This window comes from Sutcliffiella horikoshii, from assembly GCF_008180725.1.
Lineage (GTDB): Bacteria > Bacillota > Bacilli > Bacillales > Bacillaceae_I > Sutcliffiella_A > Sutcliffiella_A horikoshii_B.
The window spans coordinates 1-55,387 of the sequence record NZ_VTEV01000016.1 but is presented as its reverse complement, the minus strand read 5'-3'; the positions used below and the strand labels follow the sequence as shown (position 1 = coordinate 55,387).

At 35.4% G+C, this 55,387-nt stretch carries 61 protein-coding genes and 1 pseudogene; 7 read left to right on the top strand and 55 right to left on the bottom strand.

All coding sequences use genetic code 11. The features are described 5' to 3' along the window. Positions 1-298: 298 nt before the first annotated feature. From FZC76_RS22350 to FZC76_RS23335, 29 genes are all read right to left on the bottom strand, one after another. Positions 299-715 (bottom strand): GNAT family N-acetyltransferase, encoded by a 417-nt coding sequence (locus FZC76_RS22350; protein WP_148990297.1) that lies wholly within the window; start codon positions 713-715, stop codon positions 299-301. Between the two features lie 106 nt (positions 716-821). Beyond that, positions 822-1,058, bottom strand: coding sequence for a DUF3977 family protein (locus FZC76_RS22345; protein WP_148990296.1), 237 nt, complete (start codon positions 1,056-1,058; stop codon positions 822-824). A 143-nt stretch (positions 1,059-1,201) separates the two neighbouring features. Then, positions 1,202-2,476: an MFS transporter gene (locus FZC76_RS22340; RefSeq protein ID WP_148990295.1), complete on the bottom strand. Its 1,275-nt coding sequence runs from the start codon at positions 2,474-2,476 to the stop codon at positions 1,202-1,204. Then, a complete protein-coding gene (locus tag FZC76_RS22335; RefSeq protein WP_148990294.1) occupies positions 2,473-2,985 on the bottom strand; it encodes an ArsR/SmtB family transcription factor in 513 nt (170 codons plus the stop codon). Before FZC76_RS22335 ends, FZC76_RS22340 begins: the two co-directional genes overlap by 4 nt. A gap of 194 nt (positions 2,986-3,179) precedes the next feature. Beyond that, entirely contained in the window at positions 3,180-3,773 is a 594-nt protein-coding gene (locus FZC76_RS22330) for a uridine kinase family protein (protein WP_262372765.1), read from the bottom strand. Between the two features lie 223 nt (positions 3,774-3,996). Beyond that, positions 3,997-5,409 (bottom strand): hypothetical protein, encoded by a 1,413-nt coding sequence (locus tag FZC76_RS22325; protein WP_148990293.1) that lies wholly within the window; start codon positions 5,407-5,409, stop codon positions 3,997-3,999. A gap of 275 nt (positions 5,410-5,684) precedes the next feature. Further along, on the bottom strand, positions 5,685-6,206 hold the full coding sequence (locus FZC76_RS22320; RefSeq protein ID WP_148990292.1) for a GNAT family N-acetyltransferase: 522 nt from the start codon (positions 6,204-6,206) through the stop codon (positions 5,685-5,687). Positions 6,207-6,428: 222 nt separating this feature from the next. Further along, on the bottom strand, positions 6,429-6,716 hold the full coding sequence (locus FZC76_RS22315) for a hypothetical protein (RefSeq protein WP_148990291.1): 288 nt from the start codon (positions 6,714-6,716) through the stop codon (positions 6,429-6,431). A 72-nt stretch (positions 6,717-6,788) separates the two neighbouring features. After that, positions 6,789-7,223, bottom strand: coding sequence for a hypothetical protein (locus FZC76_RS22310; RefSeq protein ID WP_148990290.1), 435 nt, complete (start codon positions 7,221-7,223; stop codon positions 6,789-6,791). Positions 7,224-7,343: 120 nt separating this feature from the next. Next, positions 7,344-7,526: a hypothetical protein gene (locus FZC76_RS22305; RefSeq protein WP_148990289.1), complete on the bottom strand. Its 183-nt coding sequence runs from the start codon at positions 7,524-7,526 to the stop codon at positions 7,344-7,346. A gap of 829 nt (positions 7,527-8,355) precedes the next feature. Beyond that, on the bottom strand, positions 8,356-8,904 hold the full coding sequence (locus tag FZC76_RS22295) for a nucleotidyltransferase domain-containing protein (protein WP_148990287.1): 549 nt from the start codon (positions 8,902-8,904) through the stop codon (positions 8,356-8,358). Positions 8,905-9,104: 200 nt separating this feature from the next. Continuing rightward, positions 9,105-10,190, bottom strand: coding sequence for a histidine--tRNA ligase (hisS, locus tag FZC76_RS22290; RefSeq protein ID WP_455771345.1), 1,086 nt, complete (start codon positions 10,188-10,190; stop codon positions 9,105-9,107). 31 nt (positions 10,191-10,221) lie between these two features. Then, positions 10,222-10,614: an ATP phosphoribosyltransferase regulatory subunit gene (locus FZC76_RS22285; RefSeq protein WP_187442194.1), complete on the bottom strand. Its 393-nt coding sequence runs from the start codon at positions 10,612-10,614 to the stop codon at positions 10,222-10,224. 409 nt (positions 10,615-11,023) lie between these two features. After that, positions 11,024-11,479, bottom strand: coding sequence for a GNAT family N-acetyltransferase (locus FZC76_RS22280; RefSeq protein WP_148990284.1), 456 nt, complete (start codon positions 11,477-11,479; stop codon positions 11,024-11,026). 365 nt (positions 11,480-11,844) lie between these two features. Then, on the bottom strand, positions 11,845-12,291 hold the full coding sequence (locus FZC76_RS22275) for an OsmC family protein (protein ID WP_148990283.1): 447 nt from the start codon (positions 12,289-12,291) through the stop codon (positions 11,845-11,847). A 116-nt stretch (positions 12,292-12,407) separates the two neighbouring features. Beyond that, on the bottom strand, positions 12,408-12,926 hold the full coding sequence (locus FZC76_RS22270; protein ID WP_148990282.1) for an AAA family ATPase: 519 nt from the start codon (positions 12,924-12,926) through the stop codon (positions 12,408-12,410). Between the two features lie 246 nt (positions 12,927-13,172). Continuing rightward, positions 13,173-13,523: a GNAT family N-acetyltransferase gene (locus FZC76_RS22265; RefSeq protein WP_148990281.1), complete on the bottom strand. Its 351-nt coding sequence runs from the start codon at positions 13,521-13,523 to the stop codon at positions 13,173-13,175. A 131-nt stretch (positions 13,524-13,654) separates the two neighbouring features. Further along, a complete protein-coding gene (locus FZC76_RS22260; protein ID WP_148990280.1) occupies positions 13,655-13,996 on the bottom strand; it encodes a VOC family protein in 342 nt (113 codons plus the stop codon). A 365-nt stretch (positions 13,997-14,361) separates the two neighbouring features. Then, complete coding sequence (locus FZC76_RS22255) at positions 14,362-14,484, bottom strand: FbpB family small basic protein (protein WP_148990279.1); 123 nt, start codon at positions 14,482-14,484, stop codon at positions 14,362-14,364. Continuing rightward, complete coding sequence (locus FZC76_RS22250) at positions 14,465-14,647, bottom strand: Fur-regulated basic protein FbpA (RefSeq protein ID WP_148990278.1); 183 nt, start codon at positions 14,645-14,647, stop codon at positions 14,465-14,467. The genes FZC76_RS22255 and FZC76_RS22250 overlap by 20 nt, the downstream gene beginning before the upstream one ends. Before the next feature lie 138 nt (positions 14,648-14,785). Beyond that, entirely contained in the window at positions 14,786-15,964 is a 1,179-nt protein-coding gene (gene cntE / locus FZC76_RS22245) for a staphylopine family metallophore export MFS transporter CntE (RefSeq protein ID WP_148990277.1), read from the bottom strand. Positions 15,965-16,012: 48 nt separating this feature from the next. Beyond that, on the bottom strand, positions 16,013-16,759 hold the full coding sequence (locus FZC76_RS22240) for an ABC transporter ATP-binding protein (RefSeq protein ID WP_148990276.1): 747 nt from the start codon (positions 16,757-16,759) through the stop codon (positions 16,013-16,015). Then, positions 16,743-17,570 (bottom strand): staphylopine uptake ABC transporter ATP-binding protein CntD, encoded by an 828-nt coding sequence (gene cntD, locus FZC76_RS22235; RefSeq protein WP_148990301.1) that lies wholly within the window; start codon positions 17,568-17,570, stop codon positions 16,743-16,745. Before cntD ends, FZC76_RS22240 begins: the two co-directional genes overlap by 17 nt. 3 nt (positions 17,571-17,573) lie before the next feature. Further along, entirely contained in the window at positions 17,574-18,470 is an 897-nt protein-coding gene (cntC, locus tag FZC76_RS22230; protein ID WP_148990275.1) for a staphylopine uptake ABC transporter permease subunit CntC, read from the bottom strand. Continuing rightward, positions 18,471-19,403 (bottom strand): nickel/cobalt ABC transporter permease, encoded by a 933-nt coding sequence (gene opp1B / locus FZC76_RS22225; protein ID WP_148990274.1) that lies wholly within the window; start codon positions 19,401-19,403, stop codon positions 18,471-18,473. An 89-nt stretch (positions 19,404-19,492) separates the two neighbouring features. Further along, entirely contained in the window at positions 19,493-21,112 is a 1,620-nt protein-coding gene (gene cntA, locus FZC76_RS22220; RefSeq protein WP_392396865.1) for a staphylopine-dependent metal ABC transporter substrate-binding lipoprotein, read from the bottom strand. A 120-nt stretch (positions 21,113-21,232) separates the two neighbouring features. Further along, the gene (locus FZC76_RS22215; protein ID WP_148990273.1) at positions 21,233-22,549 is read right to left on the bottom strand and encodes an opine metallophore biosynthesis dehydrogenase; all 1,317 of its coding nucleotides are present in this window, start codon (positions 22,547-22,549) and stop codon (positions 21,233-21,235) included. Between the two features lie 28 nt (positions 22,550-22,577). Beyond that, complete coding sequence (locus FZC76_RS22210) at positions 22,578-23,372, bottom strand: methyltransferase domain-containing protein (RefSeq protein ID WP_148990272.1); 795 nt, start codon at positions 23,370-23,372, stop codon at positions 22,578-22,580. 23 nt (positions 23,373-23,395) lie between these two features. Then, positions 23,396-24,229, bottom strand: coding sequence for a diaminopimelate epimerase (locus FZC76_RS23335; protein ID WP_187442193.1), 834 nt, complete (start codon positions 24,227-24,229; stop codon positions 23,396-23,398). A gap of 719 nt (positions 24,230-24,948) precedes the next feature. Between FZC76_RS23335 and FZC76_RS22200 the strand changes: the two genes are divergently transcribed. Further along, on the top strand, positions 24,949-25,293 hold the full coding sequence (locus FZC76_RS22200) for a hypothetical protein (RefSeq protein ID WP_148990271.1): 345 nt from the start codon (positions 24,949-24,951) through the stop codon (positions 25,291-25,293). An 86-nt stretch (positions 25,294-25,379) separates the two neighbouring features. Here the strand turns inward: FZC76_RS22200 and FZC76_RS22195 are convergent, their stop codons facing one another. The 19 genes from FZC76_RS22195 to sufU all read right to left on the bottom strand — a co-directional run bounded on the left by FZC76_RS22195 (position 25,380) and on the right by sufU (position 43,173). Next, the gene (locus FZC76_RS22195; protein ID WP_148990270.1) at positions 25,380-26,207 is read right to left on the bottom strand and encodes a TIGR03943 family putative permease subunit; all 828 of its coding nucleotides are present in this window, start codon (positions 26,205-26,207) and stop codon (positions 25,380-25,382) included. A gap of 12 nt (positions 26,208-26,219) precedes the next feature. Continuing rightward, positions 26,220-27,221 (bottom strand): permease, encoded by a 1,002-nt coding sequence (locus tag FZC76_RS22190; RefSeq protein WP_148990269.1) that lies wholly within the window; start codon positions 27,219-27,221, stop codon positions 26,220-26,222. Between the two features lie 133 nt (positions 27,222-27,354). After that, positions 27,355-28,326: a CobW family GTP-binding protein gene (locus tag FZC76_RS22185; protein ID WP_148990268.1), complete on the bottom strand. Its 972-nt coding sequence runs from the start codon at positions 28,324-28,326 to the stop codon at positions 27,355-27,357. Positions 28,327-28,541: 215 nt separating this feature from the next. Beyond that, the gene (locus FZC76_RS22180; RefSeq protein WP_148990267.1) at positions 28,542-29,375 is read right to left on the bottom strand and encodes an ABC transporter ATP-binding protein; all 834 of its coding nucleotides are present in this window, start codon (positions 29,373-29,375) and stop codon (positions 28,542-28,544) included. A gap of 18 nt (positions 29,376-29,393) precedes the next feature. Beyond that, on the bottom strand, positions 29,394-30,413 hold the full coding sequence (locus FZC76_RS22175; RefSeq protein ID WP_148990266.1) for a FecCD family ABC transporter permease: 1,020 nt from the start codon (positions 30,411-30,413) through the stop codon (positions 29,394-29,396). Then, entirely contained in the window at positions 30,413-31,456 is a 1,044-nt protein-coding gene (locus FZC76_RS22170) for a FecCD family ABC transporter permease (RefSeq protein WP_148990298.1), read from the bottom strand. The genes FZC76_RS22175 and FZC76_RS22170 overlap by 1 nt, the downstream gene beginning before the upstream one ends. 161 nt (positions 31,457-31,617) lie before the next feature. After that, positions 31,618-32,406: a (2Fe-2S)-binding protein gene (locus tag FZC76_RS22165; RefSeq protein ID WP_148990265.1), complete on the bottom strand. Its 789-nt coding sequence runs from the start codon at positions 32,404-32,406 to the stop codon at positions 31,618-31,620. 71 nt (positions 32,407-32,477) lie between these two features. Beyond that, positions 32,478-33,476 (bottom strand): ABC transporter substrate-binding protein, encoded by a 999-nt coding sequence (locus FZC76_RS22160; protein WP_148990264.1) that lies wholly within the window; start codon positions 33,474-33,476, stop codon positions 32,478-32,480. 112 nt (positions 33,477-33,588) lie between these two features. After that, a complete protein-coding gene (locus tag FZC76_RS22155) occupies positions 33,589-35,115 on the bottom strand; it encodes a helix-turn-helix domain-containing protein (RefSeq protein ID WP_187442192.1) in 1,527 nt (508 codons plus the stop codon). A gap of 35 nt (positions 35,116-35,150) precedes the next feature. Next, complete coding sequence (locus FZC76_RS22150) at positions 35,151-36,725, bottom strand: ABC transporter substrate-binding protein (RefSeq protein ID WP_148990262.1); 1,575 nt, start codon at positions 36,723-36,725, stop codon at positions 35,151-35,153. Positions 36,726-36,943: 218 nt separating this feature from the next. Next, on the bottom strand, positions 36,944-37,915 hold the full coding sequence (locus FZC76_RS22145) for an ABC transporter substrate-binding protein (RefSeq protein WP_187442191.1): 972 nt from the start codon (positions 37,913-37,915) through the stop codon (positions 36,944-36,946). Positions 37,916-38,005: 90 nt separating this feature from the next. Continuing rightward, a complete protein-coding gene (locus tag FZC76_RS22140) occupies positions 38,006-38,143 on the bottom strand; it encodes an FbpB family small basic protein (protein ID WP_148990260.1) in 138 nt (45 codons plus the stop codon). Further along, positions 38,140-38,307, bottom strand: coding sequence for a Fur-regulated basic protein FbpA (locus tag FZC76_RS22135; protein WP_148990259.1), 168 nt, complete (start codon positions 38,305-38,307; stop codon positions 38,140-38,142). Before FZC76_RS22135 ends, FZC76_RS22140 begins: the two co-directional genes overlap by 4 nt. A 251-nt stretch (positions 38,308-38,558) precedes the next feature. Continuing rightward, complete coding sequence (locus tag FZC76_RS22130) at positions 38,559-39,530, bottom strand: ABC transporter substrate-binding protein (protein ID WP_187442190.1); 972 nt, start codon at positions 39,528-39,530, stop codon at positions 38,559-38,561. A 411-nt stretch (positions 39,531-39,941) separates the two neighbouring features. After that, the gene (gene dcd / locus FZC76_RS22125; protein WP_148990257.1) at positions 39,942-40,484 is read right to left on the bottom strand and encodes a dCTP deaminase; all 543 of its coding nucleotides are present in this window, start codon (positions 40,482-40,484) and stop codon (positions 39,942-39,944) included. Continuing rightward, positions 40,481-41,227, bottom strand: coding sequence for a class I SAM-dependent methyltransferase (locus FZC76_RS22120; protein WP_148990256.1), 747 nt, complete (start codon positions 41,225-41,227; stop codon positions 40,481-40,483). Before FZC76_RS22120 ends, dcd begins: the two co-directional genes overlap by 4 nt. Positions 41,228-41,262: 35 nt before the next feature. Beyond that, complete coding sequence (locus FZC76_RS22115) at positions 41,263-42,249, bottom strand: CobW family GTP-binding protein (protein ID WP_148990255.1); 987 nt, start codon at positions 42,247-42,249, stop codon at positions 41,263-41,265. A 12-nt stretch (positions 42,250-42,261) separates the two neighbouring features. Then, the gene (locus FZC76_RS22110; RefSeq protein ID WP_148990254.1) at positions 42,262-42,654 is read right to left on the bottom strand and encodes a (2Fe-2S) ferredoxin domain-containing protein; all 393 of its coding nucleotides are present in this window, start codon (positions 42,652-42,654) and stop codon (positions 42,262-42,264) included. Positions 42,655-42,738: 84 nt separating this feature from the next. Further along, the gene (sufU, locus tag FZC76_RS22105) at positions 42,739-43,173 is read right to left on the bottom strand and encodes a Fe-S cluster assembly sulfur transfer protein SufU (protein WP_148990253.1); all 435 of its coding nucleotides are present in this window, start codon (positions 43,171-43,173) and stop codon (positions 42,739-42,741) included. A 168-nt stretch (positions 43,174-43,341) separates the two neighbouring features. Here sufU and folE2 point away from each other — a divergent pair, with 168 nt between their 5' ends. Further along, positions 43,342-44,241 (top strand): GTP cyclohydrolase FolE2, encoded by a 900-nt coding sequence (gene folE2, locus FZC76_RS22100; RefSeq protein WP_392396866.1) that lies wholly within the window; start codon positions 43,342-43,344, stop codon positions 44,239-44,241. Between the two features lie 544 nt (positions 44,242-44,785). Continuing rightward, positions 44,786-44,992, top strand: coding sequence for a hypothetical protein (locus FZC76_RS22095; protein WP_148990251.1), 207 nt, complete (start codon positions 44,786-44,788; stop codon positions 44,990-44,992). 46 nt (positions 44,993-45,038) lie between these two features. Here the strand turns inward: FZC76_RS22095 and FZC76_RS22090 are convergent, their stop codons facing one another. Further along, on the bottom strand, positions 45,039-45,740 hold the full coding sequence (locus FZC76_RS22090; RefSeq protein ID WP_148990250.1) for a hypothetical protein: 702 nt from the start codon (positions 45,738-45,740) through the stop codon (positions 45,039-45,041). A gap of 195 nt (positions 45,741-45,935) precedes the next feature. Between FZC76_RS22090 and FZC76_RS22085 the strand changes: the two genes are divergently transcribed. Then, complete coding sequence (locus FZC76_RS22085; RefSeq protein ID WP_187442189.1) at positions 45,936-47,027, top strand: amidase domain-containing protein; 1,092 nt, start codon at positions 45,936-45,938, stop codon at positions 47,025-47,027. A gap of 81 nt (positions 47,028-47,108) precedes the next feature. Then, positions 47,109-47,492: a hypothetical protein gene (locus FZC76_RS22080; protein WP_148990248.1), complete on the top strand. Its 384-nt coding sequence runs from the start codon at positions 47,109-47,111 to the stop codon at positions 47,490-47,492. Positions 47,493-48,146: 654 nt separating this feature from the next. On the opposite strand, the gene FZC76_RS22075 is transcribed toward FZC76_RS22080, so the two are convergent. Together FZC76_RS22075 and FZC76_RS23615 are read right to left on the bottom strand one after the other, a co-directional pair. Continuing rightward, positions 48,147-48,662, bottom strand: a complete 516-nt coding sequence (locus FZC76_RS22075) for a tyrosine-type recombinase/integrase (RefSeq protein ID WP_148990247.1) — start codon at positions 48,660-48,662, stop codon at positions 48,147-48,149. 81 nt (positions 48,663-48,743) lie between these two features. Further along, positions 48,744-48,872 carry a hypothetical protein gene (locus FZC76_RS23615; RefSeq protein WP_262372763.1) on the bottom strand — a complete coding sequence of 43 codons (129 nt, stop codon included), beginning with the start codon at positions 48,870-48,872 and terminating at the stop codon, positions 48,744-48,746. A 182-nt stretch (positions 48,873-49,054) separates the two neighbouring features. On the opposite strand from FZC76_RS23615, the pseudogene FZC76_RS22070 reads away from it, so the two are divergent. Continuing rightward, positions 49,055-49,330 (top strand): annotated as a pseudogene (locus FZC76_RS22070) (deoxyguanosinetriphosphate triphosphohydrolase); the annotation flags it as partial. 2,024 nt (positions 49,331-51,354) lie between these two features. Here FZC76_RS22070 and FZC76_RS22065 read toward each other — a convergent pair. Beyond that, on the bottom strand, positions 51,355-52,035 hold the full coding sequence (locus tag FZC76_RS22065) for a YdcF family protein (RefSeq protein WP_148990245.1): 681 nt from the start codon (positions 52,033-52,035) through the stop codon (positions 51,355-51,357). 226 nt (positions 52,036-52,261) lie between these two features. Further along, positions 52,262-52,825: a dihydrofolate reductase family protein gene (locus tag FZC76_RS22060; RefSeq protein WP_148990244.1), complete on the bottom strand. Its 564-nt coding sequence runs from the start codon at positions 52,823-52,825 to the stop codon at positions 52,262-52,264. Between the two features lie 117 nt (positions 52,826-52,942). Between FZC76_RS22060 and FZC76_RS22055 the strand changes: the two genes are divergently transcribed. After that, a complete protein-coding gene (locus FZC76_RS22055) occupies positions 52,943-53,884 on the top strand; it encodes a helix-turn-helix transcriptional regulator (RefSeq protein WP_148990243.1) in 942 nt (313 codons plus the stop codon). Between the two features lie 272 nt (positions 53,885-54,156). Here FZC76_RS22055 and FZC76_RS22050 read toward each other — a convergent pair whose 3' ends face one another. Together FZC76_RS22050 and FZC76_RS22045 are read right to left on the bottom strand one after the other, a co-directional pair. Beyond that, complete coding sequence (locus FZC76_RS22050; protein WP_148990242.1) at positions 54,157-54,336, bottom strand: hypothetical protein; 180 nt, start codon at positions 54,334-54,336, stop codon at positions 54,157-54,159. A gap of 86 nt (positions 54,337-54,422) precedes the next feature. After that, complete coding sequence (locus FZC76_RS22045; RefSeq protein WP_148990241.1) at positions 54,423-54,950, bottom strand: hypothetical protein; 528 nt, start codon at positions 54,948-54,950, stop codon at positions 54,423-54,425. Positions 54,951-55,387 lie beyond the last annotated feature (437 nt).

Here is a 55,387-nt window from a genome sequence, read left to right as displayed (position 1 = left end):
TGACTCCAGAGAGGTTTTAACCTTCTTGCCTTTAACGAAGGATAAAATGTAGCTTTCTGCAGCGCGAAAAGCATCAGCCCTCTCGAATTACAATCATTATGGAGCTCAATCCCTTCAACCATTTGGCTTTCGGCCCGCCACCTCACTGTCTACGCTTAAAAACTAAAGTTACCTTTAGTCCTCCAAGACTCGTTACGAGCGAATGGCCAGTTCTTACTCGGCGGGAATCCCACCCGCTATATGATACAACCTATGCTCAGCCGCACTCGCGCCCGATTGTTTAGTAAATAACTCTCAATTACTCTTTATATGTCTTTCTAAAACCATAAAATGTTCTATATCCTTTTTGCTCATAAAAAGAACGCGATGTACTGTTTGCTAGCATTTCCATTCTAGTCGTTGGGTATAAACTATGAACATAATTAAGCATTATTGCTTCAATGCCTAACCCTCGATAATTATGACTTATTAATACTTCGCAAATGAACAATGTGATAGATTTATCTGTAAGGCCTCTTATATATCCAACCAACTGTCCATTTATTTCTGCCACATAAGCAATATTTGAATTATTCCATGCTTCCTTTGTACTCTCCTTGTTTTCAACGAGGTTATTCCACTTTTCATCTTCATTTAGTTTATTGATATGTACAAAGTCTTCTTTTCTATAATTCCTAACCTCAAGCAAGTTTTCATTTTTCAGTTTCATTCGCATGAAATTTCCACCTCTAGTGTGTAAATGTATAAAAGTATATCCAATTCTCGTTTAGAGAGCGATCTCCAAAGCAATTGCTCCCAGTCAGTTCTGTTCATTATGGTAATTAATAACTAATTAATCCTAAAATAAATTTAAATTCTTTTCTACTTTTCTTTACACGCTTAATACCTTCTCTTAAATCAAATATGAAAACGGTATTACCAATCCAAAGTCTCATATAAAAAGAGTGGATTTTCACTGGTCCTTTGATCCCTTTCTCCTCATATTCAGTACCATCTTCTAACTCTGTTTCTGTCCTAATTAACCACTTATTACCTAAACCAAATTCTATGTATTTCATACTATGTCCCCTCGATTATTTAATAACAATTATTTCATAATCAAAAAATTCCTACAATAAGTACTATTATCCTGGCCCAAAGAGAAATGAGCGCTGACCCTTGTTACAGGATCGCGCCCGATAATGGAATAACTCCACAGCAATTAGTTTCCCACAGCTTTAGGTATTGGTTTTATAAAGGTTGTTTCTGTAACATCCTCTGACTTTGGTAGTGATTGAGTAACTTTATCAAACATCCAAAAGGCTCCAACCAAAAATACAACTATACCACTAAAAAGTATGACATAGAAACCTCCTACCATAACCCCTAATACACCACCTATTAAGGAACCTAACGGCATTGCTATACCACTTAGGCTAAAAGAAGCTGAAAACACCCTCCCCAATAAATGCTTTGGTATCCCCTTTTGCATACAAGTATTGATTAATATATTAGTAACTCCTCCTGGAAGCCATGCAAGACCATAGATAATTACCATTAACCAAGTCCACGGACTATAAATAGACACAGCCCACAATATTCCACTAAGCATAAAAGCAGTGGAATAAACCTTTCCTATTCCAAATCTTTCTAGCCCTAAATATGGTGCTAGTAAAGCTCCTGTTAGACTTCCCAATGCTTGTGACATTAATAAGAAGCCAAATACTTCTGCTCCTCCTTGTTGCTTACTAAATTCAGGTAGTACTACAAAAGTTGCTCCACCTACTAAATTAATTGCAATCACACCTAGTAATAGTCTAGAAAATTTCTTATTAAGAAGTAATTGAATGCCCTCTTTTAAATCAATTCCATACTTTTTGAAGTTCGTAAAAAATGAATCTTTGTCCGTTAAGTTTTCTTTCCTAAATTCCTTAGGTGAGTTTATCATTGAAAAAAGTAGAGCTCCCATGAGAAACAAAACTGAATCCAAAAGATATATAGAAACCGCCCCAATACCAACCAGCAAAACCCCTGCAATTGCATTACATCCTGTTTCAATTCCCTGGTAAGCAAAGGTAAATAGGGAATTGGCTTGTGTTAATTCCTTTTCCTCAACAATCTTAGGTAAAGAAGCCATTTGTGCAGGATACACTAACATATTAAATGTTGTTATAATAGGCGAAATAATTAAAACCAGTGCAACACTTAAAAAGTCAAAGTAGTGTGCTAGTGGGATAAATAGCAACAAAATACATTGAATACATTGTGTAACAATTAGCAATGGACGAATAGGTATTCTGTCAATAAATGGTCCACCGAAAAATTGAATGAACCTGGGAATAATGGTCAGGAAGCCAGCTAAGCCTGTATATAATGTTGATCCTCCCAAATCAGAAACCAACCACATTGCAGCGACTGCATATAATGTGTCACCTATATTCGTAACAATCCTTCCTAAGAACATATATAAAAAGTTTTTGTTTGAGAATATACTCATAACTTTTCATCCACCTCACCTTCTTTTTTTTGTTTTGTAGAGACGATTTTAACACCGATACTGAATTCTTCTGATTCGCTATCATCACTCACAGATGTTTTAACTACCCAACTCTCGAGAAACTTTCTAAATTCTTCTTTTATCTCTTCTTGTTGCTCTGTAGTTAAGTTCAACCGAAGGCTTAATGAGGTTGAATCTATAGAATGATAATCATCATTTAATACAGGATCAATTGGTGTATCTCCAACAGAGTTAAACCACTTTGACTTTGATAAGTAATACTTCTCTGTTACTCCGCCATATTGCCTTTTTTCCACTAACTCAATGAGACCACCTTCATGTAACTTTTTAATATGATAATGAACATTCCCACCTGACTGACCCAATAAATCTGCCACTTGCTTTGCTGTCTTTGGTTGATCTATTAGTTGACTAATAATCTTTATTCTCAGTGCGTTTCCAAGTAATTTCGCCTGTTCGATTGAAACATTTAGCGGTTTGTCATTCATATGTATAACCCCCTTATAATCTATTTTTTTAGATTGATAATCTGTAAAAATAGATTATCATATTTATTTAAATTTGTATATACTTTCCAAAGGTTTATTCGAAGCAAAAAAAGGAGCGCTGATCCTTGTTGCAGGATCGCGCCCGATTCTTGAATAAGCAGTTACCTTCTATTAGTGGCTATTGAACAACAAATTTATTTAGTTCCATTAAAAATAATGTCGGCTCTTTCGTGTGGTTTATGTTCCTTAACATAAATGCCTTCTGAAATCATCCAATTATTCTCCCACATCTCAAGAGCTTCTTTTCCGTCTCTTTCGAGGCCCCGTGAAAGCCTAATTTCTCGTGGGCATTCAACCCATACTGTATAATCGTATTTATTTGCTAATTCTTCTCTAATAGAATAAACACCCTCTACTACTACAATTCCTTCAATAGGAACTGTGTGCCATTCTGTTAATTTATCCTTTTCCCAATCATACCGTTGATACCGTCCTTCTAGATTTTGACTAATAGGTTCAAGAACCTGATTTAGTACACGTTTCCAATCAAAATCTGCACCTATTGGCTTTTTCTCTGGGGTTGATTTTATAATCTGAGATGATGGCAAATAAAAATCATCCATATGTACAATAGTTACATTAGAGAATTTGTCCTTTAACCTATTTGCTAAGGTACTTTTTCCCGATCCTCCACAACCATCTACTCCAACTATTAAGGTTGATTGTTTTTTGGGAATTAAATAAATTAAACTAACAACTTGTTCAAAATTATTAGTTTTGAGTGCCACCTTATCACCACTTTTTAAGTTATTAACTTTATTTTTTTGCAGTAAACTACTCCAAATTGCTTATACCAATTATTTCAAATATAGATCTTTAACTCAATATTTTTGAACATAAAAAATAAACGTATCTCGTAGCAGTAAGCTCCCTTTAAGTGCTGCTATAGAAGCCCTAAGTTGCTCTAGATTTGCGCCCGATTAATGAAGACTTGAATTTGAGAGAACTATTTTATTTATCACTGTATTCTTGGAATCTTAACTTATCATAATTGATTTTATTAGGATTTAAGCTATCTGGGCCTATGAAATACCCTATATTTTTTTGTTCTAAATCACTCCTTTTTACATAAACTCTAACTTTAACATCATCAAGATGGAAAGAATCACCTAAATTAAAACCGTCCCAATCGTTCGCTAAGTGGTTCTGTCTTAACTGCTCTGCTGAACCACTAAATAATATTTCTTGTCTTAATGATTTTTCATCATCAAAATATATAATCAATATCTTTGCGCTATCATCTATTTTTTTTGGTTTCATCTTATTATAATGCTCTTCAGAATATGCTATAAACTCTTTTCTCTTTTTGCTTTCAAACTCATCTTTTTTTCTTTCGTATTCTTTCAAAGGTAATCCATCCACCATGTAAAGAACACTATACACACTTTTATTATTCCTAATATTTAACACTAGTTCGTGAACTTTAACCCACTTAACATTTTTATAACTTAATAGGTCTGCACCTTTGTATATAGTTCCGTCCTGTTCATAAGGAAAATGATTACTTCTATGCTTATTTACTATACCCGTAAATGTTAGCTCTACTTTACAAGATAAAGCACCAAAACAGGCAAGATTATAGGGGATTTCTTCTAATCCTAAGGTTTGTCTAAAGTCTTTCTGTAAAACCTTTCTAGGATTTAATTCATCCTTTGTTAAACCAACTACACCATTATTTTCTTGATGATCATTATAAAATTGCAGGACTCTGTATATCGAATCGAGTAGCCCATCTTGATATAGTTTTTCCGTTAACTTACTAGATATTTTTTCATGGAATTTAATTAGTGCCTCATACGATTCACTGATAATCTCAACTAGATTAAAAGCCTCTACTTCGAGTTCCTCTAATTCTTTACGAAAGCTAGGCTGCATACCTTTATGTACATCTAAGAAATACCTTTTTTCTAATACAATTAAAGGTGCGCTTTCAATTGATTTAGTTAATCGATTATAAGGCAATTGGTGTGTATGGTGACTCATATTCCTTAAGTTGTAAATTAGTCTGTAAGCAAATGTTTTTTCATACATAGTTCGCTTTTCTTTATCGAAAAAGGAATGCAGATCAGAGTATTCTCTTTTTAAAAAACTATTCCACTGATCTATAAAACTTGAAGTATTGGATAAATAAATCGTAACAATATCGATAATTTCATCATCAATAGATTTAGGAGATGCCTTCCATTGTTCAAATTTATCATGTGAATTTTTTAAAGGTAGAAGTCGCTTGGATACTGGACTTAGCTTTTGAATTAAAGCTATATCTTTTTTCAATTCAATTAATTTATTGCCTGTTATATTTTCTTTTTTTAAAACTAAAATAAACTCTCCTAAAGAATTTCTATATTGCTCGTATACCCTCATATCTTAGTACACTCCTAATCTTTATTATACTATCGTGAACATTGATTTAAGTATTTATCTTGATAGAGTTATTTTCATTTTAACATAAAGTTCCAAATGTGTTCTTCAATAATATGGCCTTAAAATACAAAAAGAGCACCGTTTCTTCTTCAAGAATGGCGCCCGATTGCCGAAGACTCGATCTTGAGATAACTCCCTAGATTGCTGAATAAAAATATTCTATATAACCTTAATAGTTTCAATTGTAGTAAAAACCATACTCTGTAATCAAAGGTTTATAATCTCTCAATAACATCGTCAATATTATCCCATTCATAAATTAGTTCTTTTAGCATTTTTTCACCAATTTTTATTTGAACTGTTTTAACTAATTTCGCACCATAATATTCATAAAAATAACGAGTTTTATTTTCCTCAAGGACTTCAACAAATATTTTCCCATAACCTAATTGTTTAAAATGAACAAATAATTCTTTGAACAGCTTCTTACCTATACCTTGTCCTTGATATTCTTCAAGTAGGTAAATTGAGGTTAAATCACTTGAGCTTTCCACTACATTGGTTTCTCTTTTCCAAGCATCTGCAAAACCTACAATTTGACCTTTATTATTCTCCGCAACAACTACATAATTATTTTCTTTTGTAATATTTTTTTTCCATAATTCTGTCCGTTTTTCATAAGATAAATTTTTTAAAAAGTCATCTTGAATAATGCCTTTATAAGTCGTTCTCCAACTATCAACGTGAACCTTTGCAATACCTGATGCATCATTTAACGTTGCTTTTCGTATTATCATTTTAGCACCCCTTTATGTAGTTAAATATTTCCTTAAAGCTTAATATGTAAATTCAACAAAGTAACTTAATTCCCCTTTAAAAACTTACTCAAGTAACGCTGGCCGATTGCATAATTCCAATTTTACTCAAGATATATTTTTCATAAAAAAGAAGCTTACCTTATTGCAGATAAGCCCTAGATTGCGGAATAACTTTATTGAGATTACATTTAACGAATCAAACTAATAATATAATATCTTTTTTACTTTCAATTGAGGGCTTACGATTAATTTAGCTTTAGCAATCCCTCTTTTAAATCTTACATTGTTTAACCATTCAACAAATGCATTTGCGTCATATTTAGGGTGAATTCTTTTGCCATTTTCTACAGCCCAATATTCTGTATTCTTTTCCTCATCGTAAATCCACTTTAGAAAGTCTTCCTGAATACAGTTTATCTTCCTACCAACTTTTGTTGAACAAGAAATATATTCAATAAAATCGTCACCAAAAACGATTTTAATAATCATAATAGTTTCAACTCCTTAAAAATCGTTACTATTTAATTCAGAAACGCCCTAGTTTGTTGAATAAGAATCTACTCAGTACTCAACTATATTTAACCATTGACCATCGGGACCAATGGATATATGAGGAACCTTATATAATTTAAACATTTTGTAAATATCCAAATTATTTTTGGTTAATTTACTAAATTGTTCTGATATATCAGTCTCAGAAAAAATCAGATAATCCATTGTAGTAGACCGTAAATAGAATTCGTAAATATATTGTTTTTCACTGTCTTTTACATAACCCATATAACCCTTCTCCCTTGGGAAAGTGCGTGGTAACGGGAATTTATCAACTTCAATAAAGTCATTTGAAATATTATTTAATAAGTCCTGTTCATATTCTGGAATAATCGCATAAATATAACAATCTTGCTTGTAAAAGCTATTGATAATGCTAACAAACTTTTGTTCATCAATCTCTTCATCGAGTAATACTTCCTGATTTTTTTGAATGCTCCTCAAAGCCTAATCACCCCTTGTTTAGATTATTAGAAGGGAGAGCTTTCTTTCTTTAATCTGCTCATTTCTTAGAAAAAAGCGATTGCAGCAATCGCTCCTAGATTGTTGAAAAAGGATTGGATGTTATGTTAGTTTTTTTGTTCTTGTTAAAATCTCCGAAACACCTATCGCTATACCTGCATTAAGCATAACTAATACAGAACCTACCATTGTGGTACCTTCATAATCACCAAAAAAGCTCATTATAAAAAATATAAAACTAAAGAAAAATACGATAATACCAAATACAAATAAAAACCTATCCATATACCTCACTCCTATATAGTTTAAGACCCACTATGCTGCATCGCCCTAGATTCTATAATAAGTCCTATTGAAAAGGCTCTCCCATCTTGACCACCCGGTTCCCCCTTGAATGAAAAATGAAAGTTTTTTTTGAAACAGGATTTAACATTATAAAAGTGTGGTCCTTTATAAACTATTAATATAATATCCTATAGCCATAAACAAAAAGAAACTAAATGTCATAACTAGATTAAGGAAGGCAAGAATATAATTCTTACCAATAAGGCTGAAAGCCATTCCTATTGGACCTATAATATATGTTAACATCCATAATGGACTAGCAATTTGAAAAATGATATTAGGAATCCAAAGCAAAATACAACTAATTAGGCAAACTAAAGACCATTTTTTCAAAAGATTACTCCTTTCAAGCTTATCCTATTAATATAAGATGTTTAGTTGTAATTTATTTATAATACAAAATCCTTATTCAACAATCCTGCCCGTTTGGCCTCCCTTTAGATAATTCTCTTTAAGGTAATAAGAATTTCCAATAATTATATATAAACTGCATTTATACAAGAAAAAGAACATCACCGAAACTTTCTCCGTTTTCAATTTTTGCGCCCTTTTAATGGAATAACTAAAATACTGCCTAAATCCTAAAATCGCTTAATGCTTCTTCAACTAATGCTGCCCGATTGCTTAGTTCCAATTATTTCATAATATATAAATTCCTACAATATGAAATACTCTTGGCCACCACAAAAGTGACGCTAATCCTTGTTCCTGGATAGCGCTAAACTACTGAAATTCAATAGTTTTTTAGAACAGAATCCACCGCTTAAAATTAGCTACTAGCTTTTTCGTTAATAATCTGCTGAAGAACCTCTATACTTTTATGGTCTTTAGGACGAAGTTTTCTTCCTGTTCCTTGTTCGTAAACTCTTTTCTCCTCAAGTAAATGGTGTAGGTTAAGAACATTTATTGATATACCATGTACTGTATAGAGTTCATTAGTTAAGGCATCTTTCCTCCATACCCAGTCGGGAAAACCGTTAGCAACTATTTTCCCCTCATCCGAAAGCCTAACAAATACAAAACTCACATCGACATTGTTCTTGAGGAAATCAGTTTGAAACTCACTAACTATCTTTTTTTGAAAACCAGCCTTTACAAGAGCTTGTTCCAAGTGTTCACGATTCTGGATCCATGTAACCAAGTCAATATCTGAGTGTGACCGTGTAATCCTTCCTAGTATAAAATCTATCGCCCATCCACCTCGTAGCCACAAGTTCAAATTATTAGATAAGCAAACTTCATTTATTTCTTGAAGAATAGTTAACTGTACTTTGCTCGTATTATTTTCATTTTCTAAAGTAAAATCTTTAAAATCCATCCTCATCCGCACCTTTAATGTAATACAACTTTACTATTGGTTTATTCTGCATGAGTCTTGTAATAACCTTCTTGCTAACCTAACGCTATTTCAGAATGAAAATGAGCGCTGATCCTATTCTTGAATCAGCGCCAGATTGTTGAAGATTTCATATAAAATCTTATTGAAGAAAGTTATCATACTTGGATATGAAAATTAAATCAATTAAATGAATACGCTTCAGTTCTTTCATCACCTGAAAACATATCTTTTATTTTGAACTGATTATTTCTTACTTCATCCTCTCCTATAATAACAACGTTACGAATCTTCTCTTTATTTGCTTTATCAAGAGCTTTTCCTAACTTTTTATTACTCATTTCAAATTCTACTTTATAGCCCTTGTTTCTTAAATAATTCGCAATTAATAAAGACTCTTTTTTAGTACCTATTGGGACTATATAATAATCTACATACGGATTTTCTTTTACTTCTTTCACAGTCGAGTTCATAGCAGTATAGATTACATCTAAGCCGAAAGAAATTCCTACTGTTGAAAACTCTTCGTTTGTACCTATCAACCCACCAATTGCATTATCATATCTTCCTCCACTCCCAATACTGGATTTAATAGATAGATCAGCTAAGAATATCTCATAAACAGTACCAGTATATATCTCTAAACCTCTTGCTAAAAATGGATTAAATACGCACTGTTTTTCTACTGCTAGATACTCCAGGTAAGATTCTAATTCTTTTAATTCATTTAAACCTTGTCTCACCTCTTCATTTTTTTCAGCAAATGCTTCAAAATAGCTAAAACTTGAATTTCCCTCATCCATTAAAAATTGCTTAATTAAAGTAATTGTTGCACTTGGTAGCCCTTGGTCATTAAGCTCTGAAGTAACAGATTCTATTCCTACCTTTTCAAGTTTATCTAAGATTAAGACTACTTTATTAATTTTTTCATCCTCTGTACCAAATACATTAAGCATCCCAGTTAATAACTTTCGATTGTTATATTGAATCATTACCTTTAATTCAAGTTTTCTAAATGCATCTAATGCCATAACCATTAATTCAGCCTCAGCGATTTGTGAGTCCACACCTACTATATCAACATCACATTGCGTGAATTCACGAAACCTACCAGTTTTAATTGGGCCATCCCTAAATACTTTACCAATTTCATACCGTTTAAAAGGCATCTTTAATGATGGGTTCATCGCAACAACCTTTGCGAATGGAATAGTGAGATCATAGCGTAAAGCTAATTCTCTTTCCCCCCTATCAGATAATGTGTACATTTCTTCTAATATTTCAGCTCCGCCTCCATACTTAGAAGCCATTAACTCTGTGTAATTTNCGAAACCTACCAGTTTTAATTGGGCCATCCCTAAATACTTTACCAATTTCATACCGTTTAAAAGGCATCTTTAATGATGGGTTCATCGCAACAACCTTTGCGAATGGAATAGTGAGATCATAGCGTAAAGCTAATTCTCTTTCCCCCCTATCAGATAATGTGTACATTTCTTCTAATATTTCAGCTCCGCCTCCATACTTAGAAGCCATTAACTCTGTGTAATTTAAAATAGGCGTTTCCAGTGGTTTACACCCATATCCGATAAATACATCTTCTAATGTTCTCCTTATGTCTCTTCTTACCACCTCAGCATTTGGTAAATAATCTTGAGTACCTTTAACATTTTTATAATCCATTTTCTTCATTTTCATAGCCTCCGATTTTTAATATAATAAAAAACCGCACTTGATTTAAGTGTTTAACTTAATCAAATACGGTTTAATGAGAAATAGCCTTCCTATGAAAGATTTTTAAAAAATCTAATAGCAAGGCTAATAAATATGATGATGTAGTTGAGACATGGTTAGGTTTTGGGTTAGCTGTATCATTAAACTCACCTCTAATTTCCATTTACATTACCACATTTTTCAGATTGTTTCAATAAGCCTTACTTTAGCTTTGTATTTAACAATAGCGCCCTTTTCTTGAATATACACTAAGCTCTCATAACCTATTTTTCAGAAAATTTTTATGTTTTTTAGGTATGGCACTGTTTTGCAATAAGAAGAGGACCAAAAAATGGCCCTCTTGCTTTCATTTATTTCTATCTGTTTATCACTGGTTTATATATTTTGTAACTGCCATTTCCTTACCGAATCTATCTCCATTATCAATAAATCCCAAACCTAAATATAAATTATGTGCTCCTAAATTTTCTGGATGATAACCTACTACAATTTTTTGCACATTTGGTAATTTAGCCATCTCTAAAATCATTAAATTAGTTGCAGTTTTACCTATACCCTTGCCTTGGAATTCCTTATCCACCATTATTCTATAAACCCAATATCCATCAAGTTCTTCTTGAACAGAATTGAACATTAAAAAGCCAACTACTTTCTCTTCAAAATAAATAGCATATGGTTTTAATGTAGGATCAAACTTTGATTGAGCTATGGATATTGCATTTGATTCAATATATTCAGCTTGTTCTGTTGAAACCTCTAATTCACAGCATTCATACCAGTTATCTGCATTTAATTCTACAAGTTTTACATTATCTGTACTCACTTGATTTCCCCTTTCATATTTCGGGGAACGCTAAACAACATGTTAATTAGGCGTTATCCCCCTATAATTAATTACATTAAAAATTCCTTTGTTCGTCATAATGAACGCCTCCTTTAACAAACATTGCCTACAAATCATTATAATGAATTTTTAGACTTTTCAATTATACCATATTTCTCTATTAAATCCCTCTTTTACTAAAATTCCATTATTGTTCAACAATCTGGCTCTAAAATACAAAAAAGAGCACCGTTTCTTCTTCAAGAATGGCGCCCTATTCTTAAATAAACTTTAGCTCTCATTTACTGATATGCCTTAATATAATCACAACGAAGTTTGGTCTTTCCACTCATTTGAATTTACAATCAAGCAGTTTTAATAGTTACTTCTAATTGAATATCCACATTACCTTGAATTGCACGACTAATCATACAAGATTTTTCAGCTTTTTCCGCAATCTTTTGTGCCACCTTTTTGTCACGATCGGAAGCATTTTGTTTTAATACTATTTCTGGTCGATGGATAATTTTTTTATATGTAAATACACCATCTGTCACATCAACAATTGCTTCGGATTCCATTGTTAATCCATCTTTCTCTATCTGACTACGTTCCATCATCGCAGCTAGTGTAATAATATATAATGTTGCTGCTGCACCAAGGAGCATTTCGTCAGGATTTGTACCAATACCGGGACCATTCATTTCTTTTGGAATAGAGATTTTTGTTACTAAATGATTGGCTTCGATTTCCCCTACATCATTACGTAGTCCTGGCCAAAGCGCCTTTAAATGAAAATGATGCTCTGCCATTTTCATTCCTCCTTGAATTCACTTTTATTTTGTTAATAAATAACAAATATAGGGTTATGTAATATAGTCACTAAGTATATTGTATGACCTTATATTTTTTACAACAAATGCTCCCGTTAGGTGAAGTAACTGTCAATCTCTTTCTTACTAGTTACAACTAATATTTTATCACCATACTTCCCAAATTTACTGTAGAAATTCGGTTTACCAACCTCTTCAAAATATCTATTCCATTTAAACATCTTGAAGAATATCTTTAGTGTTGGTTTATAATTAGATTTTTCTAACCTAAATTTTTGTAAAATAAATCTCTTTATAATTCGGTAAGTTCTAACTGAATAATTTGTATCTAAGAAAATTATTATCTCGGCATTTCGAAAACTATTAGACACCCATTCGTCATTATGAACTCCTTCTACAATCCAATTATCAGAAGCAATAAGGGTATTTAAATAATCTTCTCTTTCTTTTTCAGTTCTTCGGACTTCCCCATGCCCTCCATTCCTTTTCCAAACAACATTATCTAATTCATAAAAAGGAATATCAAATTGAGAAGATAATTCTCTTGCTAATGTTGTCTTTCCACTTCCAACTGAACCTATAATATGTATTTTATTAGGAAGAATCTTTTTCAATACACCACCACTTATCTTTGAAATTATTTTTCCACTTATATCTAATTAGTTATTTGATTATCCTTTTTCTTATTAAGTTAACCGATAGTTTATAAACCAATTATTTCAATACACTTAGACAATTTCAATATTTTTTCTACTTAAAAACACTTATCTTTTTACAGATAAGCGCCCTATATCTGAATAAGATCTAAATCCATTCATTCTGATGGTCTGCAATGAATTTAATATCATTTTGATAATGTTCTAGATAGAGGATTCGCGACAGAAATTTTCAACAGCGCATACCAAACTATTTCCTACTGAATGGCTTCTATATGAAGGGTGAACCCAAAGTTCTTGAAGTATAGCATATTTCCCACCCTTATAAATTACTTCCTGTATTGAAACGGTAGCACATCCAATGATTTCACCATCAGATGTTTCAGCAACTAAGACCGTTCCTGGAATAACGCCATTAACGATTCGGCGAAAAACATTCTTTGCATTCTCTGGCAATTTGATATTAGGTTTGCCTCTTAACTCTTCTACAAATAATCGTATTGCTTCAAGAACTTTAACTTCATCATTCTTGTTCGCAGAACGAACTAAGACCATCTTTTTCTTCCCCCATCTTTATTTTGGATTACCGTAACCTTCAATAAAACATTCCTGCCCAATTCTTATCTGTGCTGCAAACGATCCATGATCGGGGAAGTAGATAAAAGAAACCAATCCTATATTCTAATTTACTCCCAGAAGCAGACTTGCAACCTATTATTATCTAAATCATAAAAATCAAAAAATTTGTTATCACCATCATCTTTTATTCCTGTTACTTCTATGCCTTTTCCTTGTAGCTTTTTATGATTTTTCTCAATATCCTTTGTGAAAAAAATAGGGTAAGCTTGATTTTCTTTAGAAGACATACTTCCTTCTTCAATAGTTAATGGAACCTCACTATTTCCAACGGTTAAAACTCGATAACCTTCACCCCGAAAGGATATTTTAAAACCCAACTCTTGATACCAGATGCTTGATTGTTCTACATTGCTAACAGTTAAACAAATAGTGTCAATTCTTTCAAACATATAAACAACTCTCCTTTTTGTGTTATTGTTGGAAAAATTTAATTAACAACCCTGCCCGTTTGGTTAATTCCAATTATTTCATAATCTAATAATTCCTTCAATAAGGTGTTTTCTTTGGCCATAAAAAAACGAGCGCTAATCCTTGTTCCTGGATCGCGCCCGATTGCCGAAGGTGATAAATGATAATAAAGTTGTTTACAAGGTAAGCTACAAGCAAAGTAAAAACATGCGCTAAACAAATTGTAAATGATAAAGCCAATTTAAATAGCTGGATAATGTACCTAGTTAAGTTATATCTCAATTTATAATCTCACAATCCGAACGCACATAAGATGGAATATGTCGCCCAGATAATAGCTACTTATCTACTTATTCGATTTCAATTGTCTATTTTCAATTCTTTTGTGAATTTTTTCTATGGCGTCTTTATCCTTTAGAATATGGCTCTTATTTTCATTAACTAGTTGTTTAAATGTTTTCTTTTTCACTTATTTTCCTCTTCTCTTTAAATAGCCTGTATTCTCTTTCCAAATCACTAAGACAAAGCTCGTATAACTGAGCATTCTCTGTTTTATATACACCTACAATTAAAAGTTGATTTATAATAAATTCTCTTCTGTTTTGAACTGCCTCTCGTAACATTTTGCTCATAAAAGGACTCCTCTCCTTTTAATTGATAATTATTATCATTTAAAAGTATAAAGCCTACTTATGCAAATTTCAATATGTAAACGTAACTATTACTATTTATAAAGTAAATGATATTTTCGAATCGGTTTTCCTTTAGATTTATCCAATAAATATCTTTCGCCGTTCATAGGCAAAGAGAATCATCACCACACCTAAGATAGCACATATCTGATACATAGTTGAGTATGAAAATAGGTCAGCTATCGGTCCCATTATGACCCCACCAAGTGATACTCCTAAGTCAGCCATTGCGATAAATAACCCGAGTAGCACATTGCGGTTCAACTTAGGTAAGACAAAACTTAAATACGTTGTTAATGTTGGATAGAGAAGCGCCTGAGCTACTCCCATTAAAACAGCACCAACGTAGAAAAATACCGATCCCCCGGCTATGGAATAACTTACACTTTGTACCCCCATTGCTAAAAGAAGCATCGTTCCCATCATAAAGTTAGAGTGCCATTTGCCATCGGAAGGGATCTTTTTTCTTAACGTAAATCGAGAAATTACAACAGTTGCTGCCATAAGCATCAGGAAAATTCCAGCATTTCCGTTTTTCATCTGTTGAGCATAAAGAGGTATGAAGACAGTAATTGCTCCAAATACAATCGAACCAACTAACATCAGTACACTACATTTAAATAAATGCGGATTTTTAACTAACTGACCGAATGAATGAAACATATTTGCAGGCTGTTCAGCATTATTTTTAAGTGACTGGTCTTCAGCTTTATCCATTTTGGCACTATAGCCAAACACACCTGTAAATATGGCAATTGCTATCATGACAATTGCAAAGTATTCCATTTCCCCTTGCCAGATGCCTAATGCCAAAAGAGGTCCAATAATGCCAGGTATATACGAAAATAAGGAATAAAGTGAAATTCCCTGAGAACGGTCTTTCTCTGGCAGTGCATCAATAATGCCAATTTGTAAGGCCATTGAAAAGAAAGCTGTTGATACCCCTTGCAACATACGGGCAACTAGGTAACCACCTAACCCGGTTACGGTATATAAGATTAAAGCGAAACCATTGATTATAAGGATAATGCGTAACACTTTTATCGGCCCATGCTTTTGAATAACCTGACCTGCCCATGGTCTAAAAAACATGGTAGTAAACAAATATGCCCCCATAATTAAACCTATCGTTGTATTGGTGGCTCCCAATGCTCCTCCTTGTAATGGAATAATAACATTTAGTATTGCGTTGGCACTAAAATAAAGAAGGACTAACAAATACAAACGTAGAAAAGGCCAAGACATAGCTCCACTCACAGTTCTTTCCTCCAACTCTGTACAAAATCTATTTCTTCAAGTAGATGGTTAAAACGTTATCAACGATTGTAATAACTTTCTTGCATAAACAGACTGAACATCCTTTAATTGTTCAATTTCCACTATTTCTTCAATTTGACCATCCCTAAAGATGATAATTCTATCGCAAATAAAGGCAGCAGCCTGTAGATCATGCGTGATAAAAATGTAACTCATGTTGTATATTTTTTTTAATTCTATAAGTAATTCAAGAACTTGTGTTTGAACGGATACATCTAATGAACTGATTGCTTCATCTAATACAATACACTTAGGTTCAGTTGAAATCGCCCTTGCAATACACACCCTCTGAACCTCTCCTCCTGATAACTCATGAGGATACTTGTTTCGATAAGAAGCTGGTAATCCAACTTGATTTAAAAGGTTTACAACCTTGTCTTTATTTTCTTTTCTACTATTGTTCTGAATTTTCATTGGTTCCAAGATGGCATCCTCAACCGTATAGAAGGGATTAATGGAAGATTTATAGTCTTGAAAAACTGCGCTTATGCTGCCTAGTCTTACTTTTCTATCTACTACATTCTTTCCATCAAATAAGACCATTCCACTATCCGGTTTTTCAATTCCTAATAACAAACGTCCTAACGTCGATTTCCCACTTCCACTTTCTCCGATAATACCAAGACATTCTCCATTCTTACATTCAAAACTAACACCCTTTAGAACGTTCTGTCTCTCTGAAGAAAACAATCCACCTTTTTTGTAGGTTTTTCCAACACTATCGACCTTCAGCAACTAGTAGCCCCTCCCCCATTACTTTCTTGAAATGATCACTCAGCGCGAGTCTAGTGGATACTAAATATTTAGTGTACTCATGTTGCGCCTCTTTGAAAATGGCTTCGGTTTTCCCTCGTTCTATAATTTCTCCATCCTTCATCACCATGACATCATCTGCAATTTTCCTTACAACGCCCAGATCATGAGAAATAAAGATCATCGAACAACCCATTCTTTCTCGCAACTTAATAAATTGTTCAACTACTTCATATTGCGAGATGGTATCTAGTGCTGTGGTCGGTTCATCCGCAATGATAATATCCGGTTCTAAGACAAGAGCCAATGCAATCATAACTCGTTGCAGCATTCCCCCTGATAACTGATGAGGGTATTTGTTCATTATATCTGCCGGGTTTTTCAGCATGACACTTTCCATGGCACCTGTCATTCTTTGTGCAATTTCGTTTCTACTCCAATTGAAGTGTTCCGCAAGTGTTTCTCTTAAATGAACACCAACCACACAAGAGGGATCGAAGGCACTCATCCCATTTTGTAGAATCATGCAGAGGTTTTTACCCCTTTTCTTTCTCATCTCTTTTGTAGAAAGTTGGTTAATGTTTTCTCCTTTAAAGAGGATATCCCCTGATTGCTGAAGATTGGGCCTGTTTAACCTCATAATCGCTCTACAAGTAACTGACTTGCCACTTCCACTTTCTCCAACAACTGCAAGGCAGCTCCCTGCCTTTAAATGAAATGAACTATCGTGAATAACTTCTTTTCCAGAATTGTTATCCCACACCTTTAGATTTTTGACTTCTAATATATTCATCATCTAATTAGCCACCTCTTTTTCTTGAACCTTTATTTTTGAAAGTGGTAAATTACCTTTATGCTTGTTTTTTGAGTTTACTAGTTTAGGGTCTAGAGCAACTTGAAGCGAATCGGATAAGAAATTGAATGCTGATACGACAATAACAATGGCTAAACCGGGAGCTAGCATTAACTCTGGTCTCGTAAACATCACTTCCCTTGCCTCATTTAACATCATTCCCCATTCAGCATTTGGTGCCTGAATTCCTAATCCCAAAAATGAAAACCCTGAAATTTGCAAAATCATTGATCCAATAGAGCCACTAGAAATTACTGCGATATCAGAAAAGGTAACGGGAACTATGTGCTTATAAATAATCTTTATATCACCAATACCAGATGCTTTGGAGAACTTCACATAATCTAATTCAGCATACTGCATGACAGAAGTTCTGATGACTCGAGCAAACCATGCCCATTTTATCAAGGCAAATGCAAGGAGAATGTTTTCAAGACCCACACCTAATACCCCAATAATCGCTAGTGCCATAACGTATCCTGGAAAAGAAAGCATCGTGTCACACATTCTCATAATAACCGCATCGACTTTCCCTCTAAAATAGCCAGCCAGAAAACCTAAGATAGCGCCAATTAAAACAGATATTAACAAGACAACTAACACCCATAATACACTTGGTCGAATTCCATAGATGATTCTGGACAAAATACATCTCCCTAAATGATCATTACCTAATAAGTATTCCCACGAAGGTGAAGCATATCGAAGGCTCATGTTGACTTCATTAGGGGCGGATGGCGCAAATAACGGCGCGAATATACCAACAATAATTGTGACAACAATGATCAATAAAGATATAGTACCTATTTTATCTTTACTTAAGTTTTTCAATATTCTCATTTAAAGATCATTCCTTAACTTAGGATTCATCGCAGCATTTATAATATCGGAGATCGTATTAAATAAAACAAAGGATGCTGCTAATATAAGAACGTATGCCTGTATGATCGGGAAGTCTCTACTTAGAATTGCTTTAACACTTAGAGTACCTAGCCCTGGCCATGCAAAAACGTTTTCTATAACAACTGTGCTTCCTAATATGATGGGTATAGACATACCAAATATCGAAATGGCAACCTGCAATGAATTTCTTAGAATATGCTTAGTAATTTTCCATTCTGATAACCCCGATGCCCTTCCATATAAAACATAATCCTCATGTAAATTGTTTAACATAGATGTTCTAACATTTCTAAAATAAATACCAGCATAACTAATCGTAATGATAATAACCGGTAGGATATAGCTTTTATACGATTCCATCCCACTTGTTGGTAGTAAGTCTAATTTAACCGATATGTACCAGATCATAATTGATGCCAGCCAGTATGACGGCATTGCTGTTAAGAAAAACGAAAATCCTCTAACCGATTTATCCAATATTTTTCCTTCATTCAACGCACATATTACACCTAATATTATAGAAATAAGGATAATAGAAATCGAAGAAACCAACGTTAACTTGAATGTATTCAAAAATGCAGGACCTATTAATGACCACACTGGTTTGTTATTAATATATGAATCCCCAAAATCTAACTGTAAGGTAGCATAGAGCCAGTCAAAGTATTGTAAAATAAATGGCTTATCCATCCCAAGCTGCTCTTTTGTTTGTTTTAATAAATCTTCTGTTATCTCTGGGACACCTTGAGCTTGTAATACCACCTCAGCTGGGTCTAATGGCGATAGATTAATTAAGATAAAGGTCAAAAACGAGATGGTTAAAAGTAAAGGGACTGCAATTAGTATCCTTCTAACGATATAACTTCCCATGAATATTCCCCTTTCCATGAAATAACAAGACTTTAAACGTTTTTACTTCCTCAAAAATAAAAAGGGGAAGATTCCCCTTTTTTAAAATTCTATTTAAAGTTCATCAACTCAAATGGTAGTTCAAATTGAGTTTGCTTGAATGATATTCCATTTAAATTTTTTGGGGCTACTACCGTAACACTTCCATTTGTAATAGGAATAAAAATCGCTTCTTCATGAACAATCGTCAATATATCAGCGTACAATGATTTCCTAGTTTGCTCATCTGTAGATACCATAACTTGTTCAATCTTCTTGTATAGCTCATCTGCTTTATCAATGCCTTTTGTCGTGTGCAAATAAGAAGCTTCAGATGTAAAAGCAGCAATTGTACTTTGTGGGTCATACGCTAGACCCCAAGTTTGATTAAATAATAAATCATAGTCACCAGTTGATCTTCTATTAGCGATGGAAGTTGACTCTTCACCAATAATCTCCAGTTCAAGACCAATCTCTTTTAATGATGCTTGAATAAATTCAGCCTGTGTTTTTTGAGAAGACGAATTACTATCATAAAAGAGTTCCATTGCTAATTTTTTCCCATCTTTTGTTCTAACTTCCTCACCATTCTCTATTTTCCAGCCATTTTTTTCTAGAATTCCCCTGGCTTTTTTTACATCATATCCTCGCTTCTTTAAGTCAACATCTGCATAATTTACATTAGGTGAAAATAATGTATGGGCCACTGATTCTGTGCCATTAAAAATATCCTTACTAATTGTTTCTCTATCAATCGAGTGCCAAATTGCTTCCCGAACAGCCGTTTCACTTATTGGATTATCAGTTTTACTGCTATTGGCTACTATCATTTTGGTGTTCATCGGTTCACTTCTTACAAGTTGATAGTCTCCGGAATCGACTAATTGATTCATGGCTTCGACATTGAGGCTGTCGGCGCCGCGATCATCTGTAAATACAAAGTTGACTTCCCCTTTTTGCAAGGCTAAGAAAGTCGTTTCCCCAGCTGGAAGTACTTTAGAGGTAATCTTCTTAATTTTAGGCGACCCATTCCAGTAGTCTTCATTTGCTGTAAAAGTGGCGAACTCATCGGTTTTATGTTCAGTTAGCTTATACGGGCCTGTACCGTTAAAACCACTTACGCCATCTTTAGTCTCCCCATTTTTAAAATCTTTAGGTGATATGAATACAAAGGGTCTGGTCATCGACAATTCAACCAAAGTTGGATAGTATGTATCGGACAATACTAATTCAACTGTATGCTCATCTACAACATTCACACTTTCTATTTTTGTAGACAACTTAATCCAGGCATGCTTTTCTGCATTATTCTGTACAGCTTCAATATTTTTCTTCACTGCTTCTGCGTTAAACGGCTCACCATCATGAAATTTCACATCTTTTCTTAAAAAGAACGTGTATACTTTTCCATCTTCTGAAACTTCCCACGACTCAGCAAGTAAAGGCTTAATTCCGTCTTCAGTGTTCTCAACTAATGATTCATATACCATCCCTTGTGCTGGCATAGAACCTGTGTAAAGATGAGGATTCATATCATTGATGTCTTTAGCTGTTGCATAAATTAATTCGTTTTCACTTTTAGCTGCATCATCTTCCTTTTTTTCACTAGTAGAATTTTCTGCAGAGCAGGCAACTAGAATAGATATAACCAAAAATATCAGACCCACTAACTTACATTTTTTAATTAACAACCTACTTCTCTCCTTTTAGTCTTCCTAATTTTAATCTACTTTATTAAAACAATGTCCCCACCATAAAACGAAATCATTACTATTTACATGGTATATTAAACTATTAGTGTAAGACAAGTTCTATTTCAATTGCTTTGTTCCTATAATTTTTCCTATTTCACTACAAATCATATTCAGGTCTTCATCAAAACTTTGTACTACAAATGCATCAGATAACAATTCGTTTTCATGAGATTGAGCGACCTCTACAATTTTACTCTCATATGTTTTAATGAATTTATCTATTGTTGGACATTTTAAGTCTAAATATCTTGCGATTCCTTGTATTATTTTTATGCGATAATAATCTTCTTTAGGCATCCTTGGAATATCCAAAAACCCTTCTCTATTGACAAATATTTTTCTAATTGGAACAGCAGAAAAATCGAAATATCTTCCATTCTCATCTGGTTCTGAAAAAGGATCCATTAATAGTGAGGTATAACGTATATATAACAAGTACTCTTGATGAATAGTTTCTAAGTGATTAAAACTTTCTATATCTTGACGGGATAAGCTTTCCAACCTAACTGGATAATTATCGTCTGTCATAAATTTAAGTAAATTTATACTTTTTATATTTATTTCTTCTAAAACATTCATTATTTCTTTCCATTGGGATAACATATCACGAATTAAATATTGCGTAATAGGTCCTTCAGGATAAATTTTATATACGTATTTCTTGTTATTTACAACTCCGAAAATCGCATTTAATGAGAAGTCATTCATAAACAAAGGTGGATGTACGTATAAAGAAATATTTCTGGTTTCCGCCTCAAGTGGAGAATCCATGACCTCTAGCTCAATACCTAATTGCTCATAAACTTTAGATATTCTTTCAATATTTTTAGACGAATGGTGCGTCGAGCCTATGTATAACTTTTTCTTGACCGCTGTTGTTAAAACATGATTAGACGGTTTTTCGTGCATCCATCGAGTATCACCTAAATATGTGGAAAAACTAATAATTTCCGCATTTGAATTATGTTTGTTCAGATAATTCTTGATTAAGTTATTCGAACCGAAAGTTGAAGAGACTAAAACAATACACCTTACTTTTTTTAAGAGCTTATCATTGATTTGTTTGATTACTTCTATATAGGCATCAGTTGTTACAGATAAAATAATGGTATCCCATTCCCCTTGTATGGTTTCATACCCTTTAAAAACTTGGTCGAGGTAACATTCACCTTTCATAGCTCGGTGCTTTTCATTTTGAATACTTACACGAATTAGATGATTACTCTGCCCAAGTGCCTTAAAAAATGCCTCTGATCGAACAGATTCTCTTCCAACAATCCCTATGTAACAATCTAATTGTTCTTTTAAATTTACAGCAAGTTGAATTGATGTAGGACCAGTTCCTAAAATTAAGACTCGCTTAAAATTACTCATAGTATCCTCCCTTTCTGAAAAACACAAACTATACTTTTTTATACAATGCAATATCAAATACATGGTCTGGCCGTAATATATTTTCAACCATCTTCCATTTTTGTTCATTAACCTTTTTCATTGGATAATTAAATAATGATTTCAACTGGTTACCATATCTCATGGCCACCACTACATTTTCATTCGTTAATGTATGTAATTCATCAAGTATTTCATACTTTCTTTCAACTGTTGAACTAAAAATAATATGGGTCGCTCCTTTCACAAAATTAAGATCGTCCACTAATGTTTTTTCTAGTTTAATATTTAATCCACTACCTAATTTCTCTACAACTTTTAAACCGAGCTTAATGGCCTCATCATCAATATCTATACCAACAACCTCTGCTCCAGTTTGCTTAGCTATTAACAATGGTGTCATTGGGAACGAACCTGATCCTATTAATAATACTTTCGATTCAGAATTGACTTGAAAACTACCAAATTCCTTCTCAATACACGACTCTATATTTTTAAAATAATCGGATACCCCTTCATTTCCATCCAATAAATTTAGCGCTCGATATTTTTCCATAATAGCAACACAATGTGCTGATTTTTCTCTCAAATCTGACGTAAGTTGATTAAAATCAATGAATTCTTGTAGTGATAGTTGTTCCCATGTTTTGTTATTGCTCTCACTTGTTATGAAATTTGAATAATCATCTATTATTCTCTCTAGTTCTGAACAATTAGCGATTGTATGATTATATCTTCTTGCTAAATCATCGAATTTTTCTAAAAAGGCATTTAATTCTTCATGAAAAGTTTTTAACGCAATCACTAAGTCACCCCTAATCTCTATAATTAAACATCAATAAAAGCTTTACCTTGTGCAACTATGCTAACGCATCCCTCAATCTTTAAGCATGTAAATTCCCCTTCATGACAATTAGCAACTACATTAATAAAGCCTCCAGGTTGTCTTATCTTTACAGCAATTTCTCCTTTATTCTTCCAAGCTAAATAAGCTCCTAAGGATGCTGTTCCCGAACCACACCCCCTTTCCCATACCATACTATCTAGGTGTGGAACATAAATAAGAGGAGCCAATTCATCAGATTTCGATTTATACAGTAAGACGCCAATCAAGTTAGAACCTAACGTGACTCCAAGCAACTTTGCTAATGATTGCGCTTTTTCCCTTACGGTCTCATTAAAATCATCCACTTCTATCACAATATGTATAAATTCACGATATCTGACTATAACAATATCCAAATCGCTGCCATCATAATTTATTGTTCTCTGTTCTATCTTTTTAGGAATAGGCATAGTAACTTGACAGTGATATACTTCTGAATTTCTTTTCACTTGACACAATATTAATTTATCGGTACCAGAAACCCCCAATACTATTTCTGTCAAATTGTTTTGCTTTAGTCCTTTTTCAGATGCAATCAAGGCTGCTAATGACATACATGCATTACCACAAAATTCACCACCAGCCATATGTAGATGTGCGACAGCTTCATTATTTATCGGTTTTTGTATAAAACCTACTTGTTCAGCGTACACGCTGTCATAAGACATAATTTTTGAGGCAATGTGCTGATACTTTTCAATAGGATAATTAGTTTTAATAAGAATTGTCATGTTTTGTGTTGGATTAAATTTTATAAAATCTAATTCGTATTTCATCTAAATTACCTCTAGACATGTTTTTAAATTCAATAATTCTTGTTTCATAATTAACAATACCATTAATCGTAATGATTACGTTTTACATTCCATGAATGAATTATAACATGACATTCTATAGAGTCAATTCTTAAATTCTTATTAAATGCCGCCCGATTACTTATTACCTTATATTTTATAGTCTAAAAATTCCTACAATAAGCCATTTACCTTTTTGGCCATATTATAACGAGCTCTGATCCTTGTTCCAGGATCGCGCCCGTTTTGCTGAATAATGGTTATACTATTTATGAAGCGTTTCATTCTATATTCAGACTATTTGGTGATGAGCTATGCATACGTAAAATCATAAATTCCTTGCAACATTAAAGGTGAAGGATCTATAACCCAACTAGTTTATTTAAATAAAAGACGAAATTGTGGATTCTTGTATCTCCGTGAAGATAATATTTTTCTTCTTTACTATGAGTATCTCTAAGTCTCTCCAAACTCTTTAACTTTTCTATGTACTTCATAAGGTAGATGGTTTTTTTTGCTTTCATGAACAACCTGTAAACTTATGTTAATATCTGACCTGGTACTTATATGTATCCCATTAACCATTCTAAAAATGTATCATTAAGGGATTAGGCATGCAGTTATTTGCTCGGTAATTGAATAGATCCGATTACATTTTAGAATTACAGGGAAAAATAAGAGAAAAGGAAGGAGGGATACGGATGAGTAAACAAGAACACGATCATCACGTTCATGAGAACCATCCCCACCAGCACAGCAGTGCATGTGGTCATACAAAAATACGTCACGATGACCATATCGATTATGTCCATAATGGACACTTGCATCACGAACATAATGGCCATTGGGATGAATGTACAATCCCCGTAAGTGAAAAGAATCCTGATACTTGTAACGATATTAGTTGCGGTTGCGATCACTCAGAAGATTGTGGACATGAACTAGTGCCACATGGTGATCATATGGATTATTTAGTAAATGGTCGATTACACCATGTACATGGAGACCACTGTGATGATCACGGACCTGTCGAGCTCGTAAGATAATAATTATAGAGAAAAGAGGAGGCACAATGCATTTGCATTAGAGGCCACCTTTTTTCTTCTCTTTTTAAAGAAGATTTTAAGTAAGATTACGGATAGATGTAAGGCACAATGGGCTTCACTATTGGTACCCATTCATATACGTGAACCATGGGCAGTGTTTGTCCATTATGTTCTGTAAGAGTAATCTTCCCCTTCAATTTGACCCAATCATCTACATTTCGTAAATTATCATCATCGCTATCTAATAACAGGCCTTTAACATGCGCATCTGCAACACAGTGTGTGACTATAAACCTAGCAAGGACTGGGGAATCAACAGTGTTTAGAACATCCAATAATATAAACCCTTCTAATTCAATTGACTTGCCGTTAAAAACTTCCGGGTAAGTAATTATATTGTTTATATACGAGGAGTAATTACTATGATCTAGAACAAGGACAGAACTTTTTAGCATTTCATTTATAGTGTTAGTAAACAATGTTGCCGATTCATCCAAATGACTTCCATGATCATGTTCCGTTTCATGACTTGCCGCATATATAACTCCTCTTTTCTTTGCTTCTGCAGCTCCAAGTCCCTTATGTGGTAGCAAAAAACCAAGTACTAACGGTAGAATAACGATAAAGTATATGACAATATTCTTAAAAGGGAGCTTTCTTGGATTACCTATTTCATGATTACATCCTAAGATGGAACAGTAAACATGATCTTGGGCAAGTTCTCTTGAAATGAATATCCTTGGCACTTGGATAAAAAACAAAATCAAAAAAATGATGGATGCAATTTGACTAAGTTCTTTATATTGAGGGTTAATAAATTGATAAATATCACCGGTGTGGTGGAGCATAAATAGTAAGCCAGAAAACAACAATAAAACCACCGCTTTGATTGCTTGTTGGAAATGAAAATACAACGGTAAACCTCCTTATATCCAAGGATGAACTAGCATCAGTACACTAAAGACAATGAATGTAATTACTATCATTAAAAATAAAACAAAACGAATTTTAAACACCGCTAACATCATAATTGTATTTTTCAGATCAAGCATTGGACCATAAATAAGAAATCCTAAAATAGAAGTTTTAGGAAAAACATGGTGAAAAGAGGCACCGATAAAAGCATCAGCTTCCGAACATAATGATAAAAGGTAAGCCAGCCCCATCATAATTAATGTAGAGTAAACAATTCCTTCTCCTATACCTGCTAAGTAATTTGTAGAGACATATGTTTGAACAAGCGCTGCCAGCATTGCTCCAATAATTAAATACTTAGCCACTTCAAAAAACTCGTCAATCGAATGCATTAACATGGCTTTCATTCGTAAAGAGAAAGGAAAACGAGCTATTGCCTGATTCATTTCAAGCAGGCTAGCAGATTTTTTTAATTGATTTCCTTTGAAGAATAGACTAATGATTGTGGCTATAATAATTGCAATTATAAGTCCCAACACCATCCTTAAAATTGCCATTCTTACATCTTGTCCAAATGCCATATAGGTTGAAGCTACAACAATAGGGTTAATAAGAGGACCTGTTAGAAGAAAGCCCACCCCTGCAAAGATTGGAACTCCCTTATGCACTAACTTTTTTACGATTGGAACGATCCCACATTCACATGCCGGAAATAAGGCACCCAACAAACAACTCATCCCTACAGCCATGAATTTATTTTTAGGAATCAGCCGTATTATATGTTCTTCTGTTACAAAAACTTGTATAAGCCCCGCTATAAACACACCAATTAGGACAAAGGGTATTGATTCAATTAAAATACTAAGGAAAATCGTATTAAAGGCTAAAAGAGATTCAGGCAACTGTATTCTCGTGATGGTCAAGGGTCCATTAACTAGTACAAGGTAAATTACGGAGATTAGAATAATACATCCTACTATTTCTGCTAAGCTTTGTTCAAAACGTCGTATCATTGGCTCCTCCCACATTAATTTATTCTTAAAAATCTATGCGGACAAGGTGAGAAAATGCCTGTCAAACCGAAATAATTACGATTCAATCAAGAAAAAAACAACAAAAGAAACATTCCTTTGTTGTTTTTGAATATTATGCCTTTAACTTAACCCATTCACTTTGTATTGCTTCTTTATTAAGGTCCAATCCTATCATGACCAAATAATGTCTTCCTACATGTTCAGATGGTTCTAAATAAGTCCTTTTCATCACATGTTGTAATAAGTAGCATCCATCCTTGAAAGGAATATACCCTTTTGCTCTCAACAAGTTCGGCTGCCACTTTTTTAAAAATTTATCTACTTTAGCAGGCTTCAATGGTTGGTTAAAGTCCAATGTTATAGTATTAATTCGCGAATAAGATCTGTTCTGTTTTTGCCCATTAGAAGGTTTATGCTTATGCTCCGCATGACTATTTTTGTATAATGATATTTTATTCACCCTATCCTTTATACCTGTTAACAAAAGATCCGAATCCACTTCACTGTAAGACGTAAAATAAATCGGTGATACCGTATTTTGTTTTTTGACCACTTTTTGTACCTTATCCTGCTGAGACTCAGAAATTAAATCTATTTTATTTACTATTAACACATCAGCAACCTCAATTTGCCGCCTGGTCGTTTGAACTAATTCTCGGTCAGAACCAAAAATACTATTATACTCTAAAACATTCTCTCCATCTAAGACTGTTATCACTTTTTGTAAACATACATATTCTATCAACTCAGGTTCAGTCAATGAATCCACCACTTCTTCAGGATTGGCAACCCCCGTCAATTCAATAAAAATAATATCCGGTTTATTTTCAAGTAACTTTTTAATTGAGGTAGAAACTTCACCTTTTTTACTGCAACAAATACAACCATCCAGTAACTTTTCAATGATTTGTTGTTTATTCTTTTCGAGTAGTATCTCCCCATCCATATCTGTCTTTCCTATTTCATTCATTAAGACTGCGGGAGTAAGTCTTTTCTCTTCACATGTTTGGAGCAATTGTTTTAGAAGTGTTGTTTTTCCACTACCTAAAAAACCGCTCAAGACAATTACAGGAATTCTATCCATCCTTTAACCTCCACCAAACAGATTGCTATTTATTATACTTTTTATTTATATATGGAGTTAATCGTAATTATTCCTAATTGAGTGAGAACTAGCATCGCACTCATTAAAAATTGAATGTACAAAAAAACTTCTCAAAAGTTCACTGAACTCATGAGAAGCCTCCGTTTAAGTATAATATGAGAGTGTACTAATCATTTACTTAAAATTACCTTTAGTTAAGCAAATGCCTCAACCAATTCTTTTGTTGGCTGTGAATGTTCATCATTATTAATTAAGTCATACGTAATACAAACAGGCTTTCCTGTCCTTGGATCGGGAACAACATCTGCATCAATATTAAATACTTCTTCTAATACTTCGGATGTCATGACTTCATGTGGCTTTCCCTCTTTGACAATCGTACCGTTATTTAATGCTACCATATGATGGGCAAAGCGTGCGGCGTGATTTAAATCATGTATGACCATAACAATCGTACGCTTCTCTTCCTTGTTCAATCTTTCAAGCAACTTTAGCACTTCAAGCTGATGAGCTAAATCGAGATAGGTGGTCGGTTCATCTAGTAAAAGCAGATCCGTTTCCTGTGCCAGAGCCATGGCTATCCACACGCGTTGCCTTTGCCCTCCGGATAATGCTTCAATCGGACGATCATGAAATACAGTCATACCGGTCACTTCAATGGCCCAGCGGACAATCCGCCGATCTTCGTCAGTCAAACGTCCAAATCCCCTTTGATGTGGGAACCGACCATATGAGACAAGTTCGTAAACCGTTAATCCACTTGGAGCTTCAGGTGTTTGAGGTAGAATTGCCATCTTCTTTGCTATTTCTTTTGTGGATGTTTTATGAATAGATTTTCCGTCTAAATAAACCGCTCCAGTTTTCGCTTCTAATATACGAGACATCGTTTTAAGAATAGTAGATTTCCCACAGCCATTAGGACCGATAATAGTTGTGACTTTTCCTTCTGGTATTTCGAGATTTAAACCTTCTACAATGTCTAATTCTCCATAAGAGATTCCAAGTTTCTCTGTGGATAACATAACCATTAAATATACTCGCTCCTTTTAATTAGTTTTCATTAGTAAATAGATAAAGTACGGCGCTCCTAGAGCTGAAACAACGATTCCTACTGGTATTTCTGAAGGTGAAAGAATATTACGCCCTATGGTATCCGCTACAAGCAACAGTAATGCCCCCATTAAAGCTGTTGCAGGTAACAAAAATTGATGCTTAGGTCCAACAATCCTGCGAGCCAAATGAGGTGCAACAAGTCCTAGGAATGCAATTCCACCACCAACAGCCACACATGATCCTGCTAGAGCAACTGCTAAAAGCAAAAGGATTCTCCGTTCTCTTTCTACCGCTGCTCCTAATCCTGTAGCCACTTGATCTCCGAGATTTAACACATTCAAGTAGCGGGCCTTGTAAATTGTATATGGAATAAGAATAAGGATCCATGGCAAAACAGCTAAAACGAATTTCCAATTTGTTCCCCATATGCTCCCTGATAACCAAATGGTTGCTTTCATAAAATCATTAGGATTCATCTTTAATTGAAAGATAATAAGTGCCGCTCCAAATGCTGCGTTCACACCTATTCCGACAAGAATTAGTCTGACGGGAGTTACACCTTTTTTCCAAGCTAATGTGTAAATTAAAAAAGCGGCTATTACTCCTCCAGCTAATGCGGCTAGTGGCATAATAAAGATAGATAGTGTCCCAAGAGACGTGGTGGACCCTTGAAAATAGTAGATAAATAAAACAACAGCAAACCCAGCACCCGCATTAATGCCTAGTATTCCGGGATCCGCTAAACCATTCTGAGCTACCCCTTGAAGGATTGCTCCAGATACTGCTAATCCCGCCCCTATCAATAATGCTATGACCATTCTTGGTAAACGAAAATCAAATAGAACTAGTTGGTCTTTTTCCGTACCTGCTCCAATAAGTGTTTTGATTACATCCATTGGTGCCATACGAATAAAACCCATGTTTAAACTAACAAAAAAGGATATAAGGATAAGTACGAGTAAAATTCCCATTGCAAATAAGGGCTTCTTTTTTGTTTTTATCAATAATTCCATTACAATCCTCCCCTTTCACGACGAGCCAGGTAGAGGAAAAAAGGTACACCAATCATTGCTGTTATCGCTCCAACAGGTGTTTCAAATGGCGGGTTAATCATTCGTGCACCAATATCAGCAAGTATGAGAAGCAACGCTCCTAATATTGCTGAACAAGGAATGATCCAACGATAATCAACCCCTACCAAAAACCGAGTTATATGAGGGATAACTAGTCCAATAAACCCTACTGTTCCTGCTACAGAAACTGCTGCTCCTGTTAATAACAAGACGACAATGGTACCAACCACTTTTACAAGAACCGTTTTCTGCCCTAATCCTTTTGCTATATCATCACCTAAGCTTAAAACGGTAATAGAACGCGCTAACATTAAAGCTACTACAAGCCCTACAATCGCTACTGGTATTAAAATTTGTATACTAATCCACTTTGCTCCGGCCACACCACCTGCATACCAAAAGCTTATATCCTGCGCCACTTGGTAATGAATCGCAATAGCCGATGAAATGGAGCTTAGCAATGCACCAACTGCAGTTCCAGCGAGTGCTAGCTTTACTGGGGTCAGCCCCCCTTTTGACATGGAACCAACAAAAAAAACAATGCCTGCTGCCAAACCAGCACCCAAAAATGACCAAACCATTAATCCAACATGAGAAGTTCCTGGGAAAAATGCAAATGCGATTGCAATCATAAAGGCTGAACCAGCACTGATTCCCATAATGGAGGGTGAAGCGAGTGGATTTCTTGTCATACCTTGCATAATGGCACCAGACATAGCTAAAAATGCGCCTACTAACCCTGCAGCCAGAACACGGGGCATCCGAAGCTCCTGAATAATTTGATGAGAAGTAAGCTCAGGATTATAACTGAATACTCCTTCCCATACTGTTTTAAAATCAATATCTGCCGCTCCTAAAGTAATGGAGTATCCCATACCAAAGATAAGCGCAATCAGACCCCCAGATAATATAAGAGTAGCCACAAGAGGACGAGATTTCAATTTCTTCGTACTCTCCTCTTGTGGCACATTAGGTTGTTCCATTTTAGATTGTTTCAAATTTTCTTTCAGTACCATTCATTTTTCATTCCTTTTCTAAAGACCGCTATTATATGAAATTGATAATCATTCTCATATAAAGTATACCCATTCTCTATTAGAATTTCAATGGACATTTATGTAAAAGTCCAGGCATTTAAAACTTGTTAATTTGCATTCGCCATAATCTCCTGCCTTCTTACTTCTCGCTCTTTATCACTCAATCTCGGACAACCATAGCATTTGTTTGTGGAATCTTCTGTTTGATAATACAGGCAACAGGTAGGCTTCATCCGTTGAAATATCTCAGGGTTATGTGCATTTGGAATCATTTTAAAAGTTATATCAAGTGGATTTTTTTGTTCCATGAACAGTTCCGGTTCCAACCTCTTGGTTATAAAGAAGAAGTCTTGTTCTACATTCTGTTTTTGATTATTTGCACAAGATGCTTCCTCTAGATTAAAGTCATAACCAAAGTAAAGTCCCAAAGATAATTGCCCCCATAATTCTCGGATTTTTATCCCAGTTTCTAAAGCAAAAGCTTGAAGCAAGGGGATAACATTATGTTTATATAAATCCTGAATATCCGCCTCTATTACTTCTCTGTTTTGGAGCTGTAACGAAGAGTCTAGTAACTTAAACACCAAACCGTAATAATCATTTTCCTCATCAAAATAAAGTTGTAATTCAATATTAGAAGGGTCAGTCTCTACCCTATAGTTTAAGGAATGAAAGTAATGAAACCCCGCCAATACCCATCCATAATATTTGCTAAAGTAAGTAGCTGCCACCTGTGGTGTTTTCGCTTTTAATTTGTCTCCGTAAAATTTTACAAATTCCTTCATTACTGGAGGATTCTTTAGATCAGCAAGCGTAGCGCCATATAATTTATGTGGATGATCACAGGAAATGATGTAATAGTTCTCTTCTAACTGTTTTTCATTCATTAGGCTCAATTGGTAACTCTCCCTTATCAAATTTATAGTGGGCAAATGAAAGCCATATCAGCTAGTGATATGGCTTTATTTTATTCCTTCTCAAACAGCTGAGCTGCATCTTTTAACTGTCCTAATACCGAAGTAGAGTCGTACGCTAGCCACTGTGTCCTTTCAATATAATAAACCTTGTTGTTTTGTACAGCTGGCAGACCTTGCCACAGTTTTGTATCCTGAATTTGTTTTAGTTGAGTTTCTGCTTCTTTTAAATCATTCACCAACACAATCATATGATCAGCACTATAATCAGGTAGAACTTCAAGGGATATTTCTTGTTGATTAAAACTTCCTGGATTTTTGTCCATTTCTGCTTGAATAAATGGCGGCGGTGTAAGACCTAATCCATTATAAAAAACATGTCCCAAGTTTCGATCTCCATACACACTAAAGCTGTCTGGATAGATTCTGAAAATCAGAACTGTTTCGTCTTCACCTACATAGTTGCGGACAAGTTCCGACTTTTCGGCGGCAACTTCTTCAAAATCCTGAATAAACTTTTCCGCTTCATCTTTTTTACCTAAGGCATCTGCAACTATATTTAAATGCCCATTAACATCATGCTCCATCCATGGAATTAAGATTGTTGGTGCAATTTTAGATAATTCTTCATATATTTCCTCATCCCAATCAGTTCCGATAATGAGATCTGGTTCTAGAGCCAAGATTTTCTCTAAACTAATCTCCTCATCTCCAATATTCTCAACTCCATCTATCATGCCTTCAAAGTAAGGGTTGTTTAATGTCCAGCCTGTAGCACCAACTGGTTTTACTTCAAGAGCAAGCATTTGACCTATATATTGTGTAGTTACAACACGTTTTGGCTCTACGGGAATTTCCGTTTCTCCTTTAAGATGAGTAAATACCCTTGTTTCAGTGGAACCACTTGTATCTTCAACAGTTTCCACTTCTTCCGACGTTGTTGATGTTGTCTCCTCTTTAGCAGCGTTCTCGTCTGATGATCCGCAGCCTACTAACATAAATGCCACTATAAAAATTGTGAATGCCTGAAATATAATTTGTTTAACTTTCATTGTGATTCCCCTTCAGTTGATAGTGATTATTCTTCTCAATTAGAATTATAAACACCCATTTTTTTAAATGCCATGGACTATTGACTTTTAAAAAATGGATTATTGTTATGATCTAAAAGAACTCGACAACCTCTTTTAGTTGTTCAATATGGGAAGCAGGAGAATAATCTAACCAATATTTAGAGATAAAGTGAACCTGCCTTTTTCTAACAGCAGGAATGTTGAACCATTCCTTATTCGTTGTAATATCATGTAGAGGCCCTTGGGAAGGTGAATTGCTAGAATCCAAAATAAATAAATAGTCTGGTTTATAGGAGACAAGTTGGGCGAATGTAATAGGATACTGATTCTGAATAGGCGGAATTTCAGCCACTATATCTACAGGTTTTAACTTCAAATCATTGTAAAAGATATTTCCTACGTTTCTCTTTCCGTAAACTGTTACCCTATCCTGATAAATCCTTATAATCATGACCTTATCTTTATGATTCACTTTGTCTTTTATTAAATTTGATGCTAATTCTGCTTTAATATCATAATTATATAGCCATTCCTTCGTCTCTTTTCCTCTGCCTATCAATTTCCCAATATGCATAAAATGCTCTCTCCAGTCATACTTCATCCATGGAATTATCACTGTAGGGGCAACCTTTTGTAGCATTTCAATCTTTTCCTCATCATAATCTGCACACAGTATTACATCTGGTTTAATTTCCATGAGAGACTCGTACATGCCTTCCGCTGATGGGTTTATGCTTTGTTTTTTGGGGCTATCACCTATTCTTAGTTGGTAGCCGTTTTCACAATTGTAGTCCAGTGTGGCAAAGGGACTTATTCCTAGAGCCTGAAAATGACCCTGAAAACTATTATCTGCATTTAAGATTCTGGTGCGACTTTTCCTCACATAGAGGGTTGGAGAAATACCTGTTGACTTTTTAAACAATCGACTGAAGTAAAATTCGTCTTGGTATCCCACACTATTTGCCACCGTCTTTAATCGATGCTGAGAAGTAATAAGCATTTCCTTCGCTTTTTTTATTCTCACTTCATTCAAATAATCAATTGGACTTGAGCCTACCACTTTTTTAAAGGCTTGTGAAAAATAACCTGGACTAAACCCAACCATTTCGGCTAATCCTTCTCGTGTAAGTTCGTCCTGGTAATGATTTTGAATATAGAGGATAGCTTCCTGAATTTTTTCCTTAGTATCCTTCAGCTTTTTCCGCGTTTCCCTTTCTTTGCAAACCAAATACAAAAGTTCATAAAATAACATTTGTTCTTCTATCATTTCAAGGGGGCCCGAATCTTTGTCACTATTTATTTCAAGTAGCCTTTCTAAACCTGCAAGCATTTTTAAAGGGTTCCTAGTCACATACTCTCCCAAAAGAAGATCGGGTTTGAATTCCCCAAATTCAAACGCTAATTCATAATAACGTAGTGGAGCATACTCATCTATTTGACTCAAAGAATAGGGGGTGTTTGGAGGTAAAATAATGCATGAGTGCTCTTTCATTTTATATGTCTGGTTATCCACCTTCAATTTTGCTTCTCCAGATGTAACAAATAGCAAGCTATATACATGAAGGATACACTCGGTATCTTTAAGGTAATCCAAAATGGAAATTTGACGAAATATCATTGTATTGCTCCTTTCACTTGGCATAATCAAATTACTCATCTTGTCATAGATTCTACAATCAAATCTATTGCTAATGAAACTCCCTTGATGTTTCGAACAAAGCTATGGTGTATGACATAAACTCGATCATTTTTAAATGCATTGATTTGCTGGACAGATACGTTTGAAAAGATTTCATCATAAAATCTTTGATTATGAATAGTAACAAATAGGTAATCCGGATTAATTTCCGCTAGTCTTTGGGCAGTTATATATACCTGCTCCTCTTTGGGTATGACATCCGGTGGTGGTGTAAGTCCTAGTTTGTCGTAGAGTAATTGGTTAAATATAAAGTATCTATCCGTCACTCCAATTGTTCCATCATAAATGGAAATAAAAAGAGTCGTTTCGCTTTCCTTTACATACTTTTTGAGGGAGCTTTTTGCTTCAGTAAGCTTCCTTTCATATCTTTCTTTAAAAGCCTCTGCTTCCGCTTCTTTTCCAAGTAAGACTGCTAGTTCTTCAAATCTATCCCATCCATTTGTATCAAGCTTCACAGTTGGAGCAATCTTACACACTTCTTCACTTATTTCATGCCAATTAGTGAGGATAATTAAATCTGGCTCAACTTCTTGGAGGGCTTTTAAACTAGGGGTTTCTTGCGGTCCTAAATCTACAATCTTTGTTTTCTTCAAAGATTCGTTATATTCAAAAATCGTATCAAACTCTCCTTCTATATACTTCGTTGCAGCAATAGGCGTAGTCCCCAGTGTCAAGAGTACTTCGATATCCCTTGCAAAAAATGTCGCTATTCTCTTCTTGTTTTTCTTAACATAGATTGTTGGTGAAACACCTACTGATTTTTTAAAAATGCGACTAAAGTAGAATGGATCTGAATAACCGACACTTTTGGCAATTTCTTTTAGACGCTGATTGGAAGTAACAAGATATTCCTTTGCTCGCTTTATTCTTATTTGAGTTAAATACTCATTCGGACTGACTCCTACTTCCTTTTTAAATACACGAGAATAATAGTCAACATTAAAACCTATCATAGTAGCTAATTCCTCTCGTGTTACCTCTTGATCAAAGTGGATATCCATATACCTTACTGTTGTCTCAATCGCTGCTTTTATATTTAAAATAGGGAATCGTTTATATACTTGGTATGCACACAGATAGATAAGCTGATGTAACAGAGCATTTTTTCTAAGTTGCTCTAGATGCATTAGCTGAGGCTTCACATCCAGGAGCCCATTCAACAAGTTAACTACCTCAATGGTATTATGTATAGGAATTTCTCCGCTAAAAGGGAAACTACTCTTATCAACTTGTTTCTCGTTATATTGGATATAATCAAAATCGATTTCGTAGTATTGCAAAGGATCATGAGAATTAGTGTCAAGATATATACTCATATTGGGTACTAGTAAAAAACACTTGTTTTTTTCCAAATAAAACGCCGTTTTATCTATCTGTAAATTTCCACGGCCTTTCGTAACATAGATAATTGAATTCTTGTTAAAACATGACTCCTGTTTTTTCCATCCAGTAGAGCAATTAATTTGAGTTATTGAGATAATAGAAAAGGCCATTCTATTAAGTTTTTCTAAGTCTTGTTCGTTGTTCATTTATAATTAGCCTCCCTTTAAAAACAGCTTTAGAGGAAATAATAATGATAATGATTATCATTATTATATTTTATAATGAAATATTCCCAAACAAAAGCTCCTTAAAATGGAAAATACCGATTTTCACTCATAAAATGAATGCAAACCGGCTTTTTAATCATCAATTGCTAGTATTCTTCTTTGGTTTGCCCGTTAAGATTCCACCGTAGGAAAAGCAATTACTCCTTTTCGCCTGTAATAGATTCTGTAACAAAATCAATCGCTAATGATTCCCCTTTGAGGTTTCGAACGAAGCTAGGGTGTAATTCATAGACACGGTTGTTTTTAACTGCATTGATTTGCTGAACCGCTGGATTTGAAAAAATCTCATCATAAAAAACATCATTATGTTTACTAACAAAAATAATATCAGGGTTAGCATCAACAAGTCCTTCGGCAGTTATCATCGCCTGTTCGTCTTCCGGAATTACATCTGGTGGTGGAGTAAGTCCTAATTTGTCGTAGAGTAATTGGTTAAATATAAATCCCTTATCCGTTACTCCTATTTGTTTATCATAAACGGAGATAAAAAGTGTTGTTTCATCTTCTTTTACATGTTTTTGTAAGATATTTTTGGCTACCATGATTTTCTTATCGTAAGCCTTCTTAAACGCCTCGGCTTCCGTTTCCTTATCTAGTATGGATGCTAGCTCTTCAAATCTATCCCATCCATATGTATCTAGCATGATAGTTGGTGCAATCTTTGAAGCTTCTTCGTACATCTCATGCCAATCTGTAAGAATAATTAGATCCGGTTCTGCTTCTAACAACGCTTCCATATTAGGCGTGCCTTGCTCCCCAAAATCTATTACGCCAGCATCTTTTAGTTCTTGATTATATTCAGCAACCGTATCAAACTCTCCTGGTACATAGTGAGTTGCTCCGATAGGTGTAACCCCTAAAACTAAAAGAGATTCGACATCTCTTGCAAACATAACTGCTATCCTTTCAGGATTAACAGGAATTTCAGTTTCCCCCATAGCGTGTTTCACTACTTTTGTTTCGTCCACAGTTTCCGCACTACTTTCCTCATTTTTTGGAGCCTGTCCATTTGCAGACTCCTTTAATTCCTCTTGTGCCCCGCAGCCGATTACAAGTAATGATATAAGTACTAGACTAATTATAGCTATATACATATTTCTTGATTTCATGATTCTACTCCTTCTTTGATAATGAATATTATTCTCAATTACTATCATAATGGGGAACATATGCTTAGTCCATGGATTATCTAGAACAGTTTATGGATTTTTCCTACTATTATGATCTGCTAATTGCCTATCTTCAATTTTTTTGTGGACTTTTTCTATGGCGTCCTTATCCTTTAAAATATGGCTTCTATTTTCATTAACTAATTGCTTAAATGTTTTCTTTTTCACTTGTTTTCCTCTTTTCTTTTAAAGAATCTGTATTCTCTTTCCAAATCACAAAGACAAAGCTCGTATAACTGAGCATTCTTTGTTTTATATACACCTATGTTTAAAAGTTGATCTATAATAAATTCTCTTCTGTGTTGAATTGCCTGACTTAACATTGTGCTCATACAAGGACTCCTCTTCTTGTGATTGATAATCATTATCATTTGTAAGTGTATAGGTTTCATATGAAAATTTCAATAAAGTTTATTTGTATTGTTCTCCAGATGGACAAGAGGAATTTTATATTTGTAACCATTGTTGTTTGGCTTATTTTTTACATGATGGGGATAAAATTCGTTGCTGCGGTATTTGCCCATTAATATCTGACGAAACAAGGTAAAAAGGTTGAACCCTCAAGTGGGATTCAACCTTCTGTCTACTTAATAATTTGGAGCACTTCATCGACTAATTGGGTACGTCCTATTACTCCCCAGCCTTTATAAATCCAAAAATCTGTTTCTTCTACATTCTCTTCCTTAACAGCTCTAAGGTCTTGCCAGATCGGGCTCTCCTGTATAGTATCCATATTGTCCGGACCACCAGACGAATCAACTTGTAAGAAAATATAGTCCGCATTCATTTCTGGAACTACTTCTAATGATAAGTCTTTTCTTTCTAATGGATCGGTTAAGTCAGATGGTTCAAAACCTAAATCGTGATAAAGAAGTGTGTTCATGGGATGTCCTGATTCCGCATAAAGCTGGATTGCATCTTTACGGATCCGGAGAAAGGCGAGATTTTTATTTTCAAGGGTACTAACTTGGTCCTTTGCTTCTGCCACTTTCTGGTCTAACTCCTGGATCTTTTGTTCTGCAAGTTCTGTTTTACCATAAATCTCTGCGATCTTCAGAAAGTCTTCTTGCCAATAGTCCGGAGCGTTTTGAGCTTCCGTATCCTTTGTTCCTAGAACAATGGTTGGCGCAATCTTATTTAGGTCATCATACACTTGAGAAGCTAAGTAATCATCAATTAGAATCAAATCTGGCTCCAAGGATAGAATTTTTTCTAAGTCAACGGAAGATTGATTTCCAACTATTTCGACTCCATCTAGTTGATCAGCAAGATATGGTATGTAGCTTCCTCCATACTGCTCTTCACCAGTCACGGCATAAGGCTTCTCTTCCAAAGCAAGAATATGGTCTGTAAAGGATGGGCGTAAAGATAACACTTTATCTATTTTCTCAGGAATTTCCGTCTCTCCATAGAGATGCTCTACAAGATGTTTATCTTCTTGGTTTGCATCCCCATTTGTCACAGGTTCTTCTGAATTATTATTCTCATTCCCACAAGCAGCTAACACCAACAAAATCGCAAAGATAGCTATTAAAAATATATTCCTTTGTTTCAATATTACTTCCTCCAAATTATATATTATATGATAATGATAATCAATATCATTATATATTGCAAGAACAACTTTCATTTTTCAAATGGAGGGTATAACAACATTACCACTATTTTATGAATTATTATTTATGTTATTTTTTATGCGCAAATTTAAGTGTTGAATCCTTGTTAAACTAAAAGACCCTTAAATTCTTTAACCGCTTGTTTTATTAAAGTAGTACCTACCCAATACGCAATAATGCTAGGCTGTATTATCACTTTTTTCTGAGCTTAACCCTAAACAAGGAAATTCCCATCTTAAATTCAACGTCTAAGTTACTAGTTGACTGGAATTTAAGATGGGAATTAGTAACAAATAATTTCCGTTCTGAGTTGCAGAAGCAAGTGTACACTGTCTTCTCTACTCTCATTTCTATACGCTTTCAATATCTTGATAGATCCTGCTTGCTGTCGCCTTTTGCTGACCAACATATTTCCCCTTATACGCATCGGCTTCTTGATCTACTCCTGCAATGACTAGCTGACAGACCCGCCTGCCGATCGGTATTTCTATTGGAAGTCTGTTTGCATTGAATAGCTCTAGCGTAATATGTCCTTTGAATCCCGGATCTACCCAGCCGGCGTTCTGAATAAACAAACCCAACCTGCCAATAGAACTCCTTCCTTCTACAAAAGCGGTCAACGTGGTAGGCAGCTCTATGTACTCTACTGTTGTTGCAAGTAGAAAGGAATGTGGCGGAATGATGATGGTAGAGTTTTTTTCTACATAAATATCTCGGTAAGCTGCACGTTTATCAAGTGACAAAGAGGCGCTTTGGTTTTCATCAATCACTAGAAAGTGGCTACTGATTCTAAGATCAATGGATGCAGGCTGAACACTGGTACTTTCATATGGATTTATTATCAAGTCGCCTTGTAGTATTTTGGATTCTATAGTTTTTCCTGATAGAATCATCCCGTCCACTCCTTTGGTTCTTTTTTACAAAGAAAGATTGTTCTTGGTGAATTGTTCTCACATAGGGATCCTCCCTCATAATCACCGAACACTTGAATAGGTTGTAGGCCGTTCCTTTCTAACATGGATCTCAGCACTTGATAGGAATATAGCTTCACCCGTTCTTCGTAAGTCCGTTGTGAAAAAGCATCCTTAACATTAATACGCTTAACTATGCAGTCCCCTTCTACTTTTCTGTACTGATTAATGATTAAATCTCCTTCTGAGAAGGTAGTGAAAGGTATCAGGTTGCTTTTTAAGAAAGAAGGATTTAGGAAGTCGAAAAGAAAATACCCACCTGGCACCAAAGCTTCATACACTTTTTTAAGCACCTTTTCGTTTTCTTCATCTTCATCAAAATATCCAAAGCTTGTAAACAGGTTCACTACCACATCGAACTCTTCCTTGTATGCTATTTCTCTCATATCTGCTCTTTCATAGACAATAGCTTCCTTTTCTGAAGCCTTTCTTGCTTCCTCTAATAGAACTAAAGACAGATCAATACCTGTTACTTGATGGCTTCTATTAGCAAGCCACCTACTGTGACGGCCAGATCCACAACATAGGTCAAGAATCTTCCCTTTTCCATCTAACGGAATGTGCTTCCACAAACTTTCCAGCTCTAATTGTGCTTGTTGTTCATTACGATGTTTATAGATTAATAAATAATCTTGCTGAAAATGTTCTTCATACCAGCAACCCATTTCTCTTTTCCTCCAGCTTCTCTATTCTTCTTTTGTTAAGCAAGACACTCCCTGAATTGTCTCTCCAGCTCTTTCTTATCTATGTTACGGCCTATGAAAACCAGTTCACTTCGTTTTGTTTCACCTTTTCTCCATTTTCGGTCTGGTTTGCCGGCGAAGAGCATATGTAGCCCTTGGAAAACAACCCGTTCTTCCACATCTTTCACATGCAAAATCCCTTTATACCTCAGAAGGTCCTCTCCCTTCTCCTGTATAAGTTGGCTCATCCAACGATCAAGCTTATTCCGGTCAAGTGGTTGCTCTTCCACGAAAGAAACAGATGTCACTTTGTCATCGTGATGATGGTGATGATGCTCCTCTAAGAAATGTGGATTAAGATTCAGCTTATGGTTTAAGTCAAATGACTTGATTCCTAATACTTCTTTTAAATCTACCTTGCAATTTTCCGTAAAAAGCATTTGGGCTGTCGGATTCATGAAGGAAATTCGTTTTTCAAGGGAGTGCAACTCATCCTCTTCTAATAGATCAAGCTTGTTCATGACAATAACATCTGCAAACGCAATCTGTTCTTGCGCTTCGTCTTTTTCATCCAAATGTCTATGAACATGTTTGCAATCTACAACCGTAACAATGCTATCCACCTCAAACTTCTCTGAAAGCTCCCTGTCCATGAAAAAAGTTTGAGCCACAGGAGCAGGGTCAGCCAGTCCCGTTGTTTCAATCAACACTCTATCAAAATGGACTTTTCCTTGTTCCATGGAAAATGTCAGGGTACGTAGAATTTTGTTTAACTCGCCTCTGACCGTGCAACAAATACAACCATTATTCATCTCCACAATCTCTTCTTCGGAATTAACAACAAGCAGATTATCAATGCCCACCTCTCCGAATTCATTCACAATGATTGCCATCTTTTGTTGGTGTTTTTCTGTTAATATCCTGTTAAGTAACGTTGTTTTACCTGCACCTAAATAACCAGTCAAAATAGTGACTGGTATTTTTGTCGACTTTATAAAGCTCATCCAACCATTCCTTTATAGTTTTTTAGATACCTTTTGGTCTTTCTCTTTTTCCTTTAACACGCCTTGTACTACACCCGGCTCGCGGATGAAGCCATCTTTTCCAGCTGTGTGACTGATTTTTCCGGTTAAATCATTCTCATAGATTAGTGAATCTATTAGCTTCCGGGAATCTTCTGGACTCAAATCCTTGTACCAATCACCCTTTGGATAAACAATTGCCACGCACTTATCCTGACATCTCCCATTGCACCTCGTTCTGGTTGTATGGATATGTTGATCTAAGCCGCGTTCGGAAATTTCCTCCCTAATTGCCTGAGTTAATTCCTCTGCTCCAGCATAATTACAACTGCTTCCATTACAAATCAGCACGTGATGCTTTGTTTTACTTAAATCCCATGTTGCCAACCAAATCACCTCTGTTTATATAATAATCGTAATCATTACGATTTATTGTACATTATTGTCCCATTTTATTTAATTAAACCCTATCTAGTTTATTTCCCTATCTTCCTTCATCAATTTCTGAAATGCTTGCCATGGCATCAACGCACAATTATAACGAGCAGGAAGCTGATGGATGTCTTTTAAACTAACTGCCTCTTCCAACCGCTCATCCTCTACTTCCTTACCTTTTACAATCATCTCATTAAAAAGAGCAGATAAATCATTTAATTCGTCTAGTGATTTTCCTTTACCAATGGTAGTAAACATGGAAGAAGAAGCCATGCTGATAAAGCATCCTTCTCCTATAAACGAGATATCTTCTATATGATTATCATCTAGCCTTGCATAAAGCGTCATCACATCACCACATGTAGGATTTTTATAGTGAACTTTATGCGTATACCCATCCATCTCCCGGTAATTTCGCCTACTTTTCGCATGATCTAGGACTATCTGTTTATAAAATTGGTCGAGGTTCATTTGGCATCCTCCTTTAAAAAGCACATTTTACCCAAATCGTAATCTTTACGATTTAAATATACTACTATTATCATTTATTATGCAAGTAAACACTTAATTCTTGATTTTACCAACCACTAGTAACATAATAAATAAGAATTATTACGTTTTAATAAAGGAGCTCTAACTATTATGAATAAACTACCCCTCCCTTCTAAAATAGAAAGGCATCGTTATTTTGGCTCTGTTGACCCTATTATAGGAGACAAGCCTACCAGCAAAGAGAATATGAAGGATTTACAAAATAAAGAACAAGATTATTTCTTTAAAATTGAGCAGGTTGGCGTGAAAAATTTAACGTATCCTGTGTTAGTTTCATCTACTCTTGCCCCTTTTGAGCAGAATTCAGTTGGAAATTTCACTCTTACGACCGGATTGGTCAGAGAGCAAAAAGGTATAAATATGAGCAGGTTACCGGAAGTGCTTCATGAATTTTATCAAGAAGGGCTTCGGATGGATTTCTCCACCTTAAAAGATCTCACTAAGCGCCTTGCTGAAAAAATGAAGCAAGAAAGCTCAACAATCCATGTTGTTTTCCCTTGGTTTTTTGAGAGGAAAAGTCCGGTAATGCAGCTTTCTGGATTGATGAAAGCAGATGTGGAATTGGAAGTGCATTATGATGCAGACGAGGGATGGACAGAGAAAGTAAAAATGACGGCACTAACTACCACCCTTTGTCCTTGCTCCAAGGAAATCAGCGAATACAGTGCGCACAATCAAAGAGGTGTCGTTACCGTGGAAGTGACAACAGCCCCTGGTGAAACCTTCCCGCATAACTTTAAAGAAATACTTCTTGATATTATGGAGTCTAACGCAAGCGCAAGGCTCCACCCTGTGTTAAAAAGGCCCGATGAGAAAAAAGTAACCGAACAAGCCTATGAGAATCCGAGATTTGTAGAAGATTTAATCCGACTAATTGCAACAGATTTATATCTCACTGATTGGGTAAAATCATTCAAAATCGAATGCAGAAACGAAGAATCCATCCACCAACATGACGCCTATGCAAAAATGGAATTCCAGAAGTAGGGTGGGCTGTTGGGACAGGCACGCCGAATTACTAGCGTTTCTAAATTAGGTGATTATGGGATGAGGGAGAATTTACCTCTCCCTTACCCCACTGGCCAATATAAAAAGTAAGCGCTGATATTCTCGAATCGCGCCCTTTAATAGAATAACTAATTTTGATGATGCCAAGGATAAGTACGATTGCGAAAATCGACCATTTCAATTCCTTTAGAACCAGAGCTTGTCCTTCCTTGCGGGTTTTATAGGCAGTTGCCCGTATTACGGGGCATTGGTTGGTCGTGCTTTGGAGTTATTGCGTCGTGCCAACTGCCCTCACCCCTTTCAAGGAGAATGAAAGGGCAGGATTCACTTCCCGTTATTTAATTATAGCAGATAATGACAGTGTGGAAATGTTGAACTTTTCGACACCGATTCCTATAGGTGTCGACCTCAACGAACATTTGATACAATGAAGCTAATAAGCTGGTGTTATGCGCATCCATGAAGAATGACATCACGTACATAATCAATGTTTAACCTAAAGGGGAAAGGTGATGAAAAGCGTATGAGTAATGAAGTATTAGGGCGGTGTCGTGACAATGCCAAAGGGGTCTTGGAATTGAACGACCGGCATCCGAACCCGGTTCCGGCCATCAAACGCCATGCCAAACAGATTCGAAACAATAAAGAACGCAAAATACTATTCTCGACCGCCTGTCAGGCGAGTAAAAAAATGAACGTTCCATTGAATCAAATCATCGAGAGGGCTTAAAAAGATAGAAAAAAAGACACCCGTCCCAAGGTGTCTTTTTTGTGACTCACTTGGCCGCATTTGCTTGCAAATGCATCTGTGTCACGCTCAAAATGTTTTCCTCATGTGGGTTTTCCATCATTTTGTTATACATTGCGTTTACCTCATAAAGAAAGATATAAAAGTAAAAATCCATGGGGCTGAAAAAGATACGCTCCGCATGCTCCGGCCAAAACGTGTATCCTTTAAAATCCTTATCACCCCTTTCGATTCTCGCTCTCACCCTCTTATTTCCGTCTGCACAGATGAAAGAATCCTTTATTCCAGCCATGCGAACAAAATAAGGCAACCGCTCGTCTTCCAGCTTTTCTTTTATATGAGGGGTATCGGGATCTATGTATATGTCTGATCTTCTGATGACGTCCACAGGAACTTGCTGCGCGTCTTTAATGGTGTGCATCGCTTCTACATCAAAATGAAAGCAGTATGTTCCATAGTCTGTTATATGGTCAACTTGAAACATTTCATAATCCTTCAACATAAGGGATGGATGCTGGGCAGCACGTTGCATGATAGGATTGGTATTCGGAAACATCTTGATATAGCGTTTTAATTTTTCATCTTGTTCATGAAAAATTTCCATCCAATACCGCTTCCATTTTTCAAAGAAGGTATACTCTCCGAAATACTCTTTCATTGAATCGAAATATCCTCCAAAGTCAAATGGGACATATTCGACAGGGGTAGTAGGGCTGAATTTACTCGGCATTGTCTCTCTCCTTTTTCATTATGTGTTATATGGGTTATATCGGTTAAACATTTTCATATTATTAACTTTTTTTAAGCGCTTATTATTATAGTAAACCAAACTGGATTTTTTTTGAAAATAAGTCTATGAATCTACCAAATTTGTGGTATATTGGGAAATGTAAGAAAAAATATAAAAATGGGGAGGAAAGTAAGTATGAGGAAACAATTGATTTCAGCGTTAGTTTTGGCAGTAGCTCTAACAACCTCTATCACTCCGACTTTTGCTGCGGAGAAAGTGGAAGTCAAGGAAAATAGGGGAAATGTCTTTTCAGCAAAAGATATTGTATTGTACAAGACCATCTCAGACGATTCAAAACAAGAAAAAGAAAAAGCTATGGTTGAGCATAAAGATGCCATTAAAATCATCAAGACGTACATCAAAACAAATGAGCTTCCGATTGTCAGTGATGTAAATGATCCTACATATCAGCAATTTGTTTTGTCTTTAGGTGGATCTTTCGATGAGTTTAGTGAAGAAGAGATGGGAAAAATAGTATCGTTCGTTAAATTCATAGATCTTTATGAAAACCATGAGAAGAATGACAAACTTAAACAATACAAAAACAAATTAACGAACAATACTATATTGTCGGAAGAAGAGAATGCGGAGTTAAACAGTTTATTGCCAGTATCATCAAATGCTGAATCTACTGCAGAAAATGCGGTAAGCACTAATGATGAAGTCTCTGGAAGTTCTATGTCACCTATGACTGTTTATTCAAATGGGTATGATAATATCAAGGCAAGGGATTACGCTTATAAATGGTGGGATGGAAGAAATCCAGCCTACGATTATTATGCATATAAAGAAGGTTGTAGTGTATATGATACGAATTGCTGGAAAAAGTGGAATGATTGCACAAACTTCGTTTCACAAGCCATATATACTGGTGGAATGAAATTAAGGTATGGGTCGCACTACACTTCCTCCTCATCTTGGAGTTATGGTGTCGTACCTTCATATAGTTGGGGTGGTGCTCATAACTTCTATCTCCATTGGAAGTCGCGAGCAGGCATAGCGAGTTCGGTTTCAGCGCTGCAAACCGGTGATGTTGTAAATGCTGATTTCGGAGGTGATGGTCAAATAGACCATACCGCCATTATTACTAAGAATACCGGTTCATACAGTAGCAATAAATATTTAACACAACATACATCAGATAAAAAAGAGACAACAACTTTAGCAAATTGGTATAACAGTGGATATAAAGTATACGGTTACGAAATGGACAAAGCATCAAATTAATAGAAGATTTAAAAGCGCAAACTTTAATTAGTTTGCGCTTTTGGTTCAAAAAAGATAAATTTATGGAGAGGGAGGGATTAGATGAAAAGAAAATGGCTTATCATAAGCGCGGTTTTTATTAGCATTCTATTCGTTACAATTTTTATCTACTTAAATCAATTGCGTTACCCAGACCTTCCGGCGGATGTAGAATCTACGACCCCGAGAGAAGTTGTGCAGAAATTGAATGAATCAAATCAAAAATTAGTAGAGATTTCAAAAGATAATGAGGCAACTTGGTACATCATTGAGAATAAGGAGGATGTTAATACCCACATTCAACAATTAATAAGCAGCAAAGGTTGGATTTTTAAAGAGATAGATGGTAACAGTCTATTTTTTGAAAAAGAAGATGAAAAATTAATTGTAAGCACACAAATGTGGACCAGTAAATATCGTCTTGTTAAAGTCCCTGCTCATTTTTGAGATGACTAAAAACACAGTTTGCCGGATCTCTCCTTTTAGGAAAGTTCCGGCTTTTTATGTTGAAATAGCTTTCAGCGTCGTTTTGCTCCTTATAAACTTACTTCTCTTCACGCAGTATAATTCGATGCTACGAATTTGCAACCCTAGTGAGACAAGCCTAGTCATATAAGGGAATCTGCAAAGGATACACTCTATTCAAGCAAAGACATTGCACGTGACAACAAATCTTTATTCATCTAAGTTGTGAATCCAAGAATATAGTTTATTTGTTTTTTCTGGTGTTAATTTGCCCGATTTGTCGAAAAGATTCATGTAATATCTTATCACTATTGAATAAGAAGTCTTTGTCATAGTTCTCCTGGTTTCTGCTTTAGTGTTATATTGGAATTTAAATAGGTCAGGGTTTAATTGTACTTACTCAATAATACTGGATAAGATGATACTTGTGTTTTATTGTTGTGATTTATCAAAATTTTACCACTATCTCAATAAATGTTTATACGCTCAATCCTCTTCCTGATATAAGTCATCGAGTTTTTCCCCGACTTCCTGCAAGTTCGGCGTAGTATAGATCATCGTCGTTTTCGGATCATCGTGGCCGGCCAGCTGGGTTAGGGTCGTAAGTGGTACTTTCTTTGCCGTTTGATAGAGAAACTAGTGGCGGAGGACGTGGGGATGGACGGTTCCCTTCTTGAGGCCGCAACGATCATTCAATCGGCTCAAGATATCCTGGATATTCCGCACACTGATGCGTTGCCCCCTATTTGACACAAAAAGGGCGGGGTTGTCATCCGTCCGTTCACTCAAGTATTCCATTAGTTTTCTTCTTAGCTCTTTCGGGGCAGGGACGGTCCGTTCTTTGTTGCCTTTTCCCCGGACCTGAATCGATCCGGTTCGCTCCCTCACATCCAAATCTTCCCGGTTTAGGTTGGCAAGCTCGGAAACACGCAGCCCGGTATAAATAAGCGAGTAAATCACTGCGACTCGCATTTTCCCGCCTTTTTTCCATTCGCCGTTCAACTTCCGATTCATCTTTTCAATTTCCCGTTTGATTTTGGCGATGTCGATGTTGTCGATCGATTTCTGTTCCATGCTGACTACTTTTTCCTCCGGATACTCGATTCCATTCATCCGGTCCTGCCATCCATGAAAAGTGAGAAAGCTTAACACGATGGAATACTCTTTTTGACGGGTCGTGACTTTTTTATCTTCCCGATTTCGAAAGTAGTGATGGATGTCAAATTCTGTTAATTATTTCATGTCGCCTCCACCGTCTTCGATGATGTTCTCGAAGGTCTGAAGCGTATACTGAAAAGTTCGAATTGTTTCCGAACTTGTGTATTTTTTACCTTCCAAGAATTGTCTAATAGTTTCGTCCATATTTTTCCCCCTCAGAGAAATAGCGATTTAGATTCCAGCAGTTATTTTTCTTCGATGCGAAACAGCCGAATGCGGATTCGCAAATCGGCCAAAATCACTTAACTGCGTAGAATCTAACATTCTACGCAGTTTCTTGTTAAAAGGGTAAACGCCGTAATTTCGGCGCTTATTTTCAACTATTAAGCATATCAGACATCGTGCAAATTTATGAAAAACAGGGTGAAAAAATAATAAAAGGTTTATTTGACGCTTTCACTGATGATAAATTCAATAAAAACAACATGCTTCTTCCAGTTGAGTTTAGGAATACAAATGAAGAAAAGGACCGGATGATAGCAGATTACATCTCTGGAATGATGGATTCATATGCTATCCAAGTGTTTCAAAACTTATATGGGAAGAATTCACTAGAAGTTATTTACGATGCAAAATACTTCAGTCAATATTTTAGAAACTAGTTCATTTTCTTAATATGTCAAGCACATTAATACCTCCTATTATCGGGAGGTATTATTATATTTGAATCTTATATAATATTTAATAAAAAATGACCTTGTTCTTTCTGTATTATTATTATTCAACAATCTGGACCTAGTTTGTGGAATATGAAAATTTCCGAATATCAACACAGGATTTCTAATCAAACATTTTTTCAAATTATCAATCTTTTTTATAAATGTTCAGACTTTATTATAAATTATTCCACTTTATTTCAAAGCCACATTTGTTATCAGTTGCACTTCTTGCATTGACACCAAATCGAATGAATTCCACCCCACTCACAAAATCGGCACGAGATAATGATTACACGGCATTACATATATCATGGGTATGGTGTGCAATACACCGTCCCGCATCTCATGATAAACAAGGTATGTGCAAAGCGTGTCATATCGTATGCGTGTTCCATGTTGAATTTCATGAGCATATCATAAAGCTGAACCCTTTGCTTATACCATATCATATGGTGTGCCACATGATATGTGAGAATGAAGGCGCATGAGATACTTCAATTTATCGGTTGAGCAAGCTATGCTGATTTCGTGGACATCAAATGAGAATGAGATACCGCACGGCATGCGTCCTATCTGCAACTGCAACCGGACCGTCCTCCTTCGGGAAGACGGTCTTTTTTTTGCCAACAGAAGCACTTGACCGAAGAACCATAGCGTGAAACTCTTGTCCTAATAGCGTTTCGGAGAGCAACCCGCTCCATCGCCGCGGGTCCTAACCCGTCGGTGGTGTTTCTTACCTTTCTCGCTATGCTCGTATAACGCACTCCGGGCTTCCCGCGCCGAATGTCACGTAAAAGTAAGTCTAATCAAGGGCAGCAGGGCTGTTCGCGCGGGTCCCGCGTCGGTCGGTGGTCTCTCTTACCTTTCTCGCTACGCTCGTATAACGCACTCCCTCCTTCCCCCTCGAACCACCCTAAAATCCACCATTCGACGAGCGCGGAGCCTTCCTCCGCTCGGGGCTTTTTCCTGCCTTCTTTTGCTCGCACTTTGTGCGTACACGTTCGATTCTTTTGACATACAACCGCCTCTCGTCGTCCACGCTGTCGGACGCTGGATTTCTCTCCCGAGGATCTTTTCCGGACGATCCGCTCCCCGTTCGGTCCGCTGATCTTTCTTCTTTTTGGACAACGTCCCCTACCTGTTTTTGTGACAACTTCCGCGGCGTATTTGGTGCGAATGTCGCCCCGGAATGGCGTACCGCCTGTCGCACCAAGGGTTGTAGGTTGCTACGGGAGTACGGTGCGGTGTTTGCGTAGCGGTAGGGGAAAGAGCATAAGGGGGACGTATGACAAGCTACGCTTGTCAGTCAGCATAGCTGACCGTCCCCCTTACTGCGTCGACAAATGCTTGCGCATTTATCTCCTTGCCCTACGCTGCGCTCCGGGTGCTCATTCGGAATCGTCTATCGCCGCTTCCTAATTGAAAAACCCTCTCCTACTCTCCAGCAGGGGTCAATCGTGACCCCCATGAGCATTTCGGTAGAAGTTCTATTCTCTGAACCATGTGCTTCCTGAACAAAGCTTGCGCTTCGTTCGTACGCACATTAGAAACATATTTGTACGCACGTCTGTCTGGAAAACTGGCGACTGAAAGCAAAGCATTCGTCCAGAAAATACTTGCACATTCTGTAAGAATATATGTTTCCCCACAAATTTAGAGAGATCCACGAGTCACAGAAAAAGGAGATAGTGTTGATAATGGATTCCGTTCCTAACGCAAAACTTTCTTGGGGTTAGAGAATGCAAGTCAATATGTCGTTAAAACTGCCCTAATTTTGTAGTGAAATTAAAAAATAACTCAGCTCGTAAATGAACTGAGTTATATATATTTGATTTTGTTAGTTGCTTATTCCATTTTTGCGCCCGATTCTTGAATAGCCAATATGCCTTAACCTAATTTCTTTTTTAAAAATTCATGGGCTTGGACTCCGGCCTTTAGTTTGTTTCAATTAGATTAACGAGACAAGATTAATCTAATGATTTATAGTGATGTAAAACAATGTCTTCCAGTCCTGCAACATGTTTTCTAGGGGCATTTATCATCCCTTCCATTCCATAAATAACATTCCTTAAATACTCGCCAAAAACTAGTGACATATTTCTCTCATTTAGCATCCAGTTATCCCTCTTTATAGTCGTTTGGCCATCAAAACTTGTATCAAAAGGATACGGTATATAATTAATATTCGGTGGGAGATATTTTAATAAAGTACGGTACTGCCTACCCGTAGCGATACTTTTACAAACAAATAACAAGCTATTTATTGATGTAAAATCAAATATTTTCTTGGCTTCCGTTACATTTGCAATTGAGTGCATAGATGAAGTTTCATAGATAATAACTTCTTTAGGAACACCATTTTCAAGTAAGTTCTTAACAATGACTTCAGATTCTGAGAAACCTATATTATCCCATTCAGGATGTCGCAGATTTGATAAACTACTTCCTCCAGTTGCAATAATACAGTCACCTAAACCATTTTGATAAGCTTCTAAAGGTTTCTTCCAATTACCAGGGTGTGAGCCTCCAAACACAAATATTGCATCGCATTTTCTAGGCTCAACCTCTTTCCAAAACACCAATTCTGTTATCTCGTCAATTTGTTTATCTGTAAGCTTTGGAACTTCAGGATATTTAGGAATTCCCACATCGTACCCCCTTTTTACTTAATGAACTCAAAACAATCTTTACTACATCATCTCAAATTTCCATTATTTCCACAATAAGTTAGTTAAGGTAAACTAACGTCAAAATAAAAAACGAGCGCTGATCCTTTTTAAAGGTTCGCGCCCGATAGTTGAATATCCTTATTGAAGTTAAGCTGCCCTTTGGTAGAACAAAGTGACAATAAACTCATTGGGATGTACCCTTTGTTTAATTCAATCTGTAAATTAATTGAACAACGCCAGAAGAAAAGTTTTTGGTTTCAACTATTTCTAGATTTATTCTCTTGTTTATATCTATAAATAAAGGTTTTCCTTCTCCCAAAATAATTGGATGAACAGATAATCTAAATTCATCAACAAGTCCTAAATTGATAAAAGTTGTAATAAGACTTGAGCCACCATATAACCAGATGTCCCTACCGGGCTTTTTCTTTAATCTATTAACTTCTTCAACAATGTTATCATTTATTAATTTCGCTCGATTATCAGTTTCTTTTTGTGTTCTGGAAAACACATACTTCTCTTTGCTATGAACCAATCTCCACATTTCTTTATCGGTATCTGAGTCTTCATTTTTTGGAATATATTGCCCCCATATATCGTAGCTTTTTCTACCATATAGTATAGTATCAATTTGATTCAAAAATTTATTGAAATCCATATCAGGATCCATAATGCACCAGTCAACTTCTCCATTCGGCCCTTCAATAAATCCATCTAAAGTAACTGCTAAATCTAAAATCACTCTTCTTGTTCTCTCGTTAATGGTCATATTTTTATCTCCTTTTATCTTATAGAATTTCCCCTAATTGCTAAAATCATAAGGCATAAACTATACTATACGTAAAACATGACAAGTAATGACATGATTAAATGAAAAAGGTAAAAAATGTCAAAAGCCAAGCGTCTATTAGATATTCTTATGTTTGTTACGACTAAGAAAAAGTTTACTGCACAAGAAATAGCAGATGAATTTCATATATCCATTCGTACTGTACACAGATACATATTAGATTTATCTGATATGGGATTGCCAATTTACTCAGAACAAGGACGTAATGGTGGATATACAGTATTAACGAGTAGATTTCTTCCTCCAATTTTATTTACAGAAGAAGAAGCTGTTTCTATCTTCTTTGCTTTTCAATCTCTAAATTACTATCGCAACTTGCCATTTGATACTGAAATTTCCTCGGTTGAACATAAATTATATAGTTCACTCCAGAGTGAAGCTAAAATAAAAATAGATAAAATTTGGTCTTATATTGCTTTTTGGAACCCCAAAAGAACGATTGATACCCCCCTTTTAAACGATGTTTTAAAGTATTCTATTGAGAATAGAAGTTTACACATACAATATGAATCTAAATCAGGTATAAGGAAAAAACATATCCGTCCTATCGGTGTATATGCCCATGATGGATTATGGTATTTGCCTGCTTACGATTATCATAAGAAAAAAATATTACTGTATAGTGTAGATTGTATTCTTTCCATTTTATCAACTGAAGAAAACGAAGATGAATTCATGAATTTAAAAGAATGGTTCAACTTTATTGAAATAAAAAAACCGATTAGACTGCATGTGCATTTAACTATGGAAGGTGTCCGTCAATGTAAAAGTGTTCCTTATTTTGAGGGTTTTGTAGTCACGCAAGAAGATGGAACTGGATACATAAATAGAATCATAGATAGAGGTGAACTTAATTTTATAACACCATTATTTTTAAGACTTGGAAGTCACGCACGAATTTTGGAACCAAAGGAATTAATCGTTGGATTACGTAAACAAGCGGAAGAAATTTTAACAAGGTATCAAGATGATAATTAAAATATTTATTTTTTTACTAATCCACTATTAAAAATCAGGAGCAACTGTTTTAATGTTTGCCTTATTTAGCTTTTCTGCCCGGTTAGTTTAAGTATAGACCTTTACAATATCACTTTGCTTTAAAATTGTTATTAAACAATCTGGCCCTTAAATACAAAATGAGCACCTATTCTTCTTCAAGAATGGCGCCCGATTGCTGAAGATCTATAATTTATATCTTTTTCAAGAAAAGCTCCTTTTAACTAAATAACGAAATGTCTCTGCACTATTAGTCATTTGCTTACATGTTTACTATATAGATTAAGTCCAGTAGCCCCCACAACTAAAGAAATAACAATAGTTACATAAATCACCTCTATGTTTCTGGCACCACCTGAAATATCGTTCATTAACCAAACAACTTCAATTAACATAATTAAAACCCAACCTATAAAAGCAGAAAACAGTATCATAATAAGCCCTCCCAATAACAATAAATACAGCTGCTTAGACTAGTGGCTACATTTTCCATAATTGCCCTAGATTGTTTACTAGCTGGTTATTCAAATTTCTTAATAATAATTCCATCTTTATCAAAATACTTATAGTTCCGAAATATATATTCTTTATTATCTGTTTGCGGTAATTCAGCCCAAGTTACAGTTGCTTTATTCGGAATAAATTCCTGTTCGAATTTTTGCCCATTAATATCTACTTGCATTTTAGCAATTTCATTCTCGTTATTGGTTACAAAGATCATTTTACGAGGAGAAATTTGAAAAAAACTAAATTCTTCATTTTCATTAACTTCTATATATCTCCATATATAGTTACCTTTCTTATCTTCAGTAAACTCTATGCAGCCTGGTCTATTATTAGCTAAAAACGCTGCAATTCTTTGTTCATCAAAATCTTTTATCTCCAAGATTTCAATTGATTTATCTTCATATCCCTCAATAGAATTAATTACTTTAACTATTGATGCTTCATCATTTCCGTATATCTGTTTGGTACCATTAAAATAAAAGATTAAAATTGCAACAACCAATATTCCTAAAGTAAGAAACGATTGTTTCCTCCTTTTCATTAACAAAACACCTCCTCGTAGTTAAGCAACCTTATTTATAGGCTTATTCAATATTGCTGCCCTATTACTTAATACCAATTATTTCATATTCTAATAATTCCTTCAATTAGATATTTCTTGCGGCCAAAACAAAAATGGACGCTGATCCTTGTTCCTGGAGTCGAGTAGAATGGAGCCTTTCTACCTTACGGTAAATTGTGCTCCAAACCCTCACAGAACCGTGCTTGCACTATTAATGCACACGGCTCCTCCTAGTCATCATTCACAGAATGTAGCTAATCTCTTTTCTTAAATCATAAATATTCACTTTAATTCTTGGTGAAGGTAGAGGATATTTATCAAGAAATAGTCTGAATTTATCCCATGTGAAGGATTTCCTTTGACTTCTTCTGTTAAGCCATTTAAACAGTAGTTCCTCGATTTTGCACTTGAAGTTG

Excerpts from the sequence above, each read along its gene's own strand:
- FZC76_RS22350 (WP_148990297.1), bottom strand. The coding sequence starts at position 715 with ATGCGAATGAAACTGAAAAATGAAAACTTGCTTGAGGTTAGGAATTAT.
- FZC76_RS22345 (WP_148990296.1), bottom strand. The coding sequence starts at position 1,058 with ATGAAATACATAGAATTTGGTTTAGGTAATAAGTGGTTAATTAGGACA.
- FZC76_RS22340 (WP_148990295.1), bottom strand. The coding sequence starts at position 2,476 with ATGAGTATATTCTCAAACAAAAACTTTTTATATATGTTCTTAGGAAGG.
- FZC76_RS22335 (WP_148990294.1), bottom strand. The coding sequence starts at position 2,985 with ATGAATGACAAACCGCTAAATGTTTCAATCGAACAGGCGAAATTACTT.
- FZC76_RS22325 (WP_148990293.1), bottom strand. The coding sequence starts at position 5,409 with ATGAGGGTATACGAGCAATATAGAAATTCTTTAGGAGAGTTTATTTTA.
- FZC76_RS22320 (WP_148990292.1), bottom strand. The coding sequence starts at position 6,206 with ATGATAATACGAAAAGCAACGTTAAATGATGCATCAGGTATTGCAAAG.
- FZC76_RS22315 (WP_148990291.1), bottom strand. The coding sequence starts at position 6,716 with ATGATTATTAAAATCGTTTTTGGTGACGATTTTATTGAATATATTTCT.
- FZC76_RS22305 (WP_148990289.1), bottom strand. The coding sequence starts at position 7,526 with ATGGATAGGTTTTTATTTGTATTTGGTATTATCGTATTTTTCTTTAGT.
- FZC76_RS22295 (WP_148990287.1), bottom strand. The coding sequence starts at position 8,904 with ATGGATTTTAAAGATTTTACTTTAGAAAATGAAAATAATACGAGCAAA.
- hisS (WP_455771345.1), bottom strand. The coding sequence starts at position 10,190 with ATGTACACATTATCTGATAGGGGGGAAAGAGAATTAGCTTTACGCTAT.
- FZC76_RS22275 (WP_148990283.1), bottom strand. The coding sequence starts at position 12,291 with ATGGCAGAGCATCATTTTCATTTAAAGGCGCTTTGGCCAGGACTACGT.
- FZC76_RS22265 (WP_148990281.1), bottom strand. The coding sequence starts at position 13,523 with ATGGTCTTAGTTCGTTCTGCGAACAAGAATGATGAAGTTAAAGTTCTT.
- FZC76_RS22260 (WP_148990280.1), bottom strand. The coding sequence starts at position 13,996 with ATGTTTGAAAGAATTGACACTATTTGTTTAACTGTTAGCAATGTAGAA.
- FZC76_RS22250 (WP_148990278.1), bottom strand. The coding sequence starts at position 14,647 with ATGAGCAAAATGTTACGAGAGGCAGTTCAAAACAGAAGAGAATTTATT.
- cntD (WP_148990301.1), bottom strand. The coding sequence starts at position 17,570 with ATGAATATATTAGAAGTCAAAAATCTAAAGGTGTGGGATAACAATTCT.
- cntC (WP_148990275.1), bottom strand. The coding sequence starts at position 18,470 with ATGAGAATATTGAAAAACTTAAGTAAAGATAAAATAGGTACTATATCT.
- opp1B (WP_148990274.1), bottom strand. The coding sequence starts at position 19,403 with ATGGGAAGTTATATCGTTAGAAGGATACTAATTGCAGTCCCTTTACTT.
- FZC76_RS22215 (WP_148990273.1), bottom strand. The coding sequence starts at position 22,549 with ATGAGTAATTTTAAGCGAGTCTTAATTTTAGGAACTGGTCCTACATCA.
- FZC76_RS23335 (WP_187442193.1), bottom strand. The coding sequence starts at position 24,229 with ATGAAATACGAATTAGATTTTATAAAATTTAATCCAACACAAAACATG.
- FZC76_RS22200 (WP_148990271.1), top strand. The coding sequence starts at position 24,949 with ATGAGTAAACAAGAACACGATCATCACGTTCATGAGAACCATCCCCAC.
- FZC76_RS22190 (WP_148990269.1), bottom strand. The coding sequence starts at position 27,221 with ATGATACGACGTTTTGAACAAAGCTTAGCAGAAATAGTAGGATGTATT.
- FZC76_RS22185 (WP_148990268.1), bottom strand. The coding sequence starts at position 28,326 with ATGGATAGAATTCCTGTAATTGTCTTGAGCGGTTTTTTAGGTAGTGGA.
- FZC76_RS22180 (WP_148990267.1), bottom strand. The coding sequence starts at position 29,375 with ATGGTTATGTTATCCACAGAGAAACTTGGAATCTCTTATGGAGAATTA.
- FZC76_RS22175 (WP_148990266.1), bottom strand. The coding sequence starts at position 30,413 with ATGGAATTATTGATAAAAACAAAAAAGAAGCCCTTATTTGCAATGGGA.
- FZC76_RS22170 (WP_148990298.1), bottom strand. The coding sequence starts at position 31,456 with ATGGAACAACCTAATGTGCCACAAGAGGAGAGTACGAAGAAATTGAAA.
- FZC76_RS22160 (WP_148990264.1), bottom strand. The coding sequence starts at position 33,476 with ATGAAAGTTAAACAAATTATATTTCAGGCATTCACAATTTTTATAGTG.
- FZC76_RS22155 (WP_187442192.1), bottom strand. The coding sequence starts at position 35,115 with ATGATATTTCGTCAAATTTCCATTTTGGATTACCTTAAAGATACCGAG.
- FZC76_RS22150 (WP_148990262.1), bottom strand. The coding sequence starts at position 36,725 with ATGAACAACGAACAAGACTTAGAAAAACTTAATAGAATGGCCTTTTCT.
- FZC76_RS22145 (WP_187442191.1), bottom strand. The coding sequence starts at position 37,915 with ATGAAATCAAGAAATATGTATATAGCTATAATTAGTCTAGTACTTATA.
- FZC76_RS22135 (WP_148990259.1), bottom strand. The coding sequence starts at position 38,307 with ATGAGCACAATGTTAAGTCAGGCAATTCAACACAGAAGAGAATTTATT.
- dcd (WP_148990257.1), bottom strand. The coding sequence starts at position 40,484 with ATGATTCTATCAGGAAAAACTATAGAATCCAAAATACTACAAGGCGAC.
- FZC76_RS22120 (WP_148990256.1), bottom strand. The coding sequence starts at position 41,227 with ATGGGTTGCTGGTATGAAGAACATTTTCAGCAAGATTATTTATTAATC.
- FZC76_RS22115 (WP_148990255.1), bottom strand. The coding sequence starts at position 42,249 with ATGAGCTTTATAAAGTCGACAAAAATACCAGTCACTATTTTGACTGGT.
- sufU (WP_148990253.1), bottom strand. The coding sequence starts at position 43,173 with ATGAACCTCGACCAATTTTATAAACAGATAGTCCTAGATCATGCGAAA.
- FZC76_RS22095 (WP_148990251.1), top strand. The coding sequence starts at position 44,786 with ATGAGTAATGAAGTATTAGGGCGGTGTCGTGACAATGCCAAAGGGGTC.
- FZC76_RS22090 (WP_148990250.1), bottom strand. The coding sequence starts at position 45,740 with ATGCCGAGTAAATTCAGCCCTACTACCCCTGTCGAATATGTCCCATTT.
- FZC76_RS22085 (WP_187442189.1), top strand. The coding sequence starts at position 45,936 with ATGAGGAAACAATTGATTTCAGCGTTAGTTTTGGCAGTAGCTCTAACA.
- FZC76_RS22080 (WP_148990248.1), top strand. The coding sequence starts at position 47,109 with ATGAAAAGAAAATGGCTTATCATAAGCGCGGTTTTTATTAGCATTCTA.
- FZC76_RS23615 (WP_262372763.1), bottom strand. The coding sequence starts at position 48,872 with ATGGACGAAACTATTAGACAATTCTTGGAAGGTAAAAAATACACAAGT.
- FZC76_RS22060 (WP_148990244.1), bottom strand. The coding sequence starts at position 52,825 with ATGACCATTAACGAGAGAACAAGAAGAGTGATTTTAGATTTAGCAGTT.
- FZC76_RS22055 (WP_148990243.1), top strand. The coding sequence starts at position 52,943 with ATGTCAAAAGCCAAGCGTCTATTAGATATTCTTATGTTTGTTACGACT.
- FZC76_RS22050 (WP_148990242.1), bottom strand. The coding sequence starts at position 54,336 with ATGATACTGTTTTCTGCTTTTATAGGTTGGGTTTTAATTATGTTAATT.
- FZC76_RS22045 (WP_148990241.1), bottom strand. The coding sequence starts at position 54,950 with ATGAAAAGGAGGAAACAATCGTTTCTTACTTTAGGAATATTGGTTGTT.